General features: G+C 56.6%; 54 protein-coding genes (2 of these 54 running past the window's edge). 40 read left to right on the top strand and 14 right to left on the bottom strand.

The annotated features are described in order from the left end of the window. From ribB to CU102_RS01080, 8 genes are all read left to right on the top strand, one after another. Window positions 1-878: the 3' portion of a 3,4-dihydroxy-2-butanone-4-phosphate synthase gene (ribB, locus tag CU102_RS01115; RefSeq protein WP_106709118.1), read on the top strand. The gene continues 226 nt to the left of window position 1, outside the view; only the last 878 of its 1,104 coding nucleotides appear in the window; its start codon lies off the left edge, out of view; the stop codon is at window positions 876-878. Window positions 879-991: 113 nt separating this feature from the next. Continuing rightward, the gene (locus CU102_RS01110; RefSeq protein ID WP_106709420.1) at window positions 992-2,275 is read left to right on the top strand and encodes a cystathionine gamma-synthase family protein; all 1,284 of its coding nucleotides are present in this window, start codon (window positions 992-994) and stop codon (window positions 2,273-2,275) included. A 128-nt stretch (window positions 2,276-2,403) separates the two neighbouring features. After that, a complete protein-coding gene (locus CU102_RS01105) occupies window positions 2,404-3,330 on the top strand; it encodes a histone deacetylase family protein (protein WP_106709117.1) in 927 nt (308 codons plus the stop codon). Between the two features lie 2 nt (window positions 3,331-3,332). Then, a complete protein-coding gene (locus CU102_RS01100; protein WP_106709116.1) occupies window positions 3,333-3,587 on the top strand; it encodes an exodeoxyribonuclease VII small subunit in 255 nt (84 codons plus the stop codon). Between the two features lie 72 nt (window positions 3,588-3,659). Then, the gene (locus CU102_RS01095; protein ID WP_106709115.1) at window positions 3,660-4,583 is read left to right on the top strand and encodes a pirin family protein; all 924 of its coding nucleotides are present in this window, start codon (window positions 3,660-3,662) and stop codon (window positions 4,581-4,583) included. A gap of 148 nt (window positions 4,584-4,731) precedes the next feature. Further along, on the top strand, window positions 4,732-6,597 hold the full coding sequence (gene dxs, locus CU102_RS01090; protein WP_245425130.1) for a 1-deoxy-D-xylulose-5-phosphate synthase: 1,866 nt from the start codon (window positions 4,732-4,734) through the stop codon (window positions 6,595-6,597). Window positions 6,598-6,603: 6 nt separating this feature from the next. Beyond that, the gene (locus CU102_RS01085) at window positions 6,604-7,341 is read left to right on the top strand and encodes a TlyA family RNA methyltransferase (protein WP_106709113.1); all 738 of its coding nucleotides are present in this window, start codon (window positions 6,604-6,606) and stop codon (window positions 7,339-7,341) included. 35 nt (window positions 7,342-7,376) lie between these two features. Further along, on the top strand, window positions 7,377-8,606 hold the full coding sequence (locus CU102_RS01080) for a class I SAM-dependent RNA methyltransferase (RefSeq protein WP_106709112.1): 1,230 nt from the start codon (window positions 7,377-7,379) through the stop codon (window positions 8,604-8,606). 12 nt (window positions 8,607-8,618) lie between these two features. On the opposite strand, the gene tldD is transcribed toward CU102_RS01080, so the two are convergent. Together tldD and CU102_RS01070 are read right to left on the bottom strand one after the other, a co-directional pair. Then, a complete protein-coding gene (tldD, locus tag CU102_RS01075) occupies window positions 8,619-10,031 on the bottom strand; it encodes a metalloprotease TldD (protein WP_106709111.1) in 1,413 nt (470 codons plus the stop codon). A 69-nt stretch (window positions 10,032-10,100) separates the two neighbouring features. Continuing rightward, window positions 10,101-10,568: an invasion associated locus B family protein gene (locus tag CU102_RS01070; RefSeq protein WP_224493511.1), complete on the bottom strand. Its 468-nt coding sequence runs from the start codon at window positions 10,566-10,568 to the stop codon at window positions 10,101-10,103. A 436-nt stretch (window positions 10,569-11,004) separates the two neighbouring features. Here CU102_RS01070 and coxB point away from each other — a divergent pair, with 436 nt between their 5' ends. The 13 genes from coxB (at window position 11,005) to rnhA (ending at window position 20,844) form a co-directional block, all read left to right on the top strand. After that, window positions 11,005-11,850, top strand: coding sequence for a cytochrome c oxidase subunit II (gene coxB / locus CU102_RS01065; protein WP_106709419.1), 846 nt, complete (start codon window positions 11,005-11,007; stop codon window positions 11,848-11,850). 38 nt (window positions 11,851-11,888) lie between these two features. Next, on the top strand, window positions 11,889-13,541 hold the full coding sequence (ctaD, locus tag CU102_RS01060; protein ID WP_106709109.1) for a cytochrome c oxidase subunit I: 1,653 nt from the start codon (window positions 11,889-11,891) through the stop codon (window positions 13,539-13,541). An 86-nt stretch (window positions 13,542-13,627) separates the two neighbouring features. After that, window positions 13,628-14,572: a heme o synthase gene (cyoE, locus tag CU102_RS01055; RefSeq protein ID WP_106709108.1), complete on the top strand. Its 945-nt coding sequence runs from the start codon at window positions 13,628-13,630 to the stop codon at window positions 14,570-14,572. Between the two features lies 1 nt (window position 14,573). Then, window positions 14,574-14,729, top strand: coding sequence for a hypothetical protein (locus CU102_RS29615; RefSeq protein ID WP_166648295.1), 156 nt, complete (start codon window positions 14,574-14,576; stop codon window positions 14,727-14,729). 17 nt (window positions 14,730-14,746) lie between these two features. Further along, the gene (locus CU102_RS01050; RefSeq protein WP_106709418.1) at window positions 14,747-15,373 is read left to right on the top strand and encodes a cytochrome c oxidase assembly protein; all 627 of its coding nucleotides are present in this window, start codon (window positions 14,747-14,749) and stop codon (window positions 15,371-15,373) included. A gap of 57 nt (window positions 15,374-15,430) precedes the next feature. Further along, a complete protein-coding gene (locus tag CU102_RS01045; protein WP_106709107.1) occupies window positions 15,431-16,309 on the top strand; it encodes a cytochrome c oxidase subunit 3 in 879 nt (292 codons plus the stop codon). 85 nt (window positions 16,310-16,394) lie between these two features. After that, a complete protein-coding gene (locus tag CU102_RS01040) occupies window positions 16,395-16,898 on the top strand; it encodes a L,D-transpeptidase family protein (protein WP_106709417.1) in 504 nt (167 codons plus the stop codon). A gap of 11 nt (window positions 16,899-16,909) precedes the next feature. Beyond that, complete coding sequence (locus CU102_RS01035; protein WP_106709106.1) at window positions 16,910-17,305, top strand: DUF983 domain-containing protein; 396 nt, start codon at window positions 16,910-16,912, stop codon at window positions 17,303-17,305. After that, window positions 17,298-18,098: an SURF1 family protein gene (locus CU102_RS01030; RefSeq protein ID WP_106709105.1), complete on the top strand. Its 801-nt coding sequence runs from the start codon at window positions 17,298-17,300 to the stop codon at window positions 18,096-18,098. Before CU102_RS01035 ends, CU102_RS01030 begins: the two co-directional genes overlap by 8 nt. 51 nt (window positions 18,099-18,149) lie before the next feature. Further along, the gene (gene ispH / locus CU102_RS01025; protein ID WP_106709104.1) at window positions 18,150-19,151 is read left to right on the top strand and encodes a 4-hydroxy-3-methylbut-2-enyl diphosphate reductase; all 1,002 of its coding nucleotides are present in this window, start codon (window positions 18,150-18,152) and stop codon (window positions 19,149-19,151) included. Between the two features lie 44 nt (window positions 19,152-19,195). Next, a complete protein-coding gene (locus CU102_RS01020; protein ID WP_106709103.1) occupies window positions 19,196-19,423 on the top strand; it encodes a hypothetical protein in 228 nt (75 codons plus the stop codon). Continuing rightward, window positions 19,424-20,404: a homoserine kinase gene (locus tag CU102_RS01015; protein ID WP_106709102.1), complete on the top strand. Its 981-nt coding sequence runs from the start codon at window positions 19,424-19,426 to the stop codon at window positions 20,402-20,404. Beyond that, on the top strand, window positions 20,401-20,844 hold the full coding sequence (gene rnhA / locus CU102_RS01010) for a ribonuclease HI (protein WP_106709101.1): 444 nt from the start codon (window positions 20,401-20,403) through the stop codon (window positions 20,842-20,844). Before CU102_RS01015 ends, rnhA begins: the two co-directional genes overlap by 4 nt. A gap of 50 nt (window positions 20,845-20,894) precedes the next feature. Here rnhA and CU102_RS01005 read toward each other — a convergent pair whose 3' ends face one another. Together CU102_RS01005 and CU102_RS01000 are read right to left on the bottom strand one after the other, a co-directional pair. Beyond that, the gene (locus tag CU102_RS01005; RefSeq protein WP_106709100.1) at window positions 20,895-21,380 is read right to left on the bottom strand and encodes a peroxiredoxin; all 486 of its coding nucleotides are present in this window, start codon (window positions 21,378-21,380) and stop codon (window positions 20,895-20,897) included. An 80-nt stretch (window positions 21,381-21,460) separates the two neighbouring features. Beyond that, the gene (locus CU102_RS01000) at window positions 21,461-22,258 is read right to left on the bottom strand and encodes a protein-disulfide reductase DsbD domain-containing protein (protein WP_166648296.1); all 798 of its coding nucleotides are present in this window, start codon (window positions 22,256-22,258) and stop codon (window positions 21,461-21,463) included. A gap of 173 nt (window positions 22,259-22,431) precedes the next feature. Between CU102_RS01000 and CU102_RS00995 the strand changes: the two genes are divergently transcribed. Further along, complete coding sequence (locus CU102_RS00995; RefSeq protein ID WP_106709098.1) at window positions 22,432-23,034, top strand: YqgE/AlgH family protein; 603 nt, start codon at window positions 22,432-22,434, stop codon at window positions 23,032-23,034. 13 nt (window positions 23,035-23,047) lie between these two features. Here CU102_RS00995 and CU102_RS00990 read toward each other — a convergent pair whose 3' ends face one another. The 4 genes from CU102_RS00990 to thrC are packed head-to-tail and all read right to left on the bottom strand — an operon-like array spanning window position 23,048 to window position 29,269. Further along, window positions 23,048-25,939 (bottom strand): EAL domain-containing protein, encoded by a 2,892-nt coding sequence (locus tag CU102_RS00990; protein ID WP_425351503.1) that lies wholly within the window; start codon window positions 25,937-25,939, stop codon window positions 23,048-23,050. Window positions 25,940-25,959: 20 nt separating this feature from the next. Continuing rightward, a complete protein-coding gene (locus CU102_RS00985; RefSeq protein WP_106709096.1) occupies window positions 25,960-26,550 on the bottom strand; it encodes a GNAT family N-acetyltransferase in 591 nt (196 codons plus the stop codon). A 15-nt stretch (window positions 26,551-26,565) separates the two neighbouring features. After that, complete coding sequence (locus CU102_RS00980) at window positions 26,566-27,861, bottom strand: M16 family metallopeptidase (protein WP_106709095.1); 1,296 nt, start codon at window positions 27,859-27,861, stop codon at window positions 26,566-26,568. A gap of 10 nt (window positions 27,862-27,871) precedes the next feature. After that, complete coding sequence (thrC, locus tag CU102_RS00975; protein ID WP_106709094.1) at window positions 27,872-29,269, bottom strand: threonine synthase; 1,398 nt, start codon at window positions 29,267-29,269, stop codon at window positions 27,872-27,874. Window positions 29,270-29,411: 142 nt separating this feature from the next. Here thrC and CU102_RS00970 point away from each other — a divergent pair, with 142 nt between their 5' ends. After that, complete coding sequence (locus tag CU102_RS00970; protein WP_425351502.1) at window positions 29,412-30,029, top strand: hypothetical protein; 618 nt, start codon at window positions 29,412-29,414, stop codon at window positions 30,027-30,029. 36 nt (window positions 30,030-30,065) lie between these two features. Here the strand turns inward: CU102_RS00970 and CU102_RS00965 are convergent, their stop codons facing one another. After that, window positions 30,066-30,752, bottom strand: coding sequence for an HAD family hydrolase (locus CU102_RS00965; RefSeq protein ID WP_106709092.1), 687 nt, complete (start codon window positions 30,750-30,752; stop codon window positions 30,066-30,068). A gap of 211 nt (window positions 30,753-30,963) precedes the next feature. Here CU102_RS00965 and CU102_RS00960 point away from each other — a divergent pair, with 211 nt between their 5' ends. Then, window positions 30,964-32,097: a site-specific DNA-methyltransferase gene (locus CU102_RS00960; protein ID WP_106709091.1), complete on the top strand. Its 1,134-nt coding sequence runs from the start codon at window positions 30,964-30,966 to the stop codon at window positions 32,095-32,097. Between the two features lie 88 nt (window positions 32,098-32,185). On the opposite strand, the gene CU102_RS00955 is transcribed toward CU102_RS00960, so the two are convergent. Together CU102_RS00955 and mutY are read right to left on the bottom strand one after the other, a co-directional pair. Continuing rightward, the gene (locus tag CU102_RS00955) at window positions 32,186-32,797 is read right to left on the bottom strand and encodes an HAD family hydrolase (protein ID WP_106709090.1); all 612 of its coding nucleotides are present in this window, start codon (window positions 32,795-32,797) and stop codon (window positions 32,186-32,188) included. Beyond that, on the bottom strand, window positions 32,794-33,873 hold the full coding sequence (gene mutY, locus CU102_RS00950; protein WP_106709089.1) for an A/G-specific adenine glycosylase: 1,080 nt from the start codon (window positions 33,871-33,873) through the stop codon (window positions 32,794-32,796). The genes CU102_RS00955 and mutY overlap by 4 nt, the downstream gene beginning before the upstream one ends. 89 nt (window positions 33,874-33,962) lie before the next feature. On the opposite strand from mutY, the gene CU102_RS00945 reads away from it, so the two are divergent. The 9 genes from CU102_RS00945 (at window position 33,963) to CU102_RS00905 (ending at window position 47,021) form a co-directional block, all read left to right on the top strand. Continuing rightward, window positions 33,963-35,267: an O-antigen ligase family protein gene (locus CU102_RS00945; RefSeq protein ID WP_106709088.1), complete on the top strand. Its 1,305-nt coding sequence runs from the start codon at window positions 33,963-33,965 to the stop codon at window positions 35,265-35,267. Between the two features lie 51 nt (window positions 35,268-35,318). Next, on the top strand, window positions 35,319-36,293 hold the full coding sequence (locus CU102_RS00940) for an SDR family NAD(P)-dependent oxidoreductase (protein ID WP_106709087.1): 975 nt from the start codon (window positions 35,319-35,321) through the stop codon (window positions 36,291-36,293). 27 nt (window positions 36,294-36,320) lie between these two features. Next, window positions 36,321-36,821, top strand: a complete 501-nt coding sequence (locus tag CU102_RS00935; RefSeq protein ID WP_106709086.1) for a DUF721 domain-containing protein — start codon at window positions 36,321-36,323, stop codon at window positions 36,819-36,821. Between the two features lie 136 nt (window positions 36,822-36,957). Then, window positions 36,958-37,632 carry a DsbA family protein gene (locus CU102_RS00930; protein WP_106709085.1) on the top strand — a complete coding sequence of 225 codons (675 nt, stop codon included), beginning with the start codon at window positions 36,958-36,960 and terminating at the stop codon, window positions 37,630-37,632. Window positions 37,633-37,719: 87 nt separating this feature from the next. Beyond that, complete coding sequence (locus tag CU102_RS00925) at window positions 37,720-41,178, top strand: chromosome segregation SMC family protein (RefSeq protein ID WP_106709084.1); 3,459 nt, start codon at window positions 37,720-37,722, stop codon at window positions 41,176-41,178. A 156-nt stretch (window positions 41,179-41,334) separates the two neighbouring features. Then, on the top strand, window positions 41,335-43,998 hold the full coding sequence (gene ppdK, locus CU102_RS00920) for a pyruvate, phosphate dikinase (protein ID WP_106709083.1): 2,664 nt from the start codon (window positions 41,335-41,337) through the stop codon (window positions 43,996-43,998). Between the two features lie 105 nt (window positions 43,999-44,103). After that, complete coding sequence (locus CU102_RS00915; protein ID WP_245425128.1) at window positions 44,104-44,826, top strand: polysaccharide deacetylase family protein; 723 nt, start codon at window positions 44,104-44,106, stop codon at window positions 44,824-44,826. Between the two features lie 354 nt (window positions 44,827-45,180). Beyond that, window positions 45,181-45,996 (top strand): collagen-like triple helix repeat-containing protein, encoded by an 816-nt coding sequence (locus CU102_RS30200; RefSeq protein ID WP_245425097.1) that lies wholly within the window; start codon window positions 45,181-45,183, stop codon window positions 45,994-45,996. Then, window positions 45,888-47,021, top strand: coding sequence for a glycoside hydrolase family 31 protein (locus CU102_RS00905; RefSeq protein ID WP_342588735.1), 1,134 nt, complete (start codon window positions 45,888-45,890; stop codon window positions 47,019-47,021). Before CU102_RS30200 ends, CU102_RS00905 begins: the two co-directional genes overlap by 109 nt. Window positions 47,022-47,076: 55 nt before the next feature. Here CU102_RS00905 and CU102_RS00900 read toward each other — a convergent pair whose 3' ends face one another. Then, window positions 47,077-48,471, bottom strand: a complete 1,395-nt coding sequence (locus tag CU102_RS00900) for an aminotransferase (RefSeq protein WP_106709080.1) — start codon at window positions 48,469-48,471, stop codon at window positions 47,077-47,079. Window positions 48,472-48,694: 223 nt separating this feature from the next. After that, window positions 48,695-49,036, bottom strand: coding sequence for a hypothetical protein (locus CU102_RS00895; RefSeq protein ID WP_245425095.1), 342 nt, complete (start codon window positions 49,034-49,036; stop codon window positions 48,695-48,697). A gap of 292 nt (window positions 49,037-49,328) precedes the next feature. On the opposite strand from CU102_RS00895, the gene CU102_RS00890 reads away from it, so the two are divergent. After that, on the top strand, window positions 49,329-50,336 hold the full coding sequence (locus tag CU102_RS00890; RefSeq protein ID WP_106709079.1) for an alkaline phosphatase family protein: 1,008 nt from the start codon (window positions 49,329-49,331) through the stop codon (window positions 50,334-50,336). Between the two features lie 230 nt (window positions 50,337-50,566). Then, entirely contained in the window at window positions 50,567-51,367 is an 801-nt protein-coding gene (locus tag CU102_RS00885; RefSeq protein WP_106709078.1) for a DUF1499 domain-containing protein, read from the top strand. Window positions 51,368-51,594: 227 nt separating this feature from the next. Here CU102_RS00885 and CU102_RS00880 read toward each other — a convergent pair whose 3' ends face one another. Next, complete coding sequence (locus CU102_RS00880; RefSeq protein ID WP_106709077.1) at window positions 51,595-52,497, bottom strand: MBL fold metallo-hydrolase; 903 nt, start codon at window positions 52,495-52,497, stop codon at window positions 51,595-51,597. Between the two features lie 123 nt (window positions 52,498-52,620). Here CU102_RS00880 and CU102_RS00875 point away from each other — a divergent pair, with 123 nt between their 5' ends. The 5 genes from CU102_RS00875 to xdhB all read left to right on the top strand — a co-directional run. Next, complete coding sequence (locus CU102_RS00875; protein WP_106709076.1) at window positions 52,621-53,208, top strand: biotin transporter BioY; 588 nt, start codon at window positions 52,621-52,623, stop codon at window positions 53,206-53,208. Window positions 53,209-53,645: 437 nt separating this feature from the next. After that, complete coding sequence (gene puuE / locus CU102_RS00865; RefSeq protein WP_106709075.1) at window positions 53,646-54,560, top strand: allantoinase PuuE; 915 nt, start codon at window positions 53,646-53,648, stop codon at window positions 54,558-54,560. Further along, the gene (locus tag CU102_RS00860) at window positions 54,560-55,066 is read left to right on the top strand and encodes an ureidoglycolate lyase (protein ID WP_106709074.1); all 507 of its coding nucleotides are present in this window, start codon (window positions 54,560-54,562) and stop codon (window positions 55,064-55,066) included. Before puuE ends, CU102_RS00860 begins: the two co-directional genes overlap by 1 nt. Before the next feature lie 58 nt (window positions 55,067-55,124). Then, window positions 55,125-56,573 carry a xanthine dehydrogenase small subunit gene (xdhA, locus tag CU102_RS00855; RefSeq protein WP_106709073.1) on the top strand — a complete coding sequence of 483 codons (1,449 nt, stop codon included), beginning with the start codon at window positions 55,125-55,127 and terminating at the stop codon, window positions 56,571-56,573. Beyond that, on the top strand, window positions 56,570-57,671 hold the beginning of the coding sequence (gene xdhB, locus CU102_RS00850) for a xanthine dehydrogenase molybdopterin binding subunit (RefSeq protein ID WP_106709072.1). 1,217 nt of this gene lie beyond the right edge of the window; the window shows 1,102 of its 2,319 coding nt (coding positions 1-1,102); it begins with the start codon at window positions 56,570-56,572; the stop codon falls past the right edge of the window. The genes xdhA and xdhB overlap by 4 nt, the downstream gene beginning before the upstream one ends.

The following is a 57,671-nucleotide window of genomic DNA, read 5'->3' as shown; positions in this document are numbered from 1 at the left end:
TGGCCGACAACGACGCGCCCCACTCAACGGCCTTCACCGTAACTGTCGATTATAAGCATGGCACGACAACCGGCATTTCTGCCGACGACCGCACGCTTACGGTTCGCAATCTCGCCAACCCCAATTCGGGCGCGGTGGATTTTGTTCGTCCTGGCCACATTTTCCCCCTCGTAGCCCGTGAGGGCGGCGTGCTGATGCGCTCCGGGCATACAGAAGCGGCTGTCGATCTGTGCAAGCTTGCCGGGCTCCCGCCGGTAGGAGTCATCTGCGAACTGGTCAATGACGACGGCTCGGTCATGCGCGGACCTCAGGTCGCGAGTTTCGCCGAAACGCACAAGCTGCAGCAAGTTACAGTTGCCGATCTGATCGCTTACCGGCAACGCAAGGAAACTTTGATAGAGCGCATCGGCGAGTATGAGATTGACACCTGTGCTGGCAACGCCAAGGCGATCACCTACGCATTGCCATGGGAGCCAATGCACCATATCGCCATAGTTTATGGCGATATCCGCGATGGCGAGGATGTTCCGGTACGCCTGCAGCGCGAGGATGTTCTTAGTGACGTATTTGGGGCACGCAACACACTCGAGAGCATCATGAAACGCCTGACTGAGGAAAAGCGTGGGGTGATTGTCTACCTGCGCGAAGGTTCGGTAGGCGTCGGTCGCGATGATGACCGTAACCGTACGAACCTGCGGGATCGCGAAGCCCATGCAGAAGCGCGGGTACGGGAGGAAGAGTGGCGGCAGATTGGGCTTGGCGCTCAGATTTTGAAGGATCTCGGCATCACCTCGATAAGGCTGTTGTCTTCGCGTGAACGGCACTATGTTGGCCTGGAAGGCTTCGGCATTCAGATCACCAAGACAGATATTATTTAGCCCCGATCGCGGGTGTCATTTTCCGTCCGTATGTCGGTCAAAATAGCAAGGATTGGTCGCAAGCTTTGCTATAATCTCGCTGGTTGAAGCTTCATACCAGCGAGGAGACTGCCATGACCGCTCCCCACCCCTCCAAGACACATATCGGCAATCACGCACTGCATCCTGAGACGCTGATGCTCAATTACGGGTATGACCCGGAATTATCAGAGGGAGCTGTCAAGCCGCCTGTGTTCCTGACCTCCACCTTCGTGTTCAAATCCGCCGAAGAGGGACGTGATTTCTTCGACTTTGTCTCCGGACGGCGTGAACCACCAGCTGGCACGGGGGCGGGGCTGGTCTATTCGCGGTTCAACCACCCCAATAGCGAGATCGTCGAGGACCGCCTGGCCGTCTACGAGCGTACTGAAAGCTGTGCACTGTTTTCCTCCGGCATGTCGGCTATCGCCACAACCCTGCTCGCCTTCGTTCGCCCTGGGGATGCGATCCTGCATTCGCAACCACTATACGGCGGTACCGAAACCCTGCTTGCCCGGACGTTCCTTAACATGGGCGTTGCGGCGGTTGGGTTTGCCGATGGTGTGAACGAGGATTCGGTGCGGGCCGCAGCTGAAGAGGCGATGCAAAAGGGTCGCATCTCGGTAATTCTCATCGAGACACCGGCCAACCCGACCAATAGCCTCGTCGATGTCGCGATGATCCGGAGGATTGCCGAAGCAATCGGCGAGAAACAAGGACATCGCCCGATAATTGCCTGCGACAACACCTTGTTAGGCCCTGTCTTCCAGCGCCCTATCGAGCATGGCGCGGATATCTCGATTTATTCGCTGACCAAATATGTAGGCGGCCATTCCGATTTGATCGCCGGTGCTGCACTTGGATCAAAGGCAGTGATGAAACAGGTGAAGGCGTTGCGCGGCGCGATCGGCACGCAGCTCGATCCGCATTCCTGCTGGATGCTCGGGCGTTCACTCGAAACGCTCGGCATTCGTATGGAAAAGGCCAACAACAATGCCTTGCTGATCGCCAACTTCCTGCGCGAACATCCCAAATGCGATAAAATCCATTACCTGCCGTACCACGACGCATCGTCGCCACTTGGCCGAACGTTTGCGGCGCAATGTACGGGGGCCGGTTCGACCTTCTCCTTCGATATTCATGGCGGTCAGCCTGCAGCATTCAAGTTCCTGAATGCGCTGCAGATCCTTAAACTGGCGGTCAGTCTGGGCGGCACTGAATCGCTCGCCAGCCATCCGGCAACAATGACCCACTCGGGTGTCCCGGTGGAAGTGCGCCAGCGCATCGGCGTGCTGGATTCGACCATCAGGCTGTCGATCGGCATCGAACATCCGGACGATCTCATCGCCGATTTGGCGCAGGCGCTGGCGGCCGCCTAAGCACGTCTTGCTCTCGTGCTGAAAACGCCTCTCACTTCGCGCTTGTAAGATCGCGAGGCGATGGTGCAAGATTTGGGTATGGCCATGTTGGCCATGCTGATGCCCTTTTGCCGTTGCAGAAAGTTCTCATGGTTACCCGTCTTTACACGCATCCGATTTACCTTGAGCACCTGACGCCGCTTGGTCATCCGGAGCGGCCGGACCGGCTGCGCGCGCTGGACAAGGTGCTGGAGGACAGTGCTTTCGATGCGCTGGATCGCGTTCAGGCGCCACTGGGTGACGAAGCCACCATACTTTATGCCCACCCGGAATCGTTCCTCGACCGGGTGCGCAATACGATCCCCGAAGAGGGACTGACTCGCGTGGATGCCGACACGACCGTAAGCCCAAAAAGCTGGGAAGCTGCCTTGACGGCAATTGGTGCGGCTAACGCCGCCGTCGATGATGTTTTCGAGGGCAGGGCGGATAATGTCTTCGTTGCATCGCGTCCGCCTGGTCACCATGCGGAGCGTGACAAAGCCATGGGCTTCTGCCTGTTCAACAACGCCGCAATTGCCGCTCGCCATGCCCAGAAGGCGCATGGTGCGATGCGCGTCGCGATCGTTGACTGGGATGTGCATCATGGCAACGGCACGCAGGATATCTTTTGGGACGATCCGTCCGTGCTCTATTGCTCGACACATCAGATGCCGCTGTATCCTGGAAGCGGTGCGAAGGACGAGACGGGTGCCGGAAACATCGTCAATGCGCCGCTCAGCCCCATGACGGGCAGTGACCATTTCCGCGAGGCTTTCAACACGCGCATATTGCCGGCGCTCGACGCGTTTCAACCGGAGCTGATCATCGTTTCCGCCGGGTTCGATGCACATCACCGGGACCCTTTGGCTGAAATCAATTTGTACGAAGATGATTTTGACTGGGCGACAGGCCTTCTCATGGAAAGAGCTGGGAGCTTCGCATCAAACCGTCTTGTCAGCCTGCTGGAAGGCGGGTACGACCTCAAGGGGATGTCGCTCTCGGCGGGTGCCCATATCAGACGCATGATGGAAGGTTGAGCATGGCTGACGTACAAAACAATTCCGATATCGCCGCCATGAGCTTTGAACAGGCGCTCGATCAGCTGGAAAAGATCGTCGATGATCTGGAACGCGGTGACGTGCCCCTCGAACAATCAATCCGCATTTACGAACGTGGCGAGGCGCTGAAGAAGCACTGCGATACTTTGTTGCGCGCCGCCGAGGACAAGGTGGAAAAGATCCGCGTTGGCCGCAACGGCGAACCTGTAGGTACCGAGCCGCTCGACCCGGAGTGACATCAAACCACGCTGTTCAGCCCTGTCCCAAGCGGATATGCTGGAGCTCCGACAATCCCCGGAGTACCGGTCATGAGTTTTTTCCCCTGCCCAGACCCGAAACCAGGTGACGCGACAGCCGTCGATTCGATCGAGACGCTGATCATTCCGCGCACCAGCGACATTGGCGGACTTGAGGTGCGCCGTGCATTGCCGAGCGCCAAGCGTCGACTTGTTGGGCCCTTCATTTTCTTCGACCGCATGGGACCAGCGATTCTCCGCCCGACTGACGCACTGGATGTCCGGCCGCATCCGCATATAGGCCTTTCAACCGTGACCTATCTGTTCGATGGCAATATTCGTCATCGGGATAGCCTCGGGACCGAAATGGTCATCAGGCCCGGTGACGTCAATCTTATGACCGCAGGTCGAGGCATCGTCCACTCAGAGCGTTCACCGGAAGAATTGCGCACGGAGCCTTTGCCGATTTCCGGCCTGCAGACATGGCTGGCACTGCCCGATCATCTGGAAGAAATTGATCCGGCTTTCGCCAATACCGGAGTAAGTGAACTGCCCGTGTTGCATGAAAACGGCATGGAAGCCCGCGTGGTCATGGGAAACTTTCATGGCGCGAGTTCTGCAGTGAAGCAGCATGCGGAAACGCTCTACGTCGATATCCGATTGGAGCCCGGAAGCCACATTCAGATACCGGCCAACGCGGCGGAGGAGCGGGCCATCTACACGCTGGATGGATCGGTCAAGGTTGCTGGCGAAACGTTCCCGGCAGACCGTCTGTTGGTGTTCCGCGCGGGCGACGAAATCGTCGTCCATGCGCTGGAAGGGGCGCATTTCATGTTGTTCGGCGGAGCCGCCTTGCTATCGAAGCGCTACATCTGGTGGAACTTCGTCTCCTCGTCCAAGGAGCGGATCGAGCAGGCCAAGGAAGAATGGCGTTCCGGGCGTTTCGATATCGTGCCGGGTGACGAGGAAGAATTCATACCCTTGCCTGAAAATTGACGTGAGAGCCGACGATTCTCTGCTTCTTGCTGGTTTGATGGTTTTCCTTTAGGGACCTCTCGCAAGAATTGAGCTTGGAACTGGAACCTGCGCTTTGCCCAAGAATTTTGAGACACCGCTACTTGATCGCGTCAATGCCCCCGCAGATATGCGTCAGCTGCCGGAATCCGACTTATCGCAGTTGGCACTGGAGCTGCGGACCGAGCTGATCGATGCGGTGTCGACAACCGGTGGGCATCTTGGTGCCGGCCTCGGTGTAGTAGAGCTGACTGTCGCATTGCATCACGTGTTCGATACGCCGCATGATCGCATTATCTGGGACGTCGGCCACCAGGCCTATCCGCACAAGATATTGACCGGGCGGCGCGACCGCATTCGCACGCTGCGGCAGGAGGGCGGTCTCTCCGGTTTCACCAAGCGCAGCGAGAGCGAGTACGATCCCTTCGGTGCCGCCCACTCGTCCACGTCGATTTCGGCCGGTCTTGGCATGGCAATTGCCAGCGACCTCTCCGGTACCAGGCGCAACGTTATTTCAATCATCGGCGATGGCGCAATGTCGGCCGGCATGGCCTATGAGGCGATGAACAATGCCGGCGCGCTCGATGCAAGGCTTATCGTCATTCTCAACGACAATGACATGTCGATTGCTCCGCCAACCGGGGCAATGAGTGCCTATCTCGCGCGTCTTGTTTCAGGGCGTGCCTATCGCTCGTTTCGTGAGACCGCCAAACAGCTTGCGAAAAAACTGCCGAAATTCCTGCAGGAGAAGGCGCGGCTTTCGGAAGAATATGCGCGTGGTTTCTGGACTGGCGGTACTATGTTTGAGGAGCTCGGGTTCTATTATGTCGGGCCTATCGACGGGCACAATCTCGATCACCTATTGCCCGTACTCAAGAATGTCCGCGACACCATGGACGGACCGGTCTTGATCCACGTCGTCACGCAGAAGGGCAAGGGCTATGCCCCTGCCGAGGCGGCCGCAGACAAATATCACGGCGTCAACAAGTTCGACGTGATCACCGGCGCGCAGGCCAAGCCGCCAGCGAATGCGCCGAGTTATACGAAGGTTTTCGCCACGAGCCTGATTGAGGAAGCCCGGCATGACGACAGGATTGTTGCAGTCACCGCGGCGATGCCGGGTGGCACCGGTCTTGATCTCTTTGGCGACGTGTTTCCCAGTCGCACTTTTGACGTCGGCATTGCCGAACAACATGCCGTGACATTTGCGGCCGGTCTAGCAAGCGAGGGTTTCAAGCCATTCGCCGCGATCTACTCGACTTTCCTACAGCGCGGCTACGACCAGGTCGTGCATGATGTATCATTGCAGAACCTGCCCGTGCGCTTTCCGATCGACCGTGCTGGCCTCGTAGGTGCTGACGGAGCGACCCATGCTGGATCATTCGACACCGGTTTTCTAGCTGCATTGCCTGGATTCGTTGTCATGGCCGCCTCGGATGAAGCCGAACTGCGTCATATGGTGCGGACGGCGGCCGAGTATGATGAGGGTCCGATCTCGTTCCGCTATCCGCGCGGTGATGGCGTCGGGGTCGACATGCCGGAGCGCGGACAGGTCCTACAGATTGGCAAGGGCCGGATTGTACGTGAGGGTTCGAAGATCGCGCTCTTGTCCTTCGGAACGCGCCTCCATGAATGCCTGGCCGCAGCCGAAGAACTCGATGCAGCAGGACTTTTCACAACAGTTGTCGATGCACGGTTTGCCAAGCCATTGGATGAGGAGTTGGTTCGCCGTCTGGCGCGCGAGCACGAAGTTCTGATCACAGTAGAGGAGGGCGCGATCGGCGGTTTCGCCTCCCACGTGCTGCATTTCCTCAGCCGGGACGGCCTCTTGGACAATGGCCTGCGCGTTCGCACGTTGACGTTGCCGGATCTTTATCTCGATCATGCGAAGCCGGAGGCAATGTATGCCCGCTCGGGCCTCGACAGCGCCGGCATCGTGCAGGCCGTCTTTGGCGCACTTGGCCGCGAGCACATTGTTTCACCTGCCCGCGCGTAACGTTTGATGCGGCTCGATCAGCTTCTGGTTGATAAGGGGATATTCGCCAGCCGATCGCGGGCTCGCGACGCCATCATACGTGGTACAGTGCAAGTCAATGGTGTGCTCGTCACCAAACCGGGCATGACAGTTGCGCTGGATGCAGCAATCGAGGCGGATGATCCAGCCAGCAGCTATGTCTCGCGCGCAGCGTTGAAACTAATTGCCGGCCTCGACCATTTTGCCATCGATGTGGAAGGATGCACAGCCCTCGATATCGGCGCATCCACTGGCGGATTCACGCAGGTTCTGCTGGAAAGAGGTGCGGATCACGTCATTGCCGTCGATGTCGGCCATGACCAGCTGCACGATAGCTTGCGCGGCAATACGCGCGTCATCAATCTTGAGAACCTGAATGCGCGGGATCTGTTGCGCGATCACCTGGGAGGCAAATCCGTCGATCTCGTCGTCTCCGACGTCAGCTTCATTTCGCTCAAGCTGGCATTGCCGCCGGCACTTGATCTGGCGGAGCCCGGGGCATGCTGTGTGCTGCTGGTCAAGCCGCAATTCGAGGCGGGCCGTGAAGCGATCGGCAAGGGTGGCATTTTGCGCGATCCCAAGGATGGCGAACGCGTTGCAAATGATCTAAGGAACTGGCTGGATGGATTGCCGGGCTGGACCGCTCTTGGGGTTTGCCCTTCGCCCATAGAAGGCGGCGATGGCAATCGCGAATTTCTTCTGGCCGGCCTGAAAGTAAAAGCTTGAACAGCGAGCTTGAATAGTTTGAAACGAAAAGATTGATGAGCACGCGCGTAACGATTGAACGAATGGGCGCTGGAGGCGATGGCATTGCTTCCACTTCGGCAGGGCAGGCGTATGTGCCGTTCTCGTTGCCCGGCGAAGTCGCCAACGTCGCACTGGAACATGGTCGTGCGACACTCATGGCTCTGCTTGAGCCTTCGTCGGAACGCATTGAACCAGCCTGCCGGCATTTCGAGGAGTGTGGTGGCTGCGCACTGCAACATTGGCAGGAAGAGGCCTATCGGAATTGGAAGCGCTCGCTCGTTCATGATGCCTTGGCGGGTAGGGGGCTCACATTCGCCCTCGATACCCTTGTGCCGTGCGCGCCGCAGACTCGCCGACGCGCGGTATTTGCGGTGCGCACCAGTGATCACGGCGCAGTGCTCGGCTTCAACAGGCATTTGAGCCACGAACTCATCGACATCTCGGAATGTCCTATCACAGTTCCTGAGATCGTCTTGCGCCTCGATGATTTGCGCGATCTGGTTGCGGTGGTCAGCGGGGGCATGAAGCCGTTCCGGTTGACTGTGACAGCCACTGCTTCCGGCCTCGACATCATGGTGTCGGGATGCGCGGCGCCGGATGCCGCCAAACGCCAGGCGCTGACCGCATTAGTTCTCAAGAAAGATTTCGCCCGCCTGAGTTTCGAAGGCGAGATCATCGTCGAGCCAAGAAAACCGCTGGTTCACTTCGGCAAGGTACCGGTGTTTCTTCCCGCTGGCGGATTTCTTCAGGCGACCGCGGATGCGGAGCAAGCCATGTCCGCACTGGTGACGGGACATCTGGCGAAAGCCAAGAAAACGCTCGATCTGTTCAGCGGCTCAGGCACATTCGCGTTGAGAATAGCAGAGAAATCGGCCGTTCATGCCGTCGAAGGCGACCAAGCGGCTATCGCAGCGCTCGATCGCAGCGTGCGTCATGTCCAGGGTCTGAAACCGGTGACAGTCGAGCGTCGCGATCTTTTCCGCCGGCCGTTTCTTGCTCGTGAACTCACCCCGTTCACCGGTCTGGTGTTCGATCCGCCGCGGGCAGGGGCAGAGGGACAGGCGATCGAAATAGCCAAGTCGTCGGTGCCGAAGGTTGCCGCGGTTTCCTGCAATCCCGTCACGCTCGCACGCGACCTGAGCATTCTGGTCAAAGGAGGCTATAAGATCGACCGCGTCGTGCCAATCGACCAGTTTCTTTGGTCGTCGCATGTCGAAGCTGTGGCCTTGCTCAGCAAAAAGTAGCGGGTCAGGCGGTCAGACCGCTGTTCCGCCCACGGTCATTTGATCCATGCGCAGATGCGGCTGGCCAACGCCAACCGGCACCCATTGACCACCCTTGCCGCAATTGCCGATGCCCGTATCAAGCTGCAGGTCGTTGCCGATCATGGAAATGCGCTGCATCGCGTCCGGCCCGTTTCCGATCAGCATGGCGCCCTTGACTGGTGCGCCAAGCTTGCCGTTCTCGATCATGTAGGCCTCGGTGCAGCCGAAGACGAATTTGCCGGATGTGATATCCACCTGTCCGCCGCCGAAGGAAACGGCATAGATGCCCTTTTTGACCGAGGCGATGATTTCTTCCGGCGTCTTGTCGCCGCCAAGCATATAGGTGTTGGTCATGCGCGGCATTGGTGCATGCGCATAGGATTCGCGCCGTCCATTTCCGGTTGGATCCATCCCCATCAGGCGGGCATTTTGCCGATCCTGCATGTACCCGACAAGAATACCGTCATCAATCAGCACGGTCTTGTTGGTCGGCATACCCTCGTCATCAACAGTGAGTGAACCGCGCCGCTCGGTGATCGTGCCGTCATCGACAACGGTCACGCCTTTCGATGCGACTTTCTGGCCGAGCAGCCCGGCAAATGCGGATGTCTTCTTCCGGTTGAAATCGCCCTCGAGCCCATGTCCCACCGCCTCGTGCAGCATTACACCGGGCCAGCCGCTGGACAGCACGACGTCAAATGTTCCGGCCGGCGCGGGAATAGCTTCCAGATTGACCAAAGCCTGGCGCAGCGCCTCGTCGGCGGCGTATTGCCATTTGTCGGTGGCGATAAACTCACCGAAGCCCTTGCGCCCGCCCGCACCATATGTACCGCTCTCCTGCCGGTCGCCGTCGCCCACAACGACCGAGACGTTGAGGCGGACCATCGGGCGAACGTCGCGAACGAAATGACCATCAGCGCGCAGGATCTCCACCTGCTGCCAGGACGCTGCGAGCGAAACGGAAACCTGTCTCACCTTCGGATCCTTGCCGCGCAGATATGCGTCGATCTCTTGCAGCAGCTTTACCTTCGCCTCGAATGTTGGCGAACCAAGCGGGTTCTCGTCACTGTAAATGCTGCGGTTCGTTCCGGGCGGTGCGGCCGTATATGTTCCGGCGTGACCGGTCCTGACTGCTGAAGCGGCGTCGGAGGCGCGCTTGAGTGCGCCAAGGGACAGTTCGCCAGCATGGGCGTAGCCAACCGCTTCGCCTGCGACTGCCCGGAGGCCAAATCCCTGATCCTGATTGAATGATCCGTTCTTCAACCGGCCGTTGTCAAACGCCAGCCCTTCCGATTCCCGGTACTCGATGAAGAGTTCGCCATCGTCGGCGCCATCAAGACTCTGCTTGACGGTGTCGAGGATTTTTTCGCGAGGGGTGTCAAAACTGTCGATCAGGCTTTTCATGGCAATCGGTCCGGTTCAATGTTCAATGACCGGATGTAAGCCTTCGATGGGCTCACGACAACCGCAATCTCAGGGAAGGGCGTCGAAACCTTCGCCAAATCCGTTGAGTTCGACGGGAATGCCGATGCCTTCTTCCGGCGTCTGGAAGACGATGAAGGTCGCAGCCTTGCCGGTCTTGAAGGTCTGGACAAGTTGATCCTCGAGAATGACTTCCGCATAGCAGCCATCCTCGAAACAGCGAACGAAATAGGCGCGGCCGATATCCTTGCCATCAACATTCAGGCCGAGGCCATTTGGCAGGAGCACTCCGAGCGGCGCCAGCACACGCAGGATCTTGGCTTTATTGTCGGCGGTTTTCAGGACGACGACCGACAGGCCCATTTCAGGCCGATCCGCGGCGACGACGTTCTGGATCAGCGCGCATTGTTCCGATTTTGCGCCCGCTGGCGTATCGCAAAGAATAGACCATGCGCCATGGGTGGATTTGACCGTACCGCTTTGTTGGGCGGCCATTGATGTACCCGCAAGGGTGCCCATCGACAGGGTTAGCAGGCCGACAGCGATGCTACGTAGCGCGAAAGAGAACATGTAGGCTCCAAAACGAATCATCCAGACGTTAAACCTCCGCGCCGCAGATGAAAAGAATGCCGCTCACACACTCCCCCAGCATACGGCGGCCTAATGTCGTGTGGTGTAATGCAAAAATGGCCGGATTGTGAGCCACCCCACGCCTCATGCAGCAAAATCACCGCGAATGCGAAAAAAACATGCGTCATTGTATATACCCAACGCAGAGGAGAGAGAAGCTGCGCGCAAAAATGCCGCATGAGATCACGTTCGCCTTCCTTGCGATGTAAGCTAATGTGTGGTTTGAACGCGGCATATACCCGGGCCATGTCCACGCCCGGCCTTAACGTATGGAATCAAGCTTCATTCGGGAGATTTCTAGGTGAAGAAGAATATTGTCACGCTGATGGGTGTCCTGAGTGGCCTGTTGAGTGCCGGAACTGCATATGCAGCGCAACCTGAACCATGGCAGATGACGTTTCAGCCAGCAGCTTCTGCCATCATGGAGCAGATCATCTGGTTTGAACGTTACACACTTTGGTTCATCATCCCGATTACGCTTTTCGTGATGGTCCTTCTGGCCTGGGTCATGATTCGCTATCGTGCCAGTGCCAATCCCGTACCGTCCAAGACCAGTCACAACACGGCCGTGGAAATTGTCTGGACGGTCGGTCCGGTCGTAATTCTTCTCTTCCTCGCAATTCCCTCTTTCCAGTTGCTGACGGCTCAGTATTCGCCGGAAGAACCCAAGATGACCATCAAGGCTACCGGTTATCAGTGGTATTGGGGCTATGAATACCAGGTTGGCGACGCTCCTGTTTCGTTCGATTCGGTATTGCTGAAGGACGCGGACCGCGCTGCCTTGGGCAAAGAGGATCGCAAGGCCTTTCCGCGCTTGTTGGCGGTCGACAACGAAATGGTCGTGCCGGTAAACACCACGGTTCGCCTTCTGGTCACCGGAGCAGACGTCATTCATTCCTTCTCGATGCCGGCTTTCGGCGTGAAGATGGATGCCATCACCGGTCGGAGCAATGAAACGTGGTTCAAGGCCGACAAGGAAGGCATGTACTATGGTCAGTGCTCGCAGATCTGCGGCAAGGATCATGCCTACATGCCTATCGCGATCCATGTCGTCTCGCAGGAACAATACGACACGTGGTTTGCCGCCGCCGGGAAGGATCTCCCGGGTGCTTACAAGGCGCTGACCGCGAAAATCGACACAGACAAGAACGTAAACGTTGCCGGCAACTAAGCTGGCTTGCGTGAATATTTAGGAACGGGAGCACTTTGATGGCAGGTTCTGCAGCTCACGAAGCCCATGACGCTCATAAGCCGACAGGCTGGACGCGCTGGGTCAATTCGACCAACCACAAGGACATCGGTACGCTGTATCTGATCTTCGCGATCGTTGCTGGCATTATCGGTGGTTGCCTTTCGATCGCCATGCGCGCCGAGCTGCAGCAGCCCGGTATTCAGATTTTCCATGGCCTGGCGTCGATGGTGTACGGTTTCGAAGGCGATGCCGCCGTTGATGCCGCCAAGCACATGTACAATGTTTTCTCGACGGCCCACGGCCTCATCATGATCTTCTTCATGGTCATGCCGGCATTGATCGGTGGTTTCGCCAACTGGATGGTGCCGATCATGATCGGTGCGCCGGATATGGCTTTCCCGCGCATGAACAACATTTCGTTCTGGCTGCTTCCGCCGGCTCTGTTGTTGCTCGTTCTGTCAATGTTCGTACCTGGGCCTGCCGGCGGTTTTGGTACCGGCGGTGGCTGGACGATCTATCCGCCACTGGCAACGTCCGGCCAGCCCGGCCCGGCGATGGATTTTGCGATCCTGTCGCTGCACATTGCCGGTGCGTCGTCGATCCTTGGTGCGATCAACTTCATCACGACGATCTTCAACATGCGCGCTCCGGGCATGACGCTGCACAAGATGCCGCTGTTTGCCTGGTCAGTGCTGATCACCGCATTCCTGCTGTTGCTGGCTCTGCCTGTTCTGGCTGGCGGTATCACAATGCTTTTGACCGACCGTAACTTCGGCACAACATTCTTCGCCCCCGAGGGTGGTGGTGATCCGCTGCTGTTCCAGCATTTGTTCTGGTTCTTCGGTCACCCTGAAGTGTACATCATGATCCTGCCGGCCTTCGGCATTATCAGCCACATCGTATCTACCTTCTCCAGGAAGCCGATTTTCGGCTACCTCGGAATGGCTTACGCCATGGTCGCAATCGGCGTGGTGGGGTTCATCGTCTGGGCCCACCACATGTACACCGTTGGTCTGTCCCTCGACACACAGCGCTATTTCGTCTTCGCGACGATGGTCATTGCTGTTCCGACCGGCGTGAAAATCTTCTCTTGGATCGCCACGATGTGGGGTGGTTCGATTGAGTTCAAGCCGCCTATGGTCTGGGCGATCGGCTTCATCTTCCTGTTCACGGTTGGTGGTGTGACAGGTGTTCAGCTCGCCAATGCCGGTCTCGACCGCGCAATGCATGATACCTATTATGTTATCGCGCACTTCCATTACGTGCTGTCGCTTGGCGCCGTGTTTGGCATCTTCGCAGGCTGGTACTACTGGTTCCCGAAGATGACCGGCTACATGTACAACCACACGATTGCGCACACGCATTTCTGGGTCATGTTCGTCGGCGTCAATCTGGTGTTCTTCCCGCAGCACTTCCTTGGTCTCGCAGGCATGCCGCGCCGTTACATCGACTATCCGGATGCGTTTGCAGGCTGGAACGAAGTATCGTCCATCGGGTCCTATATTTCCGGTGTTGCGGTGCTGATCTTCCTGTTCGGCGTCTTTGAAGCATTCGCCAAGAAGCGCGAAGCTGGTGCCAATCCCTGGGGCGCCGGTGCAACCACGCTGGAATGGCAGCTTTCATCACCGCCGCCCTTCCATCAGTGGGAACAGCTCCCGCGCATCAAGTAAGCAGAACGATGTCCGGACCGTTGGAACCAGTGGCCCGGACATCCCCCAAGACGAAGTTGCTACCTGAAAACGACAAGAATGAACTAATGCCACTGATTGAGAAAAACGCGAGTCTGGATACGAGCATTGGCCTCTCCGAAGCCAACGCATCGGATTATATCGCGCTGCTCAAGCCTCGTGTGATGTCGCTCGTCGTGTTCACGGGTTTTGTCGGTCTGATGGCCGCCCCGGGCCAGATCAATCCGGTTCTGGCTGCGATCGCCATTCTCTGTATTGCCGTCGGTGCAGGGGCGTCCGGTGCCCTCAACATGTGGTACGATGCGGATATCGATGCCATCATGAAGCGCACCGCCAAGCGGCCGATCCCTGCAGGGCGTATCTCTCGCGAAGAGGTCCTGACGTTCGGGCTTTTGCTTTCCGTCTTCTCGGTTGTGACGCTGGGTCTTTTCGTCAATCTCCTATCGGCTTTCCTGCTGGCATTCACCATATTCTTCTATGCTGTTGTCTACACAATGTGGCTGAAGCGCTCGACGCCCCAGAACATTGTTATTGGCGGCGCTGCAGGTGCATTCCCGCCCATGATTGGATGGGTTGCCGTGACCAATTCGATCAGCATGGAGAGCATCGTTCTCTTCATGATCATCTTTCTGTGGACGCCGCCCCATTTCTGGGCCCTGTCGCTGTTCATGTCGGATGATTACGAAAAAGCCAAAATTCCGATGATGCCGAATGTCATGGGCGAAGCATCGACGAAGTTCCAGATTTTCCTTTATACCCTCCTGGTCGCTCCGGTAGCTGTTCTGCCGTGGGTGATGGGCTTCGCCGGGCCGGTATATGGCGTATTTTCGATCGCGATGGGCGCGGCTTTCCTGGGCTATGCCTGGTCGGTATGGCGCTCGCCCGTTGGCGAAGCGATGATGAGACCGGCCAAGAAGATGTTCGCGTTCTCGATTTTCTATCTCTTCAGTCTATATGCCGTGCTTCTCGGCGAAATTCTCGTGCGTAAAGCACTTTTGGTAGCAGGTGCTTGATATGAGCAATGATCGCGTGACACTTACCGACAAACAAAGAAGGGCGCAGCGCAGCCGCTCGATCGCGCTCGCAGTGGCCTTGGCCGCGTTTGTTGTCATCGTATACGTCGGTACCTGGGCGAAGCTCGGCGCTAATATCCTCAGCCGGCCGATGTGATGGATACGGATACCGGGATGGACGAGAACAGCAATAAGAGTACTGCCGAACCTTCGCCTCAAAAGCGCAAGCTTTCCGATCGCACGATTGCGATATCGTGCCTGGCATTCTTCTTCGGCATGGTTGGAATGGCCTTTGCCGCCGTTCCGCTTTACGCGATGTTTTGTCAGGTCACGGGTTACGGCGGCACGACCCAGCGCGTCGAACAGATGTCGGACACAATCCTCGACAAGAAGATCATTGTCCGGTTCGATGCCAACACATCCGGTGGAATGCCCTGGCATTTTGAGCCCGTTCAACGTGACGTGACGATGAACATTGGCGAGACTACGCTGATTAAATATGAAGCCCGGAACATCACGGATAAGCCAACAGCTGGCCGTGCGTCATTCAATGTGACACCACAGGCCGCAGGCGCCTATTTCAACAAAGTCGAGTGCTTCTGCTTCACCGATACGGTTTTAAAGCCGGGCGAAGATCTTGAAATGCCGGTCGTATTCTTCGTCGACCCGGATATCGTCAATGCGCCTGAACTGAAAGGCGTCAACACAATCACCCTGTCTTACACATTCTTCCCAATTGCGATGCCAGCACCCGTGGCTGCCAATGCCGATGTAAAGAAGAATGCGTCAGGACAGCTTTGAACTTGCATTGGCTTGACGCCATTGTCTAACAGATGAACAGAATTTGCGGGGGTTAAAATGGCCGAAGCGCACCAGAAGAACCACGACTATCACATTATCGATCCAAGCCCATGGCCGTTTCTCGGTTCGGTTGGGGCGTTTGTTCTCGCAATCGGCGGCATAGCCTTCATGCGATACAACAGCGGCGGCGAGCTGGTGTTGTTCAATGCGAATCTGACCAGCCCGTGGATATTCGCGATTGGCTTGGTCATCATTCTCTACACGATGTACGGCTGGTGGTCAGACACGATCAAGGAAAGCAAGGAGGGCCATCACACGCGGGTCGTTTCCCTGCACCTGCGCTACGGAATGATCATGTTTATTGCCTCCGAGGTGATGTTCTTCGTTGCCTGGTTCTGGGCATTTTTCGATGCAAGTCTTTTCCCCGGAGAAGTGCAACAGGTCGCCCGAACCGCCTTTACTGGTGGAGTCTGGCCTCCGAAGGGTATCGAGGTTCTCGACCCTCTCCATTTTCCACTTTACAACACGATCATCCTGTTGCTCTCGGGCACGACTGTGACCTGGGCGCACCACGCCTTGATCCACAATGATCGCAAGGGCCTCATCACCGGCCTGACGCTGACAGTTCTGCTTGGCCTGCTGTTCTCGTTCGTGCAGGGATACGAGTACGTGCACGCGCCATTCGCGTTCAAGGATTCGATCTATGGCGCGACGTTCTTCATGGCTACGGGCTTCCACGGCTTCCACGTTATCATTGGTACCATCTTCCTGGCGGTATGCCTGCTTCGTTCGCTCCGCGGTGATTTCACACCGCAGAAGCATTTCGGGTTTGAAGCTGCGGCGTGGTACTGGCACTTCGTTGACGTGGTCTGGCTGTTCCTGTTCTTCTCGATCTACGTCTGGGCTGGTTGGGGTGCCCCGATCGCCGTCGAGTAATTGAACGCAAAGCAAATCCCGGAGGGCGGTCATGGAAACGTGGCCGCCCTCTTGCTTTGACGACAATCCTGCGTTTCGATTGGCGATGTTCAATTTGAATGTGATTATTTCCGCCTCGCTAATCCTCGCGTCGCTTTTCCCGGCGCCGCCCCCTGCCGCGAATATAAATATTGATCTGGTACGCGTTCAGAAGTCCGAGCGCAGGATGCAACTTCTGTCAGGGGAAACGCTCGTCAGGGAATACAAGATTGCCCTCGGTGCGCGGCCCATTGGCCACAAGCGCTGGCAAGGGGATGAACGTACGCCGGAAGGCCGCTACGCTCTCGACTGGCGCAACCCCAATAGCATTGCTCATAAGTCAATCCACATTTCCTATCCGAACGCTCAAGACAGCGCTGCGGCAAAATCCATAGGAGTTCCGCCGGGCGGCGCGATCATGATTCACGGCGCTGCCAATGGCTATGGATGGTGGGGTTGGGTGCTTCAACTTATCGACTGGACAGATGGTTGCATTGCCGTCACAAATCAGGAGATGGATGAAATCTGGACGCTCGTTCAGGATGGAACGCCGATCGAGATTAACCCTTGAGTGCATAGCCAATGAATGAAGACACAGCCCTATATCCCCCGGTGGACCCAATCACTGCGGGTGTGAAGGCACGATGCCCCCGTTGCGGGCAAGGCAAATTGTTTGACGGTTTCCTGAAGCCAGCCGAACGGTGTTCGAGCTGCGGGCTTGATTATTCCTTCATCGACACCGGTGAAGGTCCGGCTGTTCTGGTGATGCTTTTGATCGGCTTCATCGTTGTCGGTCTTGCACTCTGGATGGAGGTAACACTCGATCCTCCATTGTGGCTGCATTTCATCCTTTGGATACCGTTAGCGCTGGTACTTTGCCTGGCCGCGCTACGCTGGATGAAAGGTGTGCTGATCGCGCTCCAGTACAAGCACAAGGCTTCCGAAGGACGGCTCGATCGACCAACTGCCCATGACTGATATTGCCACGCCAGCAAGGCGCCATCGATTTCCCTGGATAACTCTGATCATTGGCGCCATCGTCTTCGCCATCCTGATCGCACTCGGGACATGGCAGGTCGAACGCCTGTATTGGAAGGAAGGTCTTCTCGCCGAAATTGAAGCTCGAACCCATGCAGCTCCCGCTTCGCTTGCCGATACGGAAAAAGTCTGGGCCGACCAGAAGGACGTCGATTACCGGACTGTGACGGCGACTGGCCGTCTGCTCAATGACAGGGAACGACACTACTTCGCGACCTTTGACGGCTACTCCGGATTCTATGTCTATACGCCTTTGCTGCTCAACGATGGGCGCTCGGTGTTCGTCAATAGAGGCTTTGTCCCCTATGACAAGAAGGACCCGGGCAGGCGTGCCGAAGGTGAGATCGAAGGAGAGGTGACCATCAACGGGCTTGCCCGCAACCCGCTTAGCACCAAACCGTCGTCGATAGTGCCAGACAATGATCTTGCGACGAATACCTACTACTGGAAAGATCTGGCGACGATGGCTGGCCAGTCCGGCATTGAACCAGACAAGCTGGTGCCTTTCTTCATTGATGCCGACAAGGCTGCCAACCCTGGTGGACTTCCGATTGGGGGCGTGACGATCATCGATCTGCCGAACAGTCATCTTCAATATGCGCTCACATGGTATGGATTGGCTGCAACCTTGGTCGCAATTATTGGAGTGTGGCTCCGGCGGCGGTATAAATTCCCTAGCGATGGAGAACCGGAAGTCGGTCAATCGGAGTCTTCAGACTTGACTTCACGCTGATTGCCGCCCAATTCCAAGACACATTTCAATGCTTCTGCGAGATAGAACACCATGGCTGAGAAGAAACCACTGACAATCCGCCTGTGCGGACCGCGCGGGTTCTGCGCCGGTGTGGATCGCGCCATTCAAATCGTCGTTCTGGCGCTGAAGAAATATGGCGCACCGGTCTATGTGCGCCACGAGATCGTGCACAATCGCTATGTCGTCGAGGGGCTGCAATCGCGCGGAGCGGTGTTCGTCGAGGAATTGAACGAAATCCCGGCAGAGCACCGCAACCAGCCGGTCGTCTTCTCTGCCCATGGAGTGCCGAAATCAGTACCTGCCGATGCGGAGAGCAAGAACCTGTTCTATCTCGATGCAACATGCCCGCTCGTGTCCAAGGTGCACAAACAGGCCATGCGTCATCAACGGCTTGGGCGCCACGTCATCCTCGTCGGTCACTCGGGTCATCCAGAGGTCATAGGGACGATGGGCCAACTGCCCGAAGGCGCTGTTACTCTGATCGAAACCATTGAGGACGCGGAAACCTACTCACCGCAAGATCCTGACAATCTCGGCTTCGTGACGCAGACCACCCTTTCCGTGGATGACACGGCAGGGATCATCGCGACTTTGCAACGCCGGTTTCCTGAGCTTACGGCACCTGCCGCCGAATCCATTTGTTACGCCACCACGAACCGTCAGGATGCGGTGAAGTCGGCAGCGCCCGGTTGCGACTTGTTCCTTGTTGTCGGTGCTCCCAACTCCTCCAATTCCAAGCGACTTGTGGAAGTGGCTGAGCGATCTGGCGCCGCGCAGTCGCTGCTGGTCCAACGCGCTTCGGACATCGACTGGACGCAGATTGGCGATATCTCAGTCGTTGGGCTCTCGGCGGGTGCTTCAGCTCCGGAGATCATTGTTGATGAAATTATTCAGTCCTTTTCGGAGCGTTATTTCGTGACCATTGACCTCGCTGAAACAACAATTGAGACCGAGAACTTCCATGTCATGCGTGACCTGCGCGATATGAAACTGACAAGTGACGACATGGCCTTCGTCAACGGAAGCCACTGAGAGCTCTTTCCGGCCATATTGACCTATTCTGACGGAGGCATGTTGTGACAATATCAAGCGAAGACACGAAGACCTGCACTTTGCGTGCGGGCGAGTGGCTTGGCGCCGGGATTGGCGCAACAGGCCCCGTCCCTTCGGGTTTCCGGCTGACGGACACCCGCTTTGTCAGGCGGCTTCGTCCGATGTCCCACATCGACCTCGCCACCATCCGCGCGGATTGTCTCGCCAGCCAAGAAACAGAATACGGCCAATATGGCAGGAAAGAGCTCTAAATGGCTGTCTATACGGACATCAATGAGATCGACCTCGCGCACTTCCTCAAGGACTATGACATTGGAGAGTTGCTGTCCTACAAGGGCATCGCCGAGGGGGTCGAGAATTCCAATTACCTGCTGCACACCAGCACCGGCTCCTTCATCCTGACTCTCTATGAGAAGCGGGTGAACAGCAATGATCTGCCATTCTTTCTTGGGCTTATGCGCCATCTCGCCGGGAAGGGAATAAGTTGTCCTTTGCCGGTAAACCAGAAATCTGGTTCGAGTATTGGCGAGTTGGCTGGCCGTCCCGCCGCGATCGTCACATTCCTTGAAGGCATGTGGATGCGCCGGCCGACGGTCCAGCATTGCTACGCGGTGGGTGAGGCGCTGGCGCGCATGCACGTTGCAGGGGAGGATTTCCCCATGCGCCGCCGGAACACGCTCTCGGTCGACGGCTGGAGGCCATTGTGGGACAACTCCAAATCGGGTGCGGACCGCGTCGAGCCGGGACTTGCCAAGGAAACCGAGGCAGACCTGGCGTTCTTCGAAGCCAACTGGCCGTCGCATCTGCCCCATGGCGTCATCCACGCCGATCTGTTTCCGGACAATGTCTTTTTCCTTGGAAGCAAGCTTTCGGGACTGATCGATTTCTATTTCGCCTGCACCGACCTGCTTGCATATGACGTTGCCGTTTGCCTGAATGCATGGTGTTTCGAGAAGGATCACGCGTTCAACCTCACAAAAGGTACGGCTTTGCTTCGCGGCTATAGCACCGTCCGGCCATTGTCTGTAGACGAGGCGGCATGCTTGCCAATTCTTGCGCGGGGGTCCGCATTGCGCTTCATGCTGACGAGGCTCTACGACTGGTTGAACACCCCAGAAGGCAGTCTCGTCGTGAAGAAGGATCCGATGGAATATGTTCGCCGGATGCGGTTCCATCGGCAAATCCAGTCGGCGGTAGAGTACGGCCTCGTCCTGGAAGGGCAGAAAACGTGAAGGAAATCCAGGCATTCACCGATGGCGCATGCTCAGGCAATCCCGGGCCCGGCGGCTGGGGCGTTGTCTTGCGCTGGAACGGCAATGAAAAAGAGCTCTCCGGCGGAGAGGCTGATACGACGAACAACCGTATGGAATTAATGGCGGCGATCTCGGCGCTGAATGCCCTCAAGGAGCCATGCCAGGTCGATCTCTATACGGATTCAGTCTACGTCCGGGATGGTATCTCCGGCTGGATCGAAGGCTGGAAGCGAAATGGCTGGAAGACGGCGGCAAAGAAGCCCGTAAAAAATGCTGAGCTCTGGCAGGCTTTGGATGAAGCGCGCAAGCGGCACAAGGTTGTATGGCATTGGGTCAAGGGGCACGCAGGTCATCCTGAAAACGAACGCGCTGACGAACTGGCCAGGGCCGGAATGGCGCCGTTCAAGCGGAAGCCATAATCCCACCGTTGAGAAGGCCGGCCCGCCGGCCTTCTGTTTCTTCGGTTATTTCAGAGCTGCTCAAGAATAGTAGCTGCGCTCGATGTTACTGCCTGGCCAGGCGTGGTTTCGACATTGAGTTGTTTCACAACGCCATCTTCCACGAGCATTGAATATCGCTTGGATCGCACACCCATGCTTACAGCAGCCAGATCAATGTCGAGACCGATTGCCTTTGTGAACGTGGCATTCCCATCCGAGAGATATGTAATTTTGCCCTCGCCATTGGTTGCCTTGGCCCAGGCACCCATCACGTGCGGGTCATTGACTGCAACAACAACAATGGAATCGGCACCTTTGGCCAGGATTGCATCGCGGTTTTCAAGGTAACCGGGCAAGTGGTTCATGCTGCATGTCGGGGTGAACGCGCCTGGCACTGCAAACAGCACAACTTTCTTGCCTTTGAACAATGTGTCGGACAGCACTTCGATGACACCCTCATCGGTTTTCGTCTTGAATACAGCGTCCGGCAAACGCTCGCCTACCTTGATCGTCATGAATGGGCTCCTTGGGGAATGAAGATTTCCAACTCAACGCAGATAGGACGGGGAAGCTGAAAAGTCGAGGATTTTGACGCCTATTCCTGCACGTCAATCGATCCGGATACCGCCTTGTCACCTTGCACCAGTGTATAGTGTAGCTGGATTGGCTTTTTATCCTTTCCGGCAACGATAGGCGCGGAGAATACGGCACGTTTTGCTTCTCGGCCCTTCAGCTTGGACATACCGAACGTGACAGCGCCATCACCCGCAACAAAAATATCGGGCTCCGGATACTCGTCGGGAAGGCTGACGGTGATCCTGACTCGATCGTCCTTTCGCATCGCGGACGTTGCGCCAAATGTTGCAGAAGCCTCTTGCGGCAACTGCGAGAACGCATTGTCGATGATGGTCTTTGTCAATGGATCGGAAGCAGTTCCATGGATCGAGATATCGAATTGCGCTGTGACGGGGATACAGATCGTCTCGCAGATACCGAGAAACGCATGACCTTTCACGTGCACCGGTTTGGCCGGATCAATGAGAGTCAACGTCACTGGCAGCGCGACCGGTCTCTTGTACCCGGCCCAATGTGTGCCGCCATCCTCGAATCGATGCGGGGTAGGAAACGAGATCGAATAGCTTTTGATGTTGCTGCTTTCCGTAAGGTCCAGTTCCGGCGGGACACCCGCATCGCCTGGTTCTTTCCAATAGGTCTTCCAACCCGGATCGAGATTGATTTGGAGTGCACCGCGGATTTCAGTCGTCGGCTGTGTCGGGGTGTCGATGATCAGCCGGACGCTGCCACCGGGGGTTTTCGTCCAATCGGAATTGGCCGCAAATGCCGGATTTGCCAAGACCAGCATGGCGACAAGAAGATAGAATTTTGATTTCATTTTTTGACCATTGCAGGCCTTTTGGGCTCTATCAAGGATCACGCTGATTTGGTTCATCATTTCTGTGTGAGCAACGAAGTGATATCCGATTTTACAGGCGCCCTCCGAGCCTCGGTTACAATTCGTTACCTAAGGCCGTTGTCATTTGCAAAATCCTTGATACCTTTATTCTTATGGAGATTTTCAGAGACGCCAACAAAGAAACCGGTTTTCTGAATGGACAGTTCCTTCTCGCCATGCCGGGAATGGAAGACAGCCGATTTGCACGTTCAGTCATCTATGTTTGTGCACATTCTGAAAAAGGTGCGATGGGCCTGATTATCAACCGTGTCCAGGATATGGAGTTTGCGGATATTCTCGTTCAGCTCGGTGTACTGGACGAACAACAGGCGATCATGATGCCAGAGACGACACGCGATTTTCTCGTGCGTAATGGCGGGCCCGTTGAAGTGCGCCGCGGTTTCGTTCTGCACTCTGACGACTATCTTACTGAATCGACGATGCCGGTTGCCGAGGAAATCTGCCTCACGGGTACTGTCGATATTCTGCGCGCCATCTCCGGTGGACGCGGCCCACGCAAGGCGCTGATGACTCTTGGATATTCCGGCTGGGCCTCCGGCCAGCTTGAGAACGAGATTGCCAATAACGGCTGGCTCACGTGCCAGGCACCGCATGAAATGCTGTTCGATACGGATATCGACAGCAAATACGATCGCATTCTCGCCTATATGGGTGTCGACCCGTCTCGGCTGGCAACCGTCGCCGGCCACGCCTGATATTCCAACTATCCTACGAAGCTTTTGATTGTTGGAATTGTTCCCGCAGCAGCTTGGTCGCGACGTCCAAGGTCAGCGGTGGGCTGAACATGAAGCTCTGCGCATACTCGCAGCCCATCTGTCGCAATTGCAGCGCGTCGCTTTCATTCTCAATGCCTTCCGTGACGACGGAGAGGCCGAGATCATGTGCCATGCTGATCATGGAGCGAAGTAGCGTGACCTTCTGGGGCTGATCGGCCCTGAGGAATGATCGATCGATCTTGATCATGTCAAACGGGAAGGTCGTCAGATAAGACAGCGACGAATAACCCGTACCAAAATCATCCAGCGATACACCGACGCCCATCGCCTTGATGCTGGAAAGCACATAGGCGGATCGCTCGGGGTTTTCCATCATCAACGACTCTGTCAGCTCGAGTTTGAGGCTGGATGGTTCGATCTGAGTTTGCAAAAGGACAGACCTGACATCGTCGATCAGGTCTTGGCGGATCAACTGGCTGCTGGAAATATTGACCGAGACGAAAAGTGGCGAAGCGCCAAGACTGCGCTGCCAGTTGACCAGGTCTTCCGCGGCCTTCTGCATGGCAAAGAGTCCGAGTTGGACGATGAGGCCAGAGCTTTCGGCAATCGGAATGAACTCTGACGGCGGAATTGAGCCGCGGCGCGGATGATCCCAGCGCATCAGGGCTTCAAAACCGGCGATGCTATTGTCTTCGAGCCGGACGATCGGCTGATAGGCAATATGGATTTCGCGTCTTTCCAGCGCCCTGCGCAAATCGGATTCGAGTTGCAGCCTGTCACTACCCACCGCGCGGAAGGCAGGGCGGAATGGCTCAATGCGATCGCCGCCAAACCGCTTGGCCTGGAACATGGCGAGCTCGGCATCCTTCATCAGGTCTTCGGGCGATGCTGCACTGCCACTCGTCCAGGTGATTAGCCCCAGTGAGGCGGTAAGAACGATTTCGCGCTTGGCGAATGCAATCGGTGCGCGGATCGCCTGTTTGACAGCTTCGGCAAAGGCAGCAATTTTGGCCGGTTCGCTTTCTGACACGAGGATCAGCCCGAACTGATCCGCGGCGAGCCGGCTGAGTGTGTCCTGTGGCCGCAACAGACGATGCAAACGCCGCGAAATAGTCAGAAGGAATGTATCGCCCGCTGAGATGCCGAGACCGTCATTGACCTGCTTGAACCGGTCGATGTCGATGATGAACACGGTCGGGCGAATCTTGCTTTCGGTCTGCGCCATCGTGATGACAGATCCCAGGCGGTCGAGGAACAATTCGCGATTGGGCAGGCCGGTGAGGTTATCGTGGACGGCGTCGTGCAGCAGGCGCTCCTCTGCCTTTTTTTGCTCGGTTACGTCGATGAGCGTCCCGACGCAGCGCACGATTTCTCCATCCGAACCAATGACCGGGCGCGCTTTTAAAGAATACCAATAATAGTGACCATCATTCGCTCGCAGACGGAATGTCTGCGAAATGCGGCCGCGCCGGTTTTCGAGAATGACATCTAGTGTCGTGCGGAACCGGTCGCGGTCGTCCGCATGGAGCGTTGGCAGCCAGTTGCGAACAGCGCCATGCAGGGAACTCGCTGATGCTCCAAGAAAGTTGGTAAGGTCCGGCGTCGTGACGACGCGGTCGCGGGGCACGTCCCAATCCCAGACGATATCCCCGGATCCGATGATGGCAAGCGCTTGCCTTTCCACGTCGGAGAATAGGCCTTGTTGCAACGCGCCACCCGAGAATGCGTGCTGCATGACAGTGAAGCCGATCAAGAGAATGATGAGAACGAGGCCGCCAGCCAGCGCAGGCTGAATGATATCGTTCGCGAGAATTCCGGAGACCGTCAGCCAGCTGCCCATCAGCCAGACAAGCAACAAAATCCAGGTCGGAATGAGCATGATCGCCCGGTCATAGCTGCGGAACGAGAAGAACCCGATTAGCACCGTGCCCGAAATGACCGTTAGCGCAAATGAGAAACGCGCGATGCCGGCAGCGATCGGCGGATCGAAGATGGCGACGCCCGAAACGACACCGAGGCCAAGTATCCAAGTCAGCGCGCCATAACTGAAATTGTCGTGCCATCGGTTAAGATTGAGATAGGTGAAAAGGAAGATCACCAGGGTTGCCGCGAGCGCAACCTCAGTGCCCGCTCGCCACATCTGTTCATTGCCTGGCGTTATTTCAATGAGCTTGTTCCAGAATCCGAAATCCACGCAGATATAGGCAAGTACCGCCCAAGCCAGAGCTGCAGTCGCCGGAAAGAGCGATGTTCCCTTGACGACAAAAAGGATGGTCAGGAACAGCGCAAGCAAACCGGCAATGCCAAGGAGGATACCGCGATAAAGCGTGTAGGAATTGACCGTATCCTTGTAGGCGTTGGGTTCCCAGACGTAGACCTGTGGCAGGTTGGGTGAAGCGAGTTCGGCTACGAACGTAATTACTGACCCTGGGTTGAGCGTGACCAGAAAGATATCCGCGTCTTCGCTCGCCTGGCGGTCGAGGGCAAAACCTTCGCTGGGTGTGATGGCCACGATCCGGGTTGAGCCGAGGTCCGGCCAGATGAAACCCGAGCCCACGAGGCGGAAATGCGGGGCGACAATCAGGCGATCGATCTGTTCATCAGTGGGATTGGCGAGTGAGAAAGCCGCCCAGTCACCGGTAGAGCGTTTGTCGTTGGCCGGAACCTCGATACGTCTGACGATGCCGTCGGTGCCTGGCGCCGTGGTAACCTGAAAGTTTTCGCCCTGGTTCCTGTAGACTTCGACGGCCTTGGACAGATCGAGCGCGGTGCTCTCCTTGGTTATCTTGATTGTTTCGAAAGCATTTGCGGCCGGCTGTGCAGACAAAATCAAACAGACGAGGACAAAAATCCGCGATAAGCCTTTCAGCATATGTCCAGTCAATGATGCCACGCATGAAACCTTTATCTTAATTGGCGTCGGCCATCGTCTTCGATCAGCGAGAAGAGCAGATGATCTTGCCACATACCGTTTATCTTGAGGTAAGAACGTAGCAGTCCTTCCCTCTGAAATCCGGCTTTTTCGAGAAGGCGGATCGATCTTTCATTGCTTGGAATACAGGCCGCTTCCAACCGGTGCAACCTTACCTTGGTGAAAGCATAGGGTATAAGCAAATCGAGCGCCTCGCTCATATAACCCTGTCCCGCAAAAGGCTCGCCAATCCAGTAGCCGATCATTCCGTTCTGGCCGACGCCCCGTCTGATATTTCCGAGCGTTATTCCGCCGAGAAGTCGTGAATCCGGATTGCGAAACAGAAAGAAGGGATGAGCAGTACCGGCCGCGGCTTCCTCATCGTAGTGACGTACCCTGTGCCGGAATGCTCCCCGCTCCAAGTCATCGACCGCCCAAAGCGGTTCCCAAGGCGCCAGGAACTCACGGCTCTGGGCACGGAGAGTTGCCCACGCCCGATAATCGGAAAGTTGCGGCGGGCGCAGGTAGAGCCGCTCGCCCTGCATGGGCGGCGAGGCGCTTCTCAGGAAGGGCAGGGCGATCATGGCGTTAGATTGCCGTCAGACCGCGATTTTTCGAGGACTGGACGTTGGAGCCGTCAGTCCATGACGAACATCGGCAAATTTCATCAACGATCCGACCGGCCCAACGGCGGCAATGGTCGGCGTCGTGTCGAGGAACAGCCGCCCGGCAAGATCGGTCAAACGCTCCGTCGTGATTTTCGACAGACGGTCAACAAGTTCTTCCGTCGATACGGGATGCCCGTAGAGCAACATTTGGCGGGCAATCTGTCCCGCTCTGCTCGCTGCGCTTTCATGTGACATCAAAAGGCTGGCCCGATATTGCGCGCGCGCACGGTTCAACTCTTCCTGGCTGATGTTTTGAGCAGCTGCATGTAATTCGTTGATGATGACGGGAACCAGCTTTTTGAGATGGCTGCGCCCGGTGGCGGCATGGATACCGAAAACACCGGTATCGGAGAAACCCCAATGAAACGCATAAACCGAATAGCAAAGACCGCGCTTCTCCCGCACCTCTTGAAACAGCCGGGAAGACATGCCGCCGCCAAGGATCATGGCGAGCAGTTGCGAAGCGTAGAAGTCACGGACGTGGTAGGCGCGTCCTTCAAATCCGATGACGACCTGGGCATCCATCAATTCGCGCTGTTCGCGGAAATCACCGCCGACATAATGCGACGCATCCGGTTCCGGCGCCGTTGATTTCGAACGGAACGAACCCAGTCGCTTTTCGACCTCGCGCACAAACTCGTCGTGCTTCACACCGCCGGCCGCTACGACGACCATGCGTTCGGCGCTGTATTGTTCATCCATATAACGGCGAAGGTCCGCCGATGAGAATGATTGGACGGTTTCGGGTGTTCCAAGAATGGTCCGCCCGATCGTCTGTTGTTGAAATGCAGCTTCGGTAAACCGGTCAAAAACGACGTCATCGGGCGTGTCGTGTGCGGCACCGATTTCCTGCATGACGACGTTTTTTTCGCGCTCGAGCTCTTCAGCGTCGAACTTGGAGCCGGTCATGATATCGGCAAGAATATCGATCGCGAGCGGCATGTCATCGCGCAAAACGCGTGCATAGTAGGATGTGGTCTCGACGCTGGTGGCTGCATTGATTTCGCCGCCGACATCTTCAATGTCTGCGGCGATTTGCCATGCGGAACGGTTCTCAGTTCCCTTGAATGCCATATGCTCGAGAAGATGGGCTATACCGTGCTGGTTACTCGCCTCGTTCCGTGACCCTGCCTTGACCCAGATGCCAAGGGCTACACTCTCCACATGCGGCATTGTCTCTGTCGCAATCGTCAGACCGTTGGAGAGGCGACTGATTTCAACGCCCATTCAATGCTCCTTACCTCGCCGCTCTTGAATGTCGGCTGACATACTCTTCCACATTTTTTAGGTCGTTGGGAAGTACCGTGTATTGTTCTTTTCGTTGCATGAGGTTGCCGAGCCAAAGCGGGAGGTCCGGATGGATACCACTCGCCTCCTGCACGGCATCGGGAAATTTAGCCGGATGAGCCGTCGCAAGCACGACGCTCGCCGTTCCGGAAGTCATCTTCTCCCGGGCCACCTTCAAACCAATCGCTGAATGGGGATCAAGCAAATAGCCTGACTGCCCCAGAACGTCCTTGATTGTATTCGCCGTTTCCAGCTTGTCCGAGCGCCCGGCGTCGAATTCAGCACGGATTTTTGCGAGAGACGGATCAGAGATCGTAAAACTGCCGGACTGCTTCAGGCTATCCATAAGACGGCGCACCGATGCCGCATCCCGTTCATGAGCTTCAAACAACAACCGTTCGAAATTCGACGAGACCTGAATGTCCATTGAGGGTGAAGTCGTATGCAATACGCCCCGGGTCTCGTATTTCCCGGTTTCGATGGTGCGGGTCAGGATATCGTTATCGTTGGTTGCAATGACCAGACGATCGATCGGGAGGCCCATGCGCTTCGCAACATACCCTGCAAAAATGTCGCCAAAATTGCCCGTCGGCACTGTAAATGAAACAGCGCGATCCGGACTGCCAAGGGAAAGAGCCGCTGTGAAGTAGTAAACGATCTGCGGCATTATCCGCGCCCAGTTGATTGAATTTACTCCGGAAAGCGACAACGAATCACGGAAATTCAAATCATTGAACATGCCTTTGACCAAGGACTGGCAATCGTCGAAATTGCCTTCGATGGCCAGCGCATGGACATTAGACGCAGCCGATGTCGTCATCTGCCGCTGTTGCACTGGAGAAACACGGTTGTGAGGGAACAGGATGAAGATGTCGGTGCGGTCGCGGTTGGCGAATGCCTCGATAGCAGCGCCGCCGGTATCGCCTGATGTGGCGCCAACGATCGTCGCGCGCTCGTTTCGCTTTGTCAGGATGTGATCCATCAACCGTGCCAACAGCTGCATGGCCACATCCTTGAAAGCGAGCGTCGGGCCGTGGAACAGTTCGAGAATGAATTCGTTGTGCCTTGTCTGGACAAGAGGACAAACGGCCTCATGGCGGAATGTACCGTAGGCTTCATGCACCATGCGTTCGAAGTCGGCCTGATCGATATCGCCCGCCACAAAAGGGGTCAGCACATGAATGGCTACTTCCGCGTAGGTCTTGCCACGCAACGCTCGAATATCGCTGGCGGAAAACTGTGGAAATTCTTTTGGAAGATACAAGCCGCCATCTCGGGCAAGACCAGCCAGAAGCGCATCGGAAAAGCCTAAAACAGGGGCTTCACCACGGGTACTTAAATATTCCATTTCAATCGCCCTTTGTATCCTGCCTATCGATGCAAACGCCACCTTGCCAAAAAGCCGCAAAAGCCCCGTCGCAAAATTTCCTTACCGTTGGTATAGATCACGCTCGTTCGTCAAGGTTCGTTCTTCGAGGAAAGTTCAGTTCATGAAGTCAGAAACACAAAAAGCTTTGCCCTTCTATCAACTTTGCGCCCCAATTTGTGCAATGGTTTTTGCTGTTGGACTTAGCGGGTGCTCCACCAGCGGCACAAAAACGGAAGATCCGAACAGTCCAAAGGCCCAAGCGACAGCAGAAGCACAGAAGCGTATCTCGGAATCCGAATTGCGCGCCTTCTGCCCCACAGTCACGATCCGCGAAGGTACGGCGGTACTGACGAACTACGGAAAGTCCTCGGATAAAACGCCGGATAACCTGATTTATCAGGCTTCTATTGCCAACGAAACGCGGTCCTGCCAGCCGGGCGATACCACAATGACAATGAATGTTGCGATTGCTGGCAAGATTGTGCCCGGTGCCAAATTCTCCCCCGGGACGGTCACAGTGCCAATCCGCGTGGCTGTCGTTCAGGGAACGAATGTTCTCTACTCGAAACTGCACAAGCAAGCGGTGTCGGCGACAGATAGCTCCGCTGCAACGCAGTTTGTTTTCAACGATCCGAATGTGACTTTCCCGAAGCCGACGTCGCAGAATATTCAAATCTTCATCGGCTTTGATGAAGGTCCGGAAAGCAGCGGTACGAAGGCAAAACAGAAGACGCAGTGACGGAGGAAGGCTGGCCTGAGCCAGCCTTCCTTGAGCTTAAACCGCTTCAGACCAAACTGCCATGGCTTCAAGCACAGCTGGCAGGTCACGATGCCGGCTGATTACCGTTTCCGCACCCGCATCGGTTAGTTTGTCGGCATGGCCGGGATAGGTATGGGCGCCGCCGGTAAAGCCGACCACGCGCATGCCGGCGGTCTTTGCCGCGTGAACGCCATGGCTCGAGTCTTCGATCACGATGGCGCGCGATGGATCGACATTGAACTGTTTTGCCGCGAACAAAAACACGTTTGGATCCGGCTTCGGCTTCTGCGTACCGACCTCTCGAGCTGAGAAGATATGCGGGGCAAAGAGATCGTAAAGTGTGCTTTGCTCAAGCATCATCTTCAACGACGAGCTGATCGAATTGGAGGCGACGCATTTCGGATATTTCAATGCCGCGATCACCTGTTCGGCGCCCTCGATGACATTGAGTTCGTTGCGCAATTTGTGATCCATCTGCCGCGCCGATTCTTCGATCAGGGACGCCGAAATCGGGATACCCGATTCCTTCTCGACCTGAAGCAGGATATCGGTCCAGGTGAGTCCGGCAAAACGTTCCGCGATAGCCTCGGGCTCAATCGGATAGCCGGATTGCGTCAACAGCTGCGATTCGACTTCGGCCGCCAGAATTTCTGAATCGACGAGCACGCCGTCGCAGTCGAAGATTATGAGCTGTGGTTCCATTACATCTACCTGTTCGTGAAAAAAACGCCGCAATCGCTGCAGCCATGGGTCAATTGGGGGGATTACCGACATCGACTACACGCTTATTACCGCCGCGTCAAAGAAAAGCAGGCTGCGAGCGATGATCGATTTCAGCCGCTCTTAACGCGATATTTACCCTGCGCGGTAACCATACCGATTAGTAAAAGCGTCTCCAGTAATCGAGTATCACATGTCTGTTGTCCGTCTCGTGAATGAACTGCCTCAGGCAGCGCCGCAATCCCACTGGCTTGACACCATTCTGAAAGGCGACTGCGTTGCCGCCCTCAATCGTCTGCCCGATCATTCGATCGACATCATTTTCGCTGACCCTCCCTACAATCTTCAACTCGACGGTGACTTGCATCGCCCGGATCAGTCCAAGGTCGACGCCGTCAACGATCATTGGGATCAGTTTGAAAGCTTCCAGGCCTATGATGCCTTTACCCGGGCCTGGCTTTTGGCTTGCCGGCGTGTCTTGAAGCCTAATGGCACGATCTGGGTCATCGGCTCCTATCACAACATCTTCAGGGTCGGCGCAACCATGCAGGATCTCGGATTCTGGATGCTCAACGATATCATCTGGCGCAAGAACAATCCCATGCCAAACTTTCGTGGGCGCCGTTTCCAGAATGCCCACGAAACGATGATATGGGCGTCGCGCGATCAAAAATCAAAGGGGTACACATTCAACTATGAGGCGATGAAGGCCGCAAATGATGATCTGCAGATGCGGTCGGATTGGCTCTTTCCCATTTGCACCGGTGCGGAGCGTCTGAAAGATGAGAATGGCGACAAGATACACCCGACCCAAAAACCGGAAGCCTTGCTGGCCCGTATTCTCATGGCTTCGTCGAAACCAGGCGATGTCATTCTCGATCCCTTCTTTGGATCGGGAACCACGGGCGCGGTTGCAAAGCGGCTTGGACGCCATTTCGTCGGCATCGAGCGCGAGCAGAAATACATCGATGCTGCGACGGCTCGCATCGCTTCGGTGGAGCCATTAGCCGGAGCCGAACTCACTGTCATGACCGGCAAGCGCGCGGAACCGCGCGTTGCCTTTGGCAGTATCATCGAATCCGGGATGTTGAAGCCCGGAGCGATATTGAGCGATGCCCGTAAGCGTCATGCGGCGATTGTTCGGGCCGATGGGACGGTGACATCGGGCGGTGACGCCGGGTCCATCCATCGCATGGGCGCGAAAGTGCAAGGTCTGGATGCCTGCAATGGCTGGATGTTCTGGCACTTCGATGATGGCGGCGTTCTGAAGCCCATCGATGAACTGCGTAAACAGGTGCGCACCGGCATGGTTTCGGCAGGGGGCTAACAATCCGATCGGACGAGGACCTCCAGTGCCGTTCTGATCCCGAAACGCCCGGTTTTTTCCGGGCGTTTCGTCGTTGTGCGCGCTGGAATTAGACCCGAACGCCCAGATTGTTGAGATCCGCTTTAAGCGTTGCCGAGTCGACGAATTGCACTGACCGCCAGCCCGCTGCCTTGGCGCCAGCGACGTTCTTGGCGCTGTCGTCGATGAACAGCGTAGCCGAGGGCTCAAGATCAAAAATTTCGACATGGTGATCATAGATTGCCTTGTCCGGCTTGATTAGGCCGATATCGCCGGACACGGTAACACCGCGACTCTCCGTCAGAAACGGAAAACGCTCCCGGGCTTCGCGCAATGTGTCCGACGCGAAATTGGTCAGCATTGTCACATCATGGCCATCGGCGATCAGCTTGCGCATGATCTCGACGCTGCCGTCGATCGAATGCGTGATCATCTGGTGCCAGTTCTGCCTGAATGCCCGAATATGATGTTCCCGGTCAGGGAAGTCCGCAATCAGAAGAGCTTCGGCATCAGACCATTTGCGGCCGCGATCCTGCTCGATATTCCAAGCACTGGTGCACACGTTGTCGAGGAACCATTTGCGTTCCTCGGCATCGGGAATGAGGCTGCGAAATGCTGCATCCGGGTCGTAATGAATAAGAACCTGACCGATGTCGAATACGATATGCTTGACGGATGTCATTCCACTTTCCTTCTCTTGGCGAATGCATCGGGAATGGCTGCAGCAATGGCTTTTTTCATGACGGTGGGCAACGCCTCGCCCGCCAGTTTTTCCACCTTGACCCACCAACCATCCGAACTGGTCTGTTGGTGTACACCATTCGCTGTGTAGATTTTGAGACGCAGTTCAAAATGAGTGAAAACATGGGTGATGCCGCCTGCCGGCGTCCAGTTCGCGGGGAATGGGGCGTCATCCACGTCCGTGCTTCCATCCAGACGGGCCGTCCACTGCGTTGTGGGCACCTCCGTCATGCTGCCCAGCAGACCTTTTTCTGATCGGCTGCGCAGATAGACTTCATTGTTATCCGAAAGAGCAACATAGGCTGCACCTAGACGTATAGGCTTTCCTTTTTTGGCGGCCTTTACCGGAAATAGTTCCGGGTCGGCCGTCTGGAGCGCGGTGCAATTGTCGTTGAGCGGGCAAATCACACAGGCGGGACGTTTCGGCGTGCAGATTGTTGCCCCTAGATCCATCATTGCTTGCGCAAAATCGCCGGGCCGCTCGTTGGGCGTGAGTGCCTGCATTCTTGTCCGAATTGTCGGCTTGGCAAGGGGCAGGGGTGTCGTCAGCGCGTAAATCCGGGTAATCACTCGCTCTACATTGCCGTCGACCACAGCGCTCGGCAGGTCAAAAGCAATCGAAGCGATTGCTGCGGCTGTATAGTCACCGATACCAGGCAAAGACTTCAAGCGTTCTGTGTCGGCTGGAAAATGTCCGCCGAAATCGGCGCAAACAATGTCAGCGCACTTTTTCAGGTTTCGCGCGCGTGAGTAATAGCCAAGACCTGCCCAGGCTCGCAGGACATCATCCTGACTGGCGGCAGCAAGAGCAGTTACAGTGGGCCATTTCTCGACGAATGTCCGGAAATAAGGCTTCACGGCCTCGACGGTCGTTTGCTGAAGCATGATTTCGGAGAGCCATATCCGGTAAGGATTGGGGACTATGCCGGCAAGGCGGTCGCGCGGCGAAATGCGCCATGGTAGAATCCGATGATGAGAATCATACCAACGAAGTAGTTTGACGGTTATCGGTTGCATCAATTCCAAACTGCGCTACAGGGATGTGAAGCGACTTGTTCGACCATAACGACTGCCCACGTGAAATTCAGTAATATTCGGAATCCTAGATGTTTCCAGACCAGTTGACCAAGGCGCTGATGCTCCCGACCCGGGGGCATTTTGTTGGAATCGATCGCAACAATCGCCTCTTCACATTTCTGTTTGCGCTTTTTCCGGGATTATTGGCAAGCGGAACTTCAGTGACACTTGTACTTGCGTTCCTCTGGGCGTTGATTTCACTCGCGACAAAACGCTTTGCGTTCAAAATGACGAGGTCGGACAAGATCGCTGCTTGGTGCATTACTTTCTATGTTTTTGTAACGATTTTCTCTGTCCTTGTTCATCCCAATGCAGGCAGCCAATTCATCTTCAAAATGATTCCGTTCCTGGCAATTTGGGCGGTCTTGCCGCGCCTTCGCGCGGGTCTTCCCGGCCGGTTAATACCATTCCTGATCACGGGTGCCGGGATAGGCATGGTCGGCTCCCTTGTATTCAGCATCATTCAGATCGCATTCCTGTCGTCCCGTGCGGAAGGGGGAGCTGGCAACGCCGCTGTTTTCGGCCTGTTCACGGTGTTGTTCGGGAGCATCTCGTTGCTGAATGCACATTCGCAAAGCAGGACCGAACGCGCACTCGCCATCGTTGGTTTTGCTTGCGGGATGGTATGCGCACTCCTGTCCGGTACGCGGTCAGCCTGGCTGGTCATGCCCTTCCACTTCATCATCCTGTACTGGTATTTGCGTGGCCAATCGCTGCCGACAATTACCAATGCAATGAAAGTGATTGGCACTGTCCTGATCGTTGGGGTCGTTGCATTAGGTGCGATGAAGGTAACCGAACGCTATCATGCTCTCGAAAGCGACTTTGTCCAGCTGGACAAACAGCCCGACAACATAAGCTCGTTAAAGGCGCGGCTCCTGCTCTGGTCTGCAGCTAAACAAGCTTTTTTGGAATCTCCATTGATCGGACATGGTGCGCAAAACCGCATGGCCATCGTCTATGAAACATTGAACTTGCCGGTTGAAAAGAAAATGACGTTCACGCATGTCCACAATGGATTCTTGAACGCCGCCGTTGACGGCGGAATTCTCGGCATTCTTGGCGTGCTCGCCCTTTTGGCGGCGCCCGTCGTTGCGGCTCGCAGCAAGAAACCAGGTCCTGGACGCGACCTGGCAACGGCCATTTCACTTTTGCTCGTCACCAGCTATGTCATAACAGGGATGTTTGGGATCATGTTCGGTCATGATGCGACCGACGCTGTTTTCGTTTATCTGACGATCATAATCTGCTGGATCGACGGAAGTTCAGCGTATCTGTCGGTGCCGCAAGTGGCCCAGCACGCTCAGACCGATGCGATTGCTTTGAAAGCTTAAAAATAGAACACTGCGGGCCGGAAACCACAATCAAATGAGATCAGGTATTCTATGAAGGCCATCGTCACAGGAGCAGCAGGCTTCATCGGTTTTCACGTCGCCAGGAGGCTTGCTGACGAAGGCTTTGACGTTATCGCGATCGATAATCTCAACGATTACTATCCCGTAGCACTCAAGGAAACCCGTCTGTCCGCCCTGGACGTCCACTCCAATATCCGCTTTGTCCGCACCGATATTATTGATCCGAGGGCACTCGCTGCCGCAATTGCAGGGGATTCTGATGCCGACATCATCGTCCATCTAGCCGCTCAGGCCGGGGTGCGTTATTCGGTCGAGAACCCTGCCGCTTACGTAGATGCCAATGTCCATGGCCAGGTGACGGTCTTCGAGCAGGCGCGCAAAATGCCGAAACGTCCACCTGTCGTCTACGCCAGTTCATCTTCGGTCTATGGGGCGAATACGAAGGTGCCGTTCTCGGAAAGCGATCCGGTCGACCATCCCGTATCGGTTTACGCTGCAACAAAGCGTTCGGCTGAGCTTCTCGCTCATTCCTACCGGCATGTTCACAATCTTGCTTCGACCGGCCTGCGCTTCTTCACGGTTTACGGCCCCTATGGGCGTCCGGATATGGCGCCTTGGCTTTTTACCGATGCCATCCTGAAGGGGGAGCCGATCAAGGTCTACAATCACGGCCGGATGGAGCGAGACTTCACATTCATTGACGATATCGTCAACGGTGTGTTTGGCGCGGTAAGCCGGATTCTGGCACATCCACAAGAAACGGCGCCGGTCTATAACCTTGGAAACAATAAGCCCGTTGCCCTGATGCGTTTCATCGAGATCATCGAAAAGGCCTGCGGCCGCGAAGCAATCAAACAACTGGCACCCATGCCGCCTGCCGATGTCGAGCGTACCTATGCAGACATTGATCTGGCGTCTCGAGATCTTGGATTCTCGCCGGCCACCTCGCTCGAGAATGGCATACCTTTGTTCGTTGAATGGTTTCGCGGTTATAATGGCCGCTGACATTCTTTTTGGAACAGGCTTAGCGCGATGAAGGATGACCGCAGCAAGAAGGGTTTCCGGCCGCTTGCGGACCCGGTAGCAGGCATTCTTGATCCTGTGCTGCGCAAACGGGCAGGGATCACCATTGAACTTGTTCAGGCCTGGGAAGAGGTGGTTGGACCGGCGCTGGGCGAGCAGTCACGCCCGCTCAAGCTCCTTTGGCCGCGACGGGCGCATGAAGACGATCCGTTTCAGCCAGCGACGCTGGTGATTGCCTGCCAGGGTTTCACTGCCATGCGAGTGCAACACGAAACTGGCGAAATCATCAGTCGGGTCAACGCGTTCCTTGGGTTCGCAGCGGTTGGGCGTGTCAAGATCGAACAGAAGCCCGTGTCGCATCCGGTTGTAAAGCGCCGTTCGCTGCCCCCGGTAGATGCGGCTACGGCGGATAAGATCAGCCGCTCTGTCGGACTAATCGAAGATGAAAGCCTGCGCGAAGCGCTTCAACGGCTCGGCCAGAGCATCCATGCCGAAAAGATCAAACGCTGATTTGTATCCCGTAGATTGATAGTGTTTGGATCACGAAAAATTCAAAGACAGAATGAATGCTCTGCCTTAAAGAGACTGCCATGAGGCTTTAACGAGTCACTCGAACTATAATCAACACCGGAGACAGGTGATCCTTATGACTGAATTGCTGACCCGCAGGAAAATTCTGACACTTGCCGCCGTTTCAACGGTCGCCATTGCCACGGCCGGCAGTCAGGCTTGGTCGCAGGATGCTGCAAAGCCGGCAGCACCCCAACCGGCGGGCAAAGTCGATGAAGCAAAGCTTATGGCTGCTGGCTCTCTGAAAGACATGGTCATGGGCAAGCCCGAAGCTCCCGTGACGATCGTCGAATATGCATCGATGACCTGTCCGCATTGCGCGCATTTTTCCTCAACGACGCTACCAACGATCAAGGAAAAGTACATCGATACGGGCAAGGCAAAATTGATCCTGCGTGAATTCCCGTTCGACCCGCGCGCTGCTGCAGCCTTCATGCTGGCGCGTTGCGCACCCGAGGAACGCTATTATCCGATGGTCGAAGTTCTGTTCAAACAGCAGGAACAGTGGGCTGGTGCAGCAAATGCCGAGGAACCTTTGCTACAAATCTCCAAATTGGCAGGTTTTACACAGGAGTCCTTCAAGGCTTGCTTGACGAACCAAAAACTTCTGGATGATGTGAATGCAGTGCGTGAGCGCGGTGCCAGCGAATTTGGAGTAAACGCAACTCCGACATTCTTCATCAACGGCACCAAATACTCGGGAGCCTTATCGGTTGACGAAATGTCAGCAGTTATCGACGGTTTGCTCTAGTACCTGCCGCTCAAATTTCGGCGGGCGCTTAGCCGCGTCCGCTTCCCGGTCTTTCACTAATGCGGTGTTTGGCGAGAAGGGCATCTGATGCGCTTTACCAAACTCCGCCTTCTCGGCTTCAAATCCTTCGTAGAACCCGCCGAATTCGTCATCGAGAGCGGATTGACTGGCGTCGTCGGCCCTAACGGTTGCGGCAAGTCCAATCTTGTCGAGGCCCTGCGCTGGGTCATGGGTGAAAACTCCTACAAGAATATGCGCGCCTCGGGGATGGATGACGTCATCTTTTCCGGCTCTGGAACACGCCCATCGAGAAATACGGCGGAAGTAACGCTGTTTCTCGATAATCAGGACCGGAGTGCTCCTTCGGCCTTCAACAATGCGGACGAACTTCAAGTCTCCCGCCGGATCGAACGCGAGGCCGGATCGGTCTATCGCATCAATGGCAAGGATGCCCGTGCCAAGGATGTGCAATTGTTGTTTGCCGACCAGTCCACGGGAGCCCGCTCTCCTTCGATGGTTGGCCAGGGGCGCATTGGCGAGCTGATTCAAGCAAAGCCTCAGGCCCGCCGGGCGCTGCTGGAGGAAGCCGCTGGCATCTCCGGGCTGCATACGCGCCGCCACGAGGCCGAACTGCGGTTACGCGCTGCCGAACAAAATCTTGAACGGCTCGAGGATGTCGTCGGCGAGCTTGAAACGCAAATTGAGAGCCTGAAGCGCCAATCCCGCCAGGCAAATCGCTTCAAGAGCCTTTCCGCCGATATCCGGCGATCAGAAGCAATATTGCTGCACTTGAAGTGGTCGGTTGCCAAGGCGCAGGAGGGTGAAGCGGAGTCGGCGCTGTCGGTTGCTACCTCAGGCGTGGGCGATCAAGCTCAGCGGCAAATGAATGCCGCCAAGGAGCAGGCCATCGGCGCGCACAAACTCCCTGATTTGCGTGATGCTGAGGCCAAGGCTGCTGCCGTTTTGCAACGCCTGACGATCGCCCGCTCGCAGCTGAATGAGGAAGCAGAGCGCATTCGAGCCCGCCAATCCGAGCTGGAAAAGCGCCTTGTGCAGTTCACCTCCGACATTGCGCGCGAAGAACAGATGGTACGTGACAACGCCGATGTTCTGGCGCGTCTCGATGCCGAGGAGCGGTCTCTCAACGAGGAGACCGCCAACGCCGGCGAATGTGAGATCGAAACCCGGGCCGAATTTGAACGCGCGGACGCGAAGCTGAAGGAAAGCGAAGCTGCGCTGAGCAAGGTAACAGCCGAGCGCGCAGAGGCATCGGCCGAGCGTGCGCAAATTGAACGGAATTTGCGCGAAAGTGCTGAAAGGCGGGATCGGCTTGCCCGGCAGATCGGCGACATTGAGCGCGATCTTTCCGCCGTATCGGCCCAAATCGGTGCTTTGGCAGACCCTCTGGAAAAGCAGAGCCTTGTCGAAGCCGCCGAAGCTGCACTTGATGAAGCAGAAGAGTCTGCCCTTGCGGCTGAGGCAGCTGTGGAGGCGGCCCGCCAACGGGAGGCGGAACTTCGACAACCTGTGCAAGATGCGCGCAGCAATCTGGGCCGGATCGAGACTGAAGCGCGTACGCTCGCCAAGATGATCAATGTCGGCGGTTCGGATCTGTTTCCAGCGGTTGTGGAAGCAGTCAAGGTCGACAAAGGCTTTGAAGTGGCCCTTGGCGCGGCTCTAGGTGAAGATCTCGACGCGCCAACCGACAGGAGCGCGCCGGTTTTCTGGGGCGACGTAGACGGTGCTGGCGACGATCCGGCATTGCCTGGAAATATCATATCTCTGGCAGAGGTGGTACGGGCACCGCGACAGCTGGCGCGCCGGCTCGCTCAAATAGGTCTGGTCGATGAAGCGGAGGGTACACGCTTGCAGTCGTCATTGAAGCCGGGTCAGCGCCTTGTCAGCCGCACCGGCGCGCTATGGCGTTGGGATGGGTATACCGCCAGTGCTGACGCCCCGACGCCGGCTGCCCAGCGTCTTGCTCAGAAGAACCGATTGGCGGAGCTTGATCTTGAAGTGGTCGAGGCTACGAAAAGGCTGCGCGACGCGGAAGGTGGCATTGCTGCGGCCGAAATGGCAGTTCGTCAATGCGTGGAGACGGAGCGCACCGCCCGCGATCATTGGCGCGGCATGCAGCGAGCGATCAGTGATGCCCGCGAGGCACTGGCGGCAGCGGAGCGTGCAGCCGGTCAGCTGTCCAGCCGGAGCGCCGCTCTTGATGAGGGCAAGACCAGGCTGGCCGAAACCCTTGAGGAAACGCAGGAACAATTCATTGAAGCAGAGACCCGGCTATCGAGTGCCGTCGATCTGCAGGAACTCAACATCCGGCTCACCAACCTGACGAGTGAGGTTGCGCAGGACCGCGCTACGCTGGCCGAGGCGCGTGCGGTGCATGATGGCCTTCGCCGCGAAGCAGAAAATCGCATGCGCCGGCTGGAATCGATCGGCTATGAGCACAAGAGTTGGATCGATCGCGCTGACAATGCCGACCGGCAGATCAAGTCGCTTGCTGAACGGCGGCTGGAAGCCGAGCGTGAGGCGGAAAATCTCGCCGATGCGCCAGAAGAGATTGCCGAGCGCAACAGGATGCTGTTGTCGCAACTGTCAGAGGCAGAGGCACTGCGCAAAGAAGCGGCCGACAAGCTTGCCGTTGCTGAAGCCAGGCAGCAGGAGCTCGACCGCGCAGCTACAGACGCGATCCAGTCTCTTGCGACGGCGCGCGAGGGCAGGGCCCGTGCCGAGGAACGCCTTGCTGCGGCGCAGGAACGGCGGAAGGATGCGGAAGTACGTATTGCCGAAGCGCTGAACTGCGCACCGCACGAAGCAATGAAACTGACCGGGCTTGGCCCGAATGACCCGCTGCCGGACGTCGACGCCACAGAACGCAATCTTGAGCGCCTCAAGATTGAGCGTGAGCGCCTTGGCGCCGTAAACCTGCGTGCCGAAGAAGAACAGGAAGAGCTTTCCAGGCGGCTTGAGGCGATTGTCAGCGAGCGCGAGGACATCATCGAGGCGGTCAAGAAACTGCGTCAGGCAATTCAGAGCCTGAATCGCGAAGGGCGTGAGCGTCTGCTGGCAGCGTTCGAAGTGGTCAATGTCCAGTTTCAGCGCCTGTTCACCCACCTGTTCGGTGGAGGAACGGCCGAGCTGCAGCTGATTGAATCGGATGATCCCTTGGAAGCAGGACTTGAAATCCTCGCCCGGCCACCGGGCAAGAAGCCGCAGACGATGACCCTTCTGTCTGGCGGCGAGCAGGCGCTGACGGCGATGGCATTGATATTCGCGGTGTTCCTGACCAATCCTGCGCCAATCTGCGTGCTGGACGAAGTGGATGCCCCGCTCGACGATCACAATGTGGAGCGATTCTGCAATCTGATGGACGAAATGGCCTCGTCCACCGACACGCGCTTTGTGGTCATCACACACAATCCGATTACCATGGCTCGTATGAACCGGCTGTTTGGCGTGACCATGGCCGAGCAGGGTGTCAGTCAGTTGGTTTCCGTCGATCTGCAGATGGCTGAACAGCTGCGCGAAGCGAGCTAGGACGGTCGAAGCCTGCCGAATGACAAAGGATTTCAAAACTTAATGCGGATTTACTCTGCTAATCGATTTGAATGCTGCGATGCAGCATTTTTTGATGGTGCTTGACCTGTTGATCGCGTAGACCTCTGTTATGCTCTGGCGGCATGGGAGGCTGCAATGGTAAAATGGGTCTATACATTCGGTGATGGAAAGGCGGAAGGTTCCGCGGGCGACCGCAATCTTCTCGGCGGGAAAGGCGCGAATCTTGCGGAAATGTGCTCGCTGGGGCTGCCGGTTCCACCAGGTTTCACGATAACCACCGAGGTCTGCAGCTGGTTCTATGAAAATAGCCGCCAATATCCCGATTCCCTTGAAGCTGACGTCAAGACCGCGCTGACCCATATCGCGAGCCTCACCGGCCGCACGTTTGGCGACAAGAGTAAACCGCTCCTTGTTTCCGTGCGCTCAGGCTCGCGCGCTTCGATGCCCGGCATGATGGATACCGTCCTCAATCTCGGCCTCAATGATGAAACAGTCGAGGCGATCGCCCGAGAAACTGGCGACGAACGGTTCGCCTATGACAGCTATCGGCGCTTCATCCAGATGTATTCCGACGTTGTAATGGGGCTGGATCATTCGGTCTTTGAGGAAATCCTCGAGGATACAAAAGCCAACCTTGGCTACGAGGTTGACACGTCGCTATCGGCTGCCGATTGGAAAGGGATCATTGCCCTCTATAAGGCTAAGGTCGAAGAGGAGCTGGAACAGCCTTTCCCGCAGGAGCCTGAACGACAGCTGTGGGGAGCGATCGGAGCGGTTTTCTCAAGCTGGATGAATACCCGCGCCATCACCTATCGCCGCCTTCACAATATCCCGGAGAATTGGGGAACAGCCGTCAGTGTTCAGGCCATGGTCTTCGGCAACATGGGCGACCGGTCTGCCACGGGAGTCGCTTTTACGCGTAATCCCTCGACCGGCGAGAAGAAGCTCTACGGCGAATTTCTGGTCAACGCGCAAGGCGAGGATGTTGTTGCTGGTATTCGCACGCCGCAAAACATCACTGAAGAAGCGCGCATCGCAGCTGGATCAGACAAGCCATCGCTTGAAAAGGTCATGCCGCAGGCGTTTGCCGAGTTCTGCGCCGTCTCGGAGCGGCTGGAGAAGCACTATACCGATATGCAGGACCTCGAGTTCACCATTGAAAATGGCAAACTCTGGATGCTGCAGACGCGCTCCGGCAAGCGAACGGCGAAGGCTGCGTTGAAGATTGCGGTGGAGATGGCCGACGAAGGGCTGATTTCCCGTGACGAAGCAGTACTGCGCATCGATCCGGCTTCCCTTGATCAACTCCTCCACCCGACGATCGACCCCAACGCGAAGCGCAATGTCATCGGCAGCGGCCTTCCAGCATCGCCGGGAGCGGCCTCGGGTGAAATCGTTTTCTCATCGGAAGATGCCGAGCAGCTGAAATCGGAAGGCCGCAAAGCTATTCTCGTGCGCATCGAGACAAGCCCGGAAGACATCCACGGCATGCATGCGGCCGAAGCGATCCTGACCACTCGCGGCGGCATGACCAGCCACGCCGCCGTGGTGGCGCGCGGCATGGGCAAGCCCTGCGTTTCAGGCGCCGGTTCCTTGCGTGTCGACTATCGCAACGAAACCCTGCTGGCCATGGGCGTCGTTTTGAAGAAGGGCGACATTGTCACCATCGACGGTGGCACCGGCCAGGTGCTGAAGGGGACGGTACCGATGTTGCAGCCGGAGCTTTCCGGTGATTTCGGCAAGATCATGGAATGGGCCGATGTGGCGCGGCGCATGAGAGTGCGCGCCAATGCCGAGACTCCGGCCGATGCCCGTATGGCACGTTCGTTTGGAGCTGAAGGTATCGGCCTATGCCGCACCGAGCACATGTTCTTTGAAGGCGAACGCATTATCGCCATGCGCGAAATGATCCTCGCTGACAACGAGAAGGGGCGCCGTGCGGCCCTCGACAAGCTGCTGCCGATGCAGCGCTCGGATTTTGTCGAACTATTTGAAATCATGAATGGTCTGCCGGTCACAATTCGCCTGCTTGATCCGCCTTTGCATGAGTTCCTGCCGAAGACGGAAGAGGAAATCGCCGAAGTGGCCGCCGCCATGAACGTGAATGCTGAGAAGCTGCGCGAGCGGACTGAGAGCTTGCATGAGTTCAATCCGATGCTTGGCCATCGCGGCTGCCGCCTTGCCATTTCCTACCCGGAAATTGCTGAAATGCAGGCGCGGGCAATTTTCGAAGCAGCAGTTCAGGCCGCCAAATCGACGGGCGCACCCGTCGAACCGGAAATCATGGTGCCGCTCGTCGGGCTCCGTGCCGAACTGGATTTCGTGAAGGCGCGGATCGATGCGGTTGCAGCCGATGTGATGAAGGAAGCCGACATCAAGATCAACTACCTTGTCGGGACGATGATCGAGTTGCCGCGCGCTGCGGTCCGGGCACATTCCATCGCCGAAGTCGCCGAGTTTTTCTCCTTTGGTACCAACGACTTGACCCAAACCACCTTTGGCATCTCGCGAGATGATGCCTCTTCCTTCCTGATGACCTATCAGACGAAGGGAATCATCGAGCAGGATCCATTCGTGTCCATCGATGTCGATGGCGTGGGTGAACTTGTCCGGCTCGCAGCCGAGAAGGGCAGGGCGACCCGTCCGAACATCAAGCTCGGCATATGTGGCGAACATGGGGGTGACCCGGCTTCCATCCACTTCTGTGAGGAAACCGGCCTCGACTATGTCTCCTGCTCGCCTTTCCGGGTTCCGATTGCCCGTCTGGCGGCTGCGCAGGCATCTGCCAAATCAAAGTGAGAGTGTAAGGGATTCTGCCACAAATCCGCTTGTATCCCCACTTATCCGGGCGCGGATACTCCTCGCATGGATCCCATCGTGAACAAACTCTCCGCCGTTCTCGCAATTCCCTTCCTCGTTCTATCTGCAAGCGTTGCATCACCACACAAAGATACGCACTTCGTTGAACCAAAGCTGTACATAGCCAGGGGTGGTAATATCACACCGCAGGTGGCCTTGACGCTTGACGCCTGCTCCGGCCAGACGGATATGCGCATGCTCAATGCATTGGTTGAAAACCATATCCCGGCGACAATCTTTGTCACCGGCCGCTGGCTCAAGCACAATGCCCACTCAGTAGCAATCATGAAAGCGCACCCAGACCTGTTCGAACTTGAAAATCATGGCCTCAACCATATTCCTGCGATCGACAATCAGCCGACGATGTTCGGGTTGAAAACAGCCGGTTCACTGGCCGCTATTCGCACGGAGATTGAAGGCGGTGCGAATGCGATGACCGCCGCGACACTGACGAAGCCGGCCTGGTATCGTGACGCGACGGCACGCTACAGCGACGATGCGATAACACTTGTCCATCAGATGGGGTATCGCGTGGCCGGTTATTCCCTGAATGCCGACGTGGGCGCCTCATTATTGGCCGGCCAGGTTGAAAAGCGAATTTCAGCTGCCAAGGATGGCGACGTTATCATCGCCCATGTCAACCAGCCGACACGAGTAGCGGGAGAGGGTGTCGTCAAAGGCATTTTGGCTCTGAAGCAAAAGGGCTTCCATTTTGCGCGCCTTGAGGACGTTCAGGAGAGTGAGCAGCCAGCAAGGCCAGGCGTCTAACGGCTCGTTCCCTTTTATACGACTATCAAAATATCTAGACTTTGGGATAATTGACAGACTTGTCTGTATTGTGTTCGTTGCGGAACGCTCATTGAGCGACACCTTGGGAGGGGTTCATCCGCATGAAGGTTTGATAGTGCATACGGTTTTGCGGATTATTCCGCGCAGTTCATTTTTTAGCGAACCATTTTTAGAGACAGAACCACACCATAGCCGGATAAATTATTTGACGCAGTCGTGGCGAATGTAGCCACCTGCGTAACGGCGCCGCACGTTCGGGTGTAGCTGCACATGTCATTGATTTTCCCTCGAAATGTCTGGTTTTGCCTCACCTTGATTTGAGGAGGAGTTATCTTGAACCGCATTCAAATTTCCATACTGAGCTTGATGTTGTTGCCGGGTCTCGCCGGTTGCAACGATTCAAAGACAGACACAGCACAATCGAGCGCTGGTACATTTGCCGGCCTACCCGGACCCAAGGGTGATCCCGGCGACAAAGGACCAACTGGCAACAAAGGTGAGGCCGGCGGCAAGGGTGAGGCTGGCGACAAAGGTGAGGTCGGAGACAAAGGTGCAAACGGAGACAAGGGCTTGCCCGGCGATAAGGGCGCTGTCGGCGAGAATGGCGACAATCGTGGAACGACGGTCGAATCTGAAGTTCAGCTGATAAAGGATGGCACGATCACACCAAAGCCAGGCGGTTTTGATGTGCAACTGCAAAAGGATGTGCTCGAGGTTCGCGCCGTGACCGCCAACGCGTTTCGGGTTCATTATTTGCCGGATGGAAAGGGCACGGAGAAAACCCGGGTAGTTGACCCCGGCTTTAAACCCGATGCCACCTACGAGTTGAAGGACTCAACTCTTGCGACGGGTAAAGATCTGGTTTTGGGACAATACACCGCCCGTTGGAATCCTTCGGACGCAACCGTTTCGAATCTCGACGCCAAAAGCGCGAAGGTGATGACGATCGATATCAACGAGCTCAAGATCGGCAACGTCATCGTAGAGCATAAAGCAAATGATTTTCGTTACGGTACGCACCCAAAAAGCGCGTCTGGTCCATCAACCGCAACTTCTATCTGGGCGCTCAGCGCTACGTATATGCTCTCTGGTCGGGCGACATCAACAATGGCTTTGGCGTCATGGCTGATCAGTGCAAGAAAATGCTGAGTGCAATCAATGCCGGCGCCATGCAATGGACCATGGATACCGGTGGCTTTCGCGATCGGACCGAATACCCCGATGGCAAGGAAACCAAGATTGGCACCGGCAATGAGGATTATGCCCGCTGGATGCAGTTTGCCATTTTTACGCCGATCTTCCGCGTCCATGGTGACAATGGGATACAACGCCAGCCCTGGCATTATGTTCCAAAAAAGAAGGATTCGGACAAGCCTCAAGATATGAAGGATACCGCAATATACGAAGCGATCAAGCTGCGTTACAAGCTCATTCCCTATATCTACAGCCATGAACATCAGCGCAACAAGACCGGCGTCGGCATTGTCCGTCCATTGCTTTTCGATTGGCCTGAAGACGGGAACGTTGCCAACAATGTCGATAGCTGGTTGTTCGGGGATTGGCTGATGGCATCTCCGGTGGTGGAGCAAGGTCAGCAAAACAAGGAAATATATCTGCCTGCCGGCAACTGGACAGAATGGAGCGCGGGAAACTCGCAGCAGGGTGGCCGAACGATGAATTTCGGCACGGGAAATTGGGAGAATAATTTCCCCCTGTTCATTCGTCAGGGTGCGATTATCCCGATGATGCACGAAGACGTGCAATATGTGGGACAAAAGCCACTGAAGGAACTGGATGTGGAAGTGTTCCCGGACACCAAGCGCACATCCTTCGAGTATTATGATGATGACGGCAAGACGTATGATTACGAAAAAGGTGTGTATTTCCTGCAGAAATTGTCCGTGCAAAGGACTGGCAAAACGGTTCTATTCGAAGTGGCTGCACCAGAGGGCAGTTTCAAGCCGGAGCTCGAATATTATACTGTGAAAATCCATGGCCCAATTGCCACGAGTGTCGAGTTGAATGGCGTGAAGGTAGGTCAGGTTGCGAACCTTGCCGCTCTGACTGGTGAAGGCTGGATTGCCGGCAAAGACCCAGCCCATGGCAATATAGACGTGACCTACGTTCGGATAAAAGCACAGGCAAAGCAAAGCGTTACGCTGACCACCCAGTGATAAGATCATGAAAGGGCAGTTTCTGACTGCCCTTTCATGCCTTGACCAATTGAAATTATTGCGCGCGCAGCCCGTTTTTCGAAACGTAAGCCTCGGTGTCGGCCAGTGCCAATTCGAAGCGATTGAAGAGTTCGTTCAACTCGTCCTCGGTGATGATCATTGGCGGGCAGAACGCGATGGTGTCGCCAAGCGCACGAAGTATAGCGCCGTGTCCTTCAAGGAACTTCACAAGATTTGATCCAACACCGTGCGCTGGGTCGAAGGAACGCTTCGTGGTTTTGTCAGCAACCAATTCTACTGCGCCAACGAGTCCACAAGAACGAACTTCGCCCACGAGCGGATGATCCTTTATCTTGTTCAACCGAGCTTCGAAAGTCGGCGTCAGGCCGCGAACATACTCGACAATATTCCGGCGCTGATAAATTTCGATGGCTTTGATGCCAAGCGCACAACCGACCGGATGTCCGCCATAGGTGAAACCATGACCGAATGTGCCGATCTGGGCGCTGTGGTCGACATAGGCCTGATAAAGATCCTCCGGTACCAGGACCGCACCAAGGGGGGCGTAGGCGGCGGTCAATTGCTTGGCGGCCGAAATGGTCGTTGGTGTCATACCGACGGTCTGGCTGCCCCACCAGTTGCCGGTGCGGCCAAAGCCGTTGATGACCTCGTCGGCGATGATGAGAATATCATGCTCGCGCAGGATGGGTTCGATGGCGGCGAAATAGCCCGAAGGCGGAACAATGACGCCCCCGGCCCCCATGACCGGCTCCGCTATGAACGCGGCAATCGTCTCGGGTCCTTCGCGTTCGATCATATCTATCAATGACTTGGCAAGACGCGCCACAAACTCAGCCTCGCTCTCGCCCTCCTGGCCGAAACGGTAAAAATGCGGGCAATCCGTGTGCAGGACGCCGCTGACCGGCAGGTCCCAGCCCTTGTGGTTGCCAGGCAGCCCGGTCAGCGATGCGGCCATGACCGTGACGCCGTGGTAAGCCTTGACGCGAGAGATGATCTTCTTCTTTTTCGGCCGGCCAAGTACATTGTTATAGTACCACGCAAGCTTCACCTGCGTATCGTTGGCCTCGGAACCAGACGAGGTATAGAACACCTTCGAAATCGGCACAGGCGCGATTTCCTTAAGCTTTTCAGCGAGTTCGATGGCCGGCTCCATGCCCTTGCCGCCAAAGAGATGGTAATAGGGCAGCGTCCGCATCTGCTCGTTGGCCGCCTCGATCATCTCCTCATCGCCATATCCGAGCCCGGCGCACCAAAGCCCCGACATGCCCTCGATGTATTCCTTGCCCTGTGTGTCGAAGAGATAGACACCCTTGCCATGCCCCATCACCAGCGGTCCGGTCTCAGCGAGCTTGTGGAGTGGCGTATAGGGATGCAAGACCGAATTGATATCGCGCTGCTGGACATTTGTGAGGGGGAGGCTGTTCGCCATGGCATGACTCCGGCATTAGAGGATAAGCAACCTTACCGGGACTTGTTGCCGAGAGCAAAGCCCGGTTGCGAGAAAACATGCCGCAACCGGACTAACCAAAATCTCAACTCCAGGTGCAGAATCTTGTACCGAATTCGCGGATTCTCGGGCGGGAATCGTCGAAACTTGTCCCATTCTTGCATGGAGTTGAACAAAACCTATGCCGATACAGCGAGAATGCGTCTTACGGCCGCTGGCCTTTCATGACGGCGGCAAAGTCCTGGCCAAGTTTGCTGAGCAGCGTATTTTCGCCCTGCTCGGAGGTCACGGTCAGGCTGGTCCCGTCATTGCCAAGCATGACGAACACCATTTGTTCAACTGCCCCGTCGGACACCGAGATCGCCGCTATCCGCTGCTGATCACTATCCTCCGGGGCCCTGATATTGAAGATCAGCTCACCGCCGACGAGATCCGCGGCTTTGCGCAAGGCGCCTTCAAATCCATCGGCAACGATATCCTGCGCGCCAAGCGCGAGTTCAATTTCTACAACTTCAAGCGAAACCGCTTTGCCAGCGTCAGGCATCATATCCGGCCTCGTCATTCTTTTTGCGAAGAGCGGTTTGCGGTCCGCCCTCTGTTTCCTGCCCTTGGGGTTCACACCCAAATCACCGCTCCAATGATGTCAGTACTGTGACACCCGATCCACTCATAAAGTGTAAACGGCTTAAATGCGGGCGGGGTGACCCGAAAATGTCATCGAAGTTACATGCAATCCCGATATGGGAATGGTACATCTGATATGCCGACAATGCGTCGGAAATGTTTTTATCTAAATTAATTTAATAAAAGCAATAGTTTAAGTTAAGGAAAAGATTTCAATGGAACGTCGCGATTTCATCAAGATGCTGGGTCTTGCCGGCACCAGCGCTACTGCCTATGCCGCCTGCTCGTCCTATATGCGTGAGGCATTAGCGCAATCCACCACCATCGATGAATTGTTGAATACAGCTGCGCATTGTCAGGGCGGCTCGCTCAAGGACGTTGAACATGTCATTTTCCTGATGCAGGAGAACAGGTCCTTCGACCATTATTACGGCACCTTGCGCGGGGTGCGCGGCTTTGGTGATCCGCGGCCTTTGCGGCTGCGCAACGGCAATCGGTGTTCACCCAGTCGGGGGCGTCGCCCGTTGATAGGCTGCTTGGCTCAATTGCGGCCGCCAGCTGGAACGACATCGCGTCGCAATCACCTTCTAAGATCAAAACCTTTATCGCAGACTTATTCCAGGGATCGACAAGGCTACTATCGAACAGATCAAGGATGTGCCGGACGATCTCGTCCGGCGCATCCTCGCGGGCGATTGGGCCAGTCTATTGCCGAAGGCACCGTTGAAGGCGTGAAGCCAGGCGGTTCGCCCATCGAAGTCACGGATTATGCCCAGATCATAGGAGGCAAGGTCGAAGGTGATTACGCGCACGCCATCCAATGCCCCAACGGCTATCTGCTTGAGTTCTCGGGTAATTCGCTGGACCCGTTGCAAACGCAGCTTCCGAACATCATCGAGATGAAATCGGCGGATGATGGCAACAAGCTCCAGATCGTCTTTGAGAAATGGCAAACGGCGAGCAGCAAGCTAAAACTGATCAATGCCTATTCGGGTACCGAACAGGTGATCGACAAGGCGAAGGAAGTCAGTGGAACGACAACGGTCGAGATCGCAACAAAGGATGGCTGGTACGATGTGGCCGTTGTCGATAGCGTCAACGCCAATAATTTTCTTCGCCGCTATGCCGGACATCTGGAAAACGGCAAGATCAGCAAGAGCGATCCGGCCATTGGCTTGGAATATGATGCGAAGAAGCGGGCCTACATCGGTATGGTGGCGTAGAGAAAATTGCAGGTCGATGGTGCGTGGTTCGACAAGCTCACCATAAGGGAAATCTGTGCTCTGTAAGGAGTTAAGAATTGCTGCGTTCATGACTATCCTTGCAACACACCAGAGTCCCTCATGGTGAGCTTGTCGAACCACGCACCATCGGCCCCGTAGTTCAATTGCTTGCCTCGCTGCAATTATCCGATTAGCTGTTTGCAATCTGCAAACAGCAACGCCAGGATTCCATGCGACCGCACATTCGACGCCGCCGATCGATTTCCGCCAGATGGTCGGTACGCATCGCGTTTCTTGGCCTCATTCTGTTCGTTCTTTCGGGACTTGGCCATCGATTTCAGCGCATCGAGACACCGGAATTTCTCTGGCTGCTTGCCATCGTTGCCGGCCTCGCGCTGCTGGCGCTGTTGCTCAGTCTCAAAGGGTTCACCAGCGTCTGGCGCCGGGGCGATATGGGCTTTCCCAGTGCCTTTTGGGGCACTGTCATCGCGCTTGTCGTGCTGGCACCCTTTGTCACGACACTCTATCAGGCGCTTGCGCTCCCAACGATCTACGATGTCTCGACCGACCTGACCGACCCGCCAGTGCTCTTTGCGGCTGCAGGCCAGCGAACGGACCAAATGAACCCGCTGGTCAATGACGAGGACAGTCGCGGGCTGCAGTCCAGCGCTTATCCGCAGGTGACGGGGCGCCGCTATGAAGGGTCTCCTGACCGGATCCTGACCGCGGTCAATACCGTCATCGCCAGCAATGGATGGACGATGGTCGAACGACAAGGCGAACCCGGCGAGGACGAGGAAATCCTCCTCGAAGTGGTGGCGCGGACCTGGCTGCTGGGTTTCACCAGCGACGTGGTCATTCGCCTCGCCGATGAGGGCGAGACCACCTATGTCGATATGCGCTCGGTCTCGCGCTACGGCATCCATGATCTCGGCGAGAATGCCGACCGTATCACCGCTTTCATGGCGGCGCTCGACGCGGAAGTACAGAGGGCACAGCCGGAAGAGGAGACCACTCAGCCTGCTCAATAGGCGCTTCAATGGTGCCGGGATAATCTCTCTCCTTGCGGGAGAGAAAGCGATTTCAGCATCTTAGCTCTTGCTAAGTGCTAAAAATCGCAAGGGATTTGCCTCACTCAACTACTCCCTCTCTTGGATTTTCTACGAATTCAGCGATGAGGCTAAATTCGAGATATCCTTTCTCCCCCGCAAGGGCAGAAATAAGCGGCATCGACGGTTGGTGCTATGAACTGGGTATTTCAGACCCAGTAAATCCCGTCAATTGCCGGGTTTCCATTGGTCTGCACACGGCCGCGTTCCACGAGATCCTCGATATGCGCCAGCACCGACAGTGCTGCTGCACCGTGCAGCCTTGGGTCGGTTTCGCGGTAGATCACCCTGACCATGTCGGGGATGGTCCGGTCGCCTGCCTTGACGCGCTCCAGGATCGCGCGCTCGCGCATTTTCCTGTGGGCTTTCAGGCCGCGCACGAAGGTTTTCGGCTTGGTGACCGGGCCGCCGTGACCCGGGAAATAAACGCAGTCATGCCGATGGAGCAGGCGGTCCAGCGATGCCATGTAGTCCGACATGGAGCCATCCGGCGGCGCGACGATGGACGTTGCCCAGGCCATGACGTGATCGGCGGAAAACAGGATATCCGTTCCCTCCAGCGCAAACACGACATGGTTTGCTGTATGTCCCGGCGTGTGGATGGCGCGAAGAGCCCAGCCATCGCCCTCGATAAGGGCGTCGTCTGGCACGGCAATATCCGGCACGAACTCCGTGTCGCCGCTTGCGTCGAGCAGGTTGACCTCGCCCGTATGTAGCGCGCGGGCAGGGCGATGCGGTCCCTCGGCCACAACGACCGCGCCGAGTTCTTCCTTCATCACGGTGGCGAGCGGCGAGTGGTCGCGATGGGTATGGCTGACAAAAATATGGCTGACCCGGCGGCCGGCAATGGCGCGCATGAGTGCCGCTTGGTGCGCATCGTCGATCGGGCCGGGATCGATCAGTGCCAATGTGTCTTTTCCGATCAGATAAGAATTGGTGCCGTGGAATGTGAAGGGGCTCGGATTATTGACCGTGATTCGTTTGACATTCGGCGCAATATCGACGGCTTCGCCATAATGTGGCGCAAAATGACTGTCGAAAACGAGGGACATCGATGGATACTACCTTTGTGCGGCTTTCGACGTATTGCGGTGCGGCATAAACCCCAATATACCGTTTTCATACATGGCGAAAGCTGATGCCGCGAATTGCGGGCCGCTCTGGAGGATAGATAAATGATCGTTGCTCAAACCCGTTCCCTTGCCGAAGAGTTCCAACCGGAAGGCCAGCTCGCCAAAGCCGTCTGGTATGTTTCGCTTGCACTCGTCGGTACCGCGCTGATGACCCTTGCAGCGAAGACAAAGGTCGACATGGTCTTTGTCAACGTGACAATGCAGACCTTCGCTCTGTTCGCCATTTCCGCGGCCTATGGTTCGCGTCTCGCAGTCGCCACCATGGCGCTTTACCTGCTCGAAGGTGCGCTCGGCATGCCGGTCTTCACCGGAACGCCGGAAAAGGGCATCGGCCTTGCCTATATGGTCGGACCGACGGGCGGATATCTTCTGTCCTATCTCGCTGCAGCCTGGATTGTCGGCCGTGCGTCGGACAAGGGCTTTGCCCGCAACCCGATCGCACTCGGCGTCGCCATGTTTGCGGCTGAAGTCGTCATTCTCGGCATGGGCTTCCTGTGGATGGCCTATCTCTTCGGCTTCGAAAAAGCTTTTGCTTTTGGTGTCGGTCCGTTCATCGTAGCCGATCTGTTGAAGCTCGCTCTGGCCGCTGCCATTGTTCCGGCGGTGGGGGCGATGTTCAAGCGCCGGTAACTTCGGCGCTTCATTTATAATACGCTGTTTTTGTTGACTGTTTTTCATATTTTATTGCTTTTAATGGTGACATATTGGATGTTTTGACGACTGTTTATAATGAGCAGAAAAAGCTTACGGCGACTTGGCTAAACGGTTTATCCGTTGCCTCGTATGCCGTGGGCGGATTGGCGCCGCTTGCCTCAAGCATCTACAACGCAAGTGGGCCGAGTGTTTTAATCGCCCTCGGCACTGTTATTTGTATTATGTTTGCGACTGCATTACATTTGCATGCGAGACGAACGTTGAAAGGGTTAAAACCGTGACATTGGAACAGTTTATGCTCTTCATGATAATGCCGGTGGGCGGGCTGCTCATGGTGGCCTTTGTGATGTTCGTCACGCGCGATGGCCGTCGCGACGACAAGCCAAAGCATTCGAAGTAACAGCATCTCCCTAATGTCTGACTATCCCCGCAATCTCACCGGCTATGGCCGCAATACGCCCGATCCAAAATGGCCGGGCGCGGCCAAGATAGCGGTGCAGTTCGTCGTCAATTACGAGGAGGGCGGCGAAAGCTCGATTCTCGATGATGATCCGGCATCTGAAAGCCTGCTGTCGGAGATCGTCGGTGCGCACCCCTGGCCGGGCCAGCGCAATCTCAACATGGAATCGATCTACGAGTATGGCTCGCGCGCCGGTTTCTGGCGGCTATGGCGCATGTTCACCCGCCGCAATCTGCCAGTGACTGTATATGGCGTGACGCTGGCCATGGCGCGCAACCCGGAAGCCGTGGCGGCCATGAAGGAAGCCGATTGGGAAATCGCCAGCCACGGCCTGCGCTGGCTGGAATACAAGGATTTTCCGGAAGAGCTCGAGCGCCAACATATTCACGAGGCGGTGCGGCTGCACACGGAAATCACCGGATCTCGGCCGCTCGGCATCTATCAGGGCAAGCCGTCGGACAACACGCTGAAGATCGTCATGGATGAGGGCGGTTTTGTTTACTCGGCCGACAGCTATGCCGATGAACTACCCTATTGGGTCAAAGGGCCGAAGGGGCCGCATCTGATCGTGCCCTATACGCTCGACGCCAATGACATGCGCTTTGCTACGCCTCAGGGCTTCAACTCGGGCGACCAGTTTTTCACCTATCTGAAGGATACGTTCGACCTGCTCTACCGCGAGGGCAAGGAGGGGGCACCGAAGATGATGTCGATCGGGCTGCATTGCCGTCTGGTCGGCCGCCCGGGACGTGCCGCCGCGCTGGAACGCTTCCTCGACTATGTCCAACATCACGAAGAAGCCTGGATCACCCGCCGCATCGACATTGCCAACCATTGGCATGAACATCATCTTCCAGGTTCAGACTGATGACCATCGTTTTGCTGGAAGTTCGACCGCTGACCCGGGCGGTATTCGCGCCGTTCGGCGATGTGATCGAGACGGAGGGCGCGCAGTTGCGCCTGATCAACAATGGCACGACCGAACGTTATCACGATCTCGCCAAGGTGGATGTGACAGGTGAAGGCGCACGGGTGCTGGTGAATATCTTCCGGGGCCAGGCTTTCGAGCCGCCCATCGATATCGTGATGCTGGAGCGTCATCCGCTTGGCAGCCAGGCGTTTATCCCGCTGCAGAACCGGCCATATCTGGTCGTGGTTGCGGAGGATGCACGAGGCCGTCCGGGGAAGCCGGCCGCCTTTCTGTGCGGGGGAAACCAGGGCGTCAATTACGGCCGCGATGTCTGGCACCACCCGCTGATTTCGCTGGAAGAACGCTCGGATTTTCTCGTGGTCGATCGCGGCGGCGAGGGTAACAACCTCGAAGAATTCTTCTTTGACGATGTGGTCTATAGGATTGAAAAGCTTGCCGTTTGAGTGAACCGGCAACGGCTGCCCCCTTGACGGGTGCGCCTAGCCGGTTGAAGCTGGCCATATGTCACAAACCATACGCTTTTTTCTGAACGGTCAGGCGCAGGACGTTTCCGTAAGGCCGGACATGACAGTGCTGGACTGGCTGCGCAACGCGCCACGATTGACTGGCACGAAAGAAGGCTGCGCCGAGGGCGATTGCGGCGCGTGCTCGGTGCTCATCGGCGATCCCGCCGGCGAAGCGGTGCACTATCACGCCGCCAATAGCTGCATTCTTGCCATGGGTCAGATCGATGGCCGCGCATTGGTGACGGTCGAGGGGCTGAAAGGCGAGCAACTGCACCCGGTGCAGGAGGCGATGGCGGAAAACGGCTCGTCGCAATGCGGCTTCTGCACGCCGGGCATCGTGATTTCTTTGGCGGGTCTTGCAGCGCAAAGAGGCGCTGCAAGAGCAGGTCTGGCCGCGGCCAATGGTGAAGCCAACGACAACGATATCCATGACGCGCTTGCTGGTAATCTCTGCCGCTGCACCGGCTACCGGCCAATCGTCGAAGCGGCACGCAAGGTGTTAGCCGCCGGCGGCACCACCATTGCCGGCCCGCAGGTGGCAGCCTTCGAACGGATTGAACCACACGCGACGATTTCAGCCTCGGGCTCGACATTCCACCAGCCGGACCAGCTTGGGTTGCTGCTGCAACTGCGCAAGGAAAGGCCGGATGCGATCCTGCTCGGCGGCGGCACCGATCTCGGCGTGGCGCTGGCTGATTATCATTCCGACTGGGACGAGGTGATTTCGCTGGCGCATGTGCGCGAATTGCGGGCGATCCGGGAAACCGAAAATCACTTAAGCTTCGGTGCTGCGGTGACCTGGGAAGAGGTGCTCGACCGCATTGCCGGTTTCTACCCATCTTTCGCCACGCTGATCCGCCGTTTTGGTTCTACGCAGATAAGGTCAATGGGAACCATCGGCGGCAATATCGGCACGGCGAGCCCGATCGGCGATGGGCCACCGGCATTGATTGCGCTTGGCGCCGAAGTGGAGCTTGCGTCGCTGAGCGGTCATCGTTTTCTGCCGCTCGAGGATTTCTTCCTCGATTACCGCAAGACCGAATTGCGTGACGATGAGGTCATCGCATCGGTTTCCATTCCGAAGCCGAAGGAAGGACAGGAATTCCGCGTCTACAAGATATCAAAACGCTACGACCAGGACATTTCGACGGTCTGTGCGGCGTTTTCGATCATCCGCGAGGAAGATCAGGTGCGCAGCGCCCGCATCGCCTTTGGCGGCATGGCGGCAACGCCACAGCGGGCCGGGCAGGCCGAGCAGGCGCTCATCGGTACAAGCTTCGACCTTAAGGCGATCAAGGCCTGCTCGGCGGCAATCTCCGCACAATTCAAGCCGCTCACCGACTGGCGCGGCAGCGCTGACTACCGGCTTGAGGTTGCGGCAAATCTGGCCGAGCGCTTTTGGCGCGACGTTGCGGGAGAACTGGTGGAGGTCATGGCACTATGAACATTGACGCCAAAATCGTTCACCGCAGTATAGTCGGCAAGGGTATCGCCCATGATTCCGCTGCGCGTCATGTCTCCGGAGAGGCGAACTATATCGACGACATGCCGGAACTGCCGGGCACGCTGCATGCGGCCTTTGTGCTCTCGCCAGTCGCCCATGGCAGACTGAAGGGGTTCGATGGCTCAGAAGCGCTGGCGATGGACGGCGTTGTTGGCATCTGGTCGGCGAAGGATGTGCCCGGTCACAATGAAGTCGGCCCGATCCTCCACGGCGAAACTCTGTTCGCCGAAGATATCGTCGATCATGAGGGGCGGGTGATCGCCGTCGTTGCGGCACGAGATTTTGAGACCGCCTACCGCGCAGCAAAGCGCGTAAAGCTCGATATCGAACCACTCGAACCGGTGCTCAACGTCGAAGAAGCGCATCGACGCAAGAGTTATGTCCTACCGCCGCAGCAAGTGATCGAGGGCGATGCCGACAAGGCCCTGGCCGATGCACCGCATGTCTTTTCCGGCAAACTGCACATGGGCGGGCAGGATCATTTCTACCTGGAAACCCACATCGCCTATGCCATCCCCGGCGAGAACGGCGAGATGCTGGTGCATTCCTCGACGCAACACCCGACAGAGGTGCAGCATCACGTGGCGGGCATTCTCGGCCTGCACGCCAATGCGGTCGAATGCCAGGTGCGGCGCATGGGCGGAGGGTTCGGTGGCAAGGAGAGCCAGCCGACGATTATCGCCGGTGCTGCTGCGCTGATTGCGGCCAAGACGGGCAAGCCATGCAAGATGCGGCTGAAACGTCGTGATGACATGGCTGGTACGGGCAAGCGCCACGACTATGTGGCCAACTGGAAGGTCGGGGTGGACAATCGAGGCCGCATTCTTGGGCTCGATGTCGAATATCTGGCGCGTGCCGGTAATCTGCCGGACCTCACTGGACCCGTCATCACTCGTACGCTAACCCACACCGACAATTCCTATTTCATTCCGCATGCCCGCTTCATCGGCCATGCCTGCAAGACCAACACCGTCTCCAACACCGCTTTTCGCGGGTTTGGCGGGCCGCAAGGCATTCTCACGATCGAATGTATCGTCG

The sequence above is a fragment of the Phyllobacterium brassicacearum genome, assembly GCF_003010955.1.
GTDB classification, from domain to species: Bacteria; Pseudomonadota; Alphaproteobacteria; order Rhizobiales; family Rhizobiaceae; genus Phyllobacterium; species Phyllobacterium brassicacearum.
This window is presented reverse-complemented; position numbering and strand designations above follow the sequence as displayed.

Excerpts from the sequence above, each read along its gene's own strand:
- CU102_RS01110 (WP_106709420.1), top strand. The coding sequence starts at position 992 with ATGACCGCTCCCCACCCCTCCAAGACACATATCGGCAATCACGCACTG.
- CU102_RS01105 (WP_106709117.1), top strand. The coding sequence starts at position 2,404 with ATGGTTACCCGTCTTTACACGCATCCGATTTACCTTGAGCACCTGACG.
- CU102_RS01100 (WP_106709116.1), top strand. The coding sequence starts at position 3,333 with ATGGCTGACGTACAAAACAATTCCGATATCGCCGCCATGAGCTTTGAA.
- CU102_RS01095 (WP_106709115.1), top strand. The coding sequence starts at position 3,660 with ATGAGTTTTTTCCCCTGCCCAGACCCGAAACCAGGTGACGCGACAGCC.
- dxs (WP_245425130.1), top strand. The coding sequence starts at position 4,732 with ATGCGTCAGCTGCCGGAATCCGACTTATCGCAGTTGGCACTGGAGCTG.
- CU102_RS01085 (WP_106709113.1), top strand. The coding sequence starts at position 6,604 with ATGCGGCTCGATCAGCTTCTGGTTGATAAGGGGATATTCGCCAGCCGA.
- CU102_RS01080 (WP_106709112.1), top strand. The coding sequence starts at position 7,377 with ATGAGCACGCGCGTAACGATTGAACGAATGGGCGCTGGAGGCGATGGC.
- tldD (WP_106709111.1), bottom strand. The coding sequence starts at position 10,031 with ATGAAAAGCCTGATCGACAGTTTTGACACCCCTCGCGAAAAAATCCTC.
- CU102_RS01070 (WP_224493511.1), bottom strand. The coding sequence starts at position 10,568 with ATGGGCACCCTTGCGGGTACATCAATGGCCGCCCAACAAAGCGGTACG.
- coxB (WP_106709419.1), top strand. The coding sequence starts at position 11,005 with ATGGGTGTCCTGAGTGGCCTGTTGAGTGCCGGAACTGCATATGCAGCG.
- ctaD (WP_106709109.1), top strand. The coding sequence starts at position 11,889 with ATGGCAGGTTCTGCAGCTCACGAAGCCCATGACGCTCATAAGCCGACA.
- cyoE (WP_106709108.1), top strand. The coding sequence starts at position 13,628 with ATGCCACTGATTGAGAAAAACGCGAGTCTGGATACGAGCATTGGCCTC.
- CU102_RS29615 (WP_166648295.1), top strand. The coding sequence starts at position 14,574 with ATGAGCAATGATCGCGTGACACTTACCGACAAACAAAGAAGGGCGCAG.
- CU102_RS01050 (WP_106709418.1), top strand. The coding sequence starts at position 14,747 with ATGGACGAGAACAGCAATAAGAGTACTGCCGAACCTTCGCCTCAAAAG.
- CU102_RS01045 (WP_106709107.1), top strand. The coding sequence starts at position 15,431 with ATGGCCGAAGCGCACCAGAAGAACCACGACTATCACATTATCGATCCA.
- CU102_RS01040 (WP_106709417.1), top strand. The coding sequence starts at position 16,395 with ATGTTCAATTTGAATGTGATTATTTCCGCCTCGCTAATCCTCGCGTCG.
- CU102_RS01035 (WP_106709106.1), top strand. The coding sequence starts at position 16,910 with ATGAATGAAGACACAGCCCTATATCCCCCGGTGGACCCAATCACTGCG.
- CU102_RS01030 (WP_106709105.1), top strand. The coding sequence starts at position 17,298 with ATGACTGATATTGCCACGCCAGCAAGGCGCCATCGATTTCCCTGGATA.
- ispH (WP_106709104.1), top strand. The coding sequence starts at position 18,150 with ATGGCTGAGAAGAAACCACTGACAATCCGCCTGTGCGGACCGCGCGGG.
- CU102_RS01015 (WP_106709102.1), top strand. The coding sequence starts at position 19,424 with ATGGCTGTCTATACGGACATCAATGAGATCGACCTCGCGCACTTCCTC.
- CU102_RS01005 (WP_106709100.1), bottom strand. The coding sequence starts at position 21,380 with ATGACGATCAAGGTAGGCGAGCGTTTGCCGGACGCTGTATTCAAGACG.
- CU102_RS01000 (WP_166648296.1), bottom strand. The coding sequence starts at position 22,258 with ATGAAATCAAAATTCTATCTTCTTGTCGCCATGCTGGTCTTGGCAAAT.
- CU102_RS00995 (WP_106709098.1), top strand. The coding sequence starts at position 22,432 with ATGGAGATTTTCAGAGACGCCAACAAAGAAACCGGTTTTCTGAATGGA.
- CU102_RS00985 (WP_106709096.1), bottom strand. The coding sequence starts at position 26,550 with ATGATCGCCCTGCCCTTCCTGAGAAGCGCCTCGCCGCCCATGCAGGGC.
- CU102_RS00980 (WP_106709095.1), bottom strand. The coding sequence starts at position 27,861 with ATGGGCGTTGAAATCAGTCGCCTCTCCAACGGTCTGACGATTGCGACA.
- thrC (WP_106709094.1), bottom strand. The coding sequence starts at position 29,269 with ATGGAATATTTAAGTACCCGTGGTGAAGCCCCTGTTTTAGGCTTTTCC.
- CU102_RS00970 (WP_425351502.1), top strand. The coding sequence starts at position 29,412 with ATGAAGTCAGAAACACAAAAAGCTTTGCCCTTCTATCAACTTTGCGCC.
- CU102_RS00965 (WP_106709092.1), bottom strand. The coding sequence starts at position 30,752 with ATGGAACCACAGCTCATAATCTTCGACTGCGACGGCGTGCTCGTCGAT.
- CU102_RS00960 (WP_106709091.1), top strand. The coding sequence starts at position 30,964 with ATGTCTGTTGTCCGTCTCGTGAATGAACTGCCTCAGGCAGCGCCGCAA.
- CU102_RS00955 (WP_106709090.1), bottom strand. The coding sequence starts at position 32,797 with ATGACATCCGTCAAGCATATCGTATTCGACATCGGTCAGGTTCTTATT.
- mutY (WP_106709089.1), bottom strand. The coding sequence starts at position 33,873 with ATGCAACCGATAACCGTCAAACTACTTCGTTGGTATGATTCTCATCAT.
- CU102_RS00945 (WP_106709088.1), top strand. The coding sequence starts at position 33,963 with ATGTTTCCAGACCAGTTGACCAAGGCGCTGATGCTCCCGACCCGGGGG.
- CU102_RS00940 (WP_106709087.1), top strand. The coding sequence starts at position 35,319 with ATGAAGGCCATCGTCACAGGAGCAGCAGGCTTCATCGGTTTTCACGTC.
- CU102_RS00935 (WP_106709086.1), top strand. The coding sequence starts at position 36,321 with ATGAAGGATGACCGCAGCAAGAAGGGTTTCCGGCCGCTTGCGGACCCG.
- CU102_RS00930 (WP_106709085.1), top strand. The coding sequence starts at position 36,958 with ATGACTGAATTGCTGACCCGCAGGAAAATTCTGACACTTGCCGCCGTT.
- CU102_RS00925 (WP_106709084.1), top strand. The coding sequence starts at position 37,720 with ATGCGCTTTACCAAACTCCGCCTTCTCGGCTTCAAATCCTTCGTAGAA.
- ppdK (WP_106709083.1), top strand. The coding sequence starts at position 41,335 with ATGGTAAAATGGGTCTATACATTCGGTGATGGAAAGGCGGAAGGTTCC.
- CU102_RS00900 (WP_106709080.1), bottom strand. The coding sequence starts at position 48,471 with ATGGCGAACAGCCTCCCCCTCACAAATGTCCAGCAGCGCGATATCAAT.
- CU102_RS00895 (WP_245425095.1), bottom strand. The coding sequence starts at position 49,036 with ATGATGCCTGACGCTGGCAAAGCGGTTTCGCTTGAAGTTGTAGAAATT.
- CU102_RS00890 (WP_106709079.1), top strand. The coding sequence starts at position 49,329 with ATGGAACGTCGCGATTTCATCAAGATGCTGGGTCTTGCCGGCACCAGC.
- CU102_RS00885 (WP_106709078.1), top strand. The coding sequence starts at position 50,567 with ATGCGACCGCACATTCGACGCCGCCGATCGATTTCCGCCAGATGGTCG.
- CU102_RS00880 (WP_106709077.1), bottom strand. The coding sequence starts at position 52,497 with ATGTCCCTCGTTTTCGACAGTCATTTTGCGCCACATTATGGCGAAGCC.
- CU102_RS00875 (WP_106709076.1), top strand. The coding sequence starts at position 52,621 with ATGATCGTTGCTCAAACCCGTTCCCTTGCCGAAGAGTTCCAACCGGAA.
- puuE (WP_106709075.1), top strand. The coding sequence starts at position 53,646 with ATGTCTGACTATCCCCGCAATCTCACCGGCTATGGCCGCAATACGCCC.
- CU102_RS00860 (WP_106709074.1), top strand. The coding sequence starts at position 54,560 with ATGACCATCGTTTTGCTGGAAGTTCGACCGCTGACCCGGGCGGTATTC.
- xdhA (WP_106709073.1), top strand. The coding sequence starts at position 55,125 with ATGTCACAAACCATACGCTTTTTTCTGAACGGTCAGGCGCAGGACGTT.